The organism is Paenibacillus sp. NRS-1760 (genome assembly GCF_050467785.1).
Lineage (GTDB): Bacteria > Bacillota > Bacilli > Paenibacillales > Paenibacillaceae > Pristimantibacillus.
In genome coordinates this window covers 288,357-346,027 of record NZ_JBITPK010000010.1, presented here as the reverse complement: position 1 = coordinate 346,027, position 57,671 = coordinate 288,357, and the positions used below count along the sequence as shown (strand labels likewise).

General features: G+C 42.3%; 54 protein-coding genes and 1 riboswitch (2 of these 55 cut by a window edge). Of the genes, 6 read left to right on the top strand and 48 right to left on the bottom strand.

All coding sequences use genetic code 11. From position 1 onward, the window contains the following. A protein-coding gene (locus ACIFSR_RS12580) for an asparagine synthase-related protein (RefSeq protein WP_339207753.1) crosses the window boundary here: on the bottom strand, positions 1–271 show its 5' end (the start). 1,667 nt of this gene lie to the left of the window's left edge; 271 of the gene's 1,938 nt are visible here — the first part of the coding sequence; the start codon lies at positions 269–271; its stop codon lies off the left edge, out of view. Positions 272–601: 330 nt separating this feature from the next. On the opposite strand from ACIFSR_RS12580, the gene ACIFSR_RS12575 reads away from it, so the two are divergent. Continuing rightward, positions 602–934, top strand: coding sequence for a helix-turn-helix domain-containing protein (locus ACIFSR_RS12575; RefSeq protein ID WP_339207752.1), 333 nt, complete (start codon positions 602–604; stop codon positions 932–934). Positions 935–948: 14 nt separating this feature from the next. On the opposite strand, the gene ACIFSR_RS12570 is transcribed toward ACIFSR_RS12575, so the two are convergent. The 26 genes from ACIFSR_RS12570 to ACIFSR_RS12445 all read right to left on the bottom strand — a co-directional run bounded on the left by ACIFSR_RS12570 (position 949) and on the right by ACIFSR_RS12445 (position 29,467). Beyond that, complete coding sequence (locus ACIFSR_RS12570) at positions 949–1,110, bottom strand: anti-repressor SinI family protein (RefSeq protein ID WP_339207751.1); 162 nt, start codon at positions 1,108–1,110, stop codon at positions 949–951. Between the two features lie 18 nt (positions 1,111–1,128). Continuing rightward, a riboswitch (cyclic di-GMP riboswitch) is annotated at positions 1,129–1,210 on the bottom strand. 198 nt (positions 1,211–1,408) lie between these two features. Then, on the bottom strand, positions 1,409–2,455 hold the full coding sequence (gene galE / locus ACIFSR_RS12565; RefSeq protein ID WP_339207750.1) for a UDP-glucose 4-epimerase GalE: 1,047 nt from the start codon (positions 2,453–2,455) through the stop codon (positions 1,409–1,411). Between the two features lie 72 nt (positions 2,456–2,527). Continuing rightward, positions 2,528–3,430, bottom strand: a complete 903-nt coding sequence (locus ACIFSR_RS12560) for a beta-1,6-N-acetylglucosaminyltransferase (RefSeq protein ID WP_430057656.1) — start codon at positions 3,428–3,430, stop codon at positions 2,528–2,530. Positions 3,431–3,533: 103 nt separating this feature from the next. Further along, a complete protein-coding gene (locus tag ACIFSR_RS12555; protein WP_430057654.1) occupies positions 3,534–5,840 on the bottom strand; it encodes a right-handed parallel beta-helix repeat-containing protein in 2,307 nt (768 codons plus the stop codon). 50 nt (positions 5,841–5,890) lie between these two features. Beyond that, complete coding sequence (locus ACIFSR_RS12550) at positions 5,891–7,471, bottom strand: lipopolysaccharide biosynthesis protein (protein WP_430057652.1); 1,581 nt, start codon at positions 7,469–7,471, stop codon at positions 5,891–5,893. 100 nt (positions 7,472–7,571) lie between these two features. Beyond that, positions 7,572–8,768 carry a glycoside hydrolase family 88 protein gene (locus ACIFSR_RS12545; RefSeq protein ID WP_430057650.1) on the bottom strand — a complete coding sequence of 399 codons (1,197 nt, stop codon included), beginning with the start codon at positions 8,766–8,768 and terminating at the stop codon, positions 7,572–7,574. Positions 8,769–8,788: 20 nt separating this feature from the next. After that, on the bottom strand, positions 8,789–9,970 hold the full coding sequence (locus tag ACIFSR_RS12540; protein ID WP_430057648.1) for a glycosyltransferase: 1,182 nt from the start codon (positions 9,968–9,970) through the stop codon (positions 8,789–8,791). A gap of 9 nt (positions 9,971–9,979) precedes the next feature. Further along, entirely contained in the window at positions 9,980–10,924 is a 945-nt protein-coding gene (locus ACIFSR_RS12535) for a glycosyltransferase (protein WP_430057646.1), read from the bottom strand. Positions 10,925–11,180: 256 nt separating this feature from the next. Beyond that, positions 11,181–12,338, bottom strand: a complete 1,158-nt coding sequence (locus tag ACIFSR_RS12530) for a polysaccharide pyruvyl transferase family protein (RefSeq protein ID WP_430057645.1) — start codon at positions 12,336–12,338, stop codon at positions 11,181–11,183. A gap of 13 nt (positions 12,339–12,351) precedes the next feature. After that, positions 12,352–13,386 carry a glycosyltransferase gene (locus tag ACIFSR_RS12525; RefSeq protein ID WP_430057643.1) on the bottom strand — a complete coding sequence of 345 codons (1,035 nt, stop codon included), beginning with the start codon at positions 13,384–13,386 and terminating at the stop codon, positions 12,352–12,354. Then, complete coding sequence (locus tag ACIFSR_RS12520; RefSeq protein ID WP_430057641.1) at positions 13,377–14,600, bottom strand: glycosyltransferase; 1,224 nt, start codon at positions 14,598–14,600, stop codon at positions 13,377–13,379. The genes ACIFSR_RS12525 and ACIFSR_RS12520 overlap by 10 nt, the downstream gene beginning before the upstream one ends. A gap of 36 nt (positions 14,601–14,636) precedes the next feature. Then, positions 14,637–15,818 (bottom strand): nucleotidyltransferase domain-containing protein, encoded by a 1,182-nt coding sequence (locus tag ACIFSR_RS12515; RefSeq protein WP_430057639.1) that lies wholly within the window; start codon positions 15,816–15,818, stop codon positions 14,637–14,639. A gap of 130 nt (positions 15,819–15,948) precedes the next feature. Then, complete coding sequence (locus tag ACIFSR_RS12510; protein ID WP_430057637.1) at positions 15,949–17,139, bottom strand: aminotransferase class I/II-fold pyridoxal phosphate-dependent enzyme; 1,191 nt, start codon at positions 17,137–17,139, stop codon at positions 15,949–15,951. After that, complete coding sequence (locus ACIFSR_RS12505) at positions 17,129–17,845, bottom strand: HAD family hydrolase (RefSeq protein WP_430057635.1); 717 nt, start codon at positions 17,843–17,845, stop codon at positions 17,129–17,131. Before ACIFSR_RS12505 ends, ACIFSR_RS12510 begins: the two co-directional genes overlap by 11 nt. Continuing rightward, complete coding sequence (locus ACIFSR_RS12500) at positions 17,835–18,827, bottom strand: ATP-grasp domain-containing protein (protein ID WP_430057633.1); 993 nt, start codon at positions 18,825–18,827, stop codon at positions 17,835–17,837. Before ACIFSR_RS12500 ends, ACIFSR_RS12505 begins: the two co-directional genes overlap by 11 nt. Next, positions 18,817–19,425, bottom strand: coding sequence for a sugar transferase (locus ACIFSR_RS12495; RefSeq protein ID WP_430057632.1), 609 nt, complete (start codon positions 19,423–19,425; stop codon positions 18,817–18,819). The genes ACIFSR_RS12500 and ACIFSR_RS12495 overlap by 11 nt, the downstream gene beginning before the upstream one ends. Positions 19,426–19,458: 33 nt before the next feature. Then, positions 19,459–20,199: a glycosyltransferase family 32 protein gene (locus ACIFSR_RS12490; protein WP_430057630.1), complete on the bottom strand. Its 741-nt coding sequence runs from the start codon at positions 20,197–20,199 to the stop codon at positions 19,459–19,461. 13 nt (positions 20,200–20,212) lie between these two features. Further along, positions 20,213–21,286 (bottom strand): EpsG family protein, encoded by a 1,074-nt coding sequence (locus ACIFSR_RS12485; protein ID WP_430057629.1) that lies wholly within the window; start codon positions 21,284–21,286, stop codon positions 20,213–20,215. A gap of 20 nt (positions 21,287–21,306) precedes the next feature. Beyond that, the gene (locus ACIFSR_RS12480; RefSeq protein WP_430057838.1) at positions 21,307–22,203 is read right to left on the bottom strand and encodes a glycosyltransferase family 2 protein; all 897 of its coding nucleotides are present in this window, start codon (positions 22,201–22,203) and stop codon (positions 21,307–21,309) included. A gap of 16 nt (positions 22,204–22,219) precedes the next feature. Further along, the gene (locus ACIFSR_RS12475; protein WP_430057628.1) at positions 22,220–23,317 is read right to left on the bottom strand and encodes a glycosyltransferase; all 1,098 of its coding nucleotides are present in this window, start codon (positions 23,315–23,317) and stop codon (positions 22,220–22,222) included. Then, positions 23,280–24,446, bottom strand: a complete 1,167-nt coding sequence (locus tag ACIFSR_RS12470) for a glycosyltransferase family 4 protein (RefSeq protein ID WP_430057627.1) — start codon at positions 24,444–24,446, stop codon at positions 23,280–23,282. The genes ACIFSR_RS12475 and ACIFSR_RS12470 overlap by 38 nt, the downstream gene beginning before the upstream one ends. Positions 24,447–24,469: 23 nt before the next feature. After that, complete coding sequence (gene galU / locus ACIFSR_RS12465; protein ID WP_076267867.1) at positions 24,470–25,351, bottom strand: UTP--glucose-1-phosphate uridylyltransferase GalU; 882 nt, start codon at positions 25,349–25,351, stop codon at positions 24,470–24,472. Positions 25,352–25,376: 25 nt separating this feature from the next. Further along, positions 25,377–27,203, bottom strand: coding sequence for a polysaccharide biosynthesis protein (locus ACIFSR_RS12460; protein WP_339207721.1), 1,827 nt, complete (start codon positions 27,201–27,203; stop codon positions 25,377–25,379). 354 nt (positions 27,204–27,557) lie between these two features. Further along, positions 27,558–28,214, bottom strand: a complete 657-nt coding sequence (locus ACIFSR_RS12455; RefSeq protein WP_339207719.1) for a CpsD/CapB family tyrosine-protein kinase — start codon at positions 28,212–28,214, stop codon at positions 27,558–27,560. Next, positions 28,204–28,956, bottom strand: a complete 753-nt coding sequence (locus tag ACIFSR_RS12450) for a YveK family protein (RefSeq protein ID WP_339207718.1) — start codon at positions 28,954–28,956, stop codon at positions 28,204–28,206. The genes ACIFSR_RS12455 and ACIFSR_RS12450 overlap by 11 nt, the downstream gene beginning before the upstream one ends. Before the next feature lie 100 nt (positions 28,957–29,056). Further along, positions 29,057–29,467 carry a helix-turn-helix domain-containing protein gene (locus ACIFSR_RS12445; RefSeq protein WP_076267870.1) on the bottom strand — a complete coding sequence of 137 codons (411 nt, stop codon included), beginning with the start codon at positions 29,465–29,467 and terminating at the stop codon, positions 29,057–29,059. A 192-nt stretch (positions 29,468–29,659) separates the two neighbouring features. Between ACIFSR_RS12445 and ACIFSR_RS12440 the strand changes: the two genes are divergently transcribed. Beyond that, on the top strand, positions 29,660–30,559 hold the full coding sequence (locus ACIFSR_RS12440; RefSeq protein ID WP_430057623.1) for a phosphotransferase enzyme family protein: 900 nt from the start codon (positions 29,660–29,662) through the stop codon (positions 30,557–30,559). Positions 30,560–30,803: 244 nt separating this feature from the next. On the opposite strand, the gene ACIFSR_RS12435 is transcribed toward ACIFSR_RS12440, so the two are convergent. The 14 genes from ACIFSR_RS12435 to ACIFSR_RS12370 all read right to left on the bottom strand — a co-directional run bounded on the left by ACIFSR_RS12435 (position 30,804) and on the right by ACIFSR_RS12370 (position 42,966). Next, entirely contained in the window at positions 30,804–31,670 is an 867-nt protein-coding gene (locus tag ACIFSR_RS12435; protein WP_430057621.1) for a 5'-3' exonuclease, read from the bottom strand. Positions 31,671–31,713: 43 nt separating this feature from the next. Next, positions 31,714–32,919: an aminotransferase class I/II-fold pyridoxal phosphate-dependent enzyme gene (locus ACIFSR_RS12430; RefSeq protein WP_430057620.1), complete on the bottom strand. Its 1,206-nt coding sequence runs from the start codon at positions 32,917–32,919 to the stop codon at positions 31,714–31,716. Positions 32,920–32,927: 8 nt separating this feature from the next. Next, complete coding sequence (locus ACIFSR_RS12425) at positions 32,928–33,308, bottom strand: arsenate reductase family protein (protein WP_430057618.1); 381 nt, start codon at positions 33,306–33,308, stop codon at positions 32,928–32,930. Between the two features lie 38 nt (positions 33,309–33,346). Next, on the bottom strand, positions 33,347–34,306 hold the full coding sequence (locus ACIFSR_RS12420) for an RluA family pseudouridine synthase (RefSeq protein WP_430057617.1): 960 nt from the start codon (positions 34,304–34,306) through the stop codon (positions 33,347–33,349). Next, positions 34,303–34,875, bottom strand: coding sequence for a cob(I)yrinic acid a,c-diamide adenosyltransferase (locus ACIFSR_RS12415; protein ID WP_339207711.1), 573 nt, complete (start codon positions 34,873–34,875; stop codon positions 34,303–34,305). Before ACIFSR_RS12415 ends, ACIFSR_RS12420 begins: the two co-directional genes overlap by 4 nt. A gap of 95 nt (positions 34,876–34,970) precedes the next feature. Further along, a complete protein-coding gene (locus ACIFSR_RS12410) occupies positions 34,971–36,191 on the bottom strand; it encodes an aminotransferase class I/II-fold pyridoxal phosphate-dependent enzyme (RefSeq protein WP_430057616.1) in 1,221 nt (406 codons plus the stop codon). Positions 36,192–36,207: 16 nt separating this feature from the next. Continuing rightward, positions 36,208–36,699 carry an Lrp/AsnC family transcriptional regulator gene (locus tag ACIFSR_RS12405; protein WP_076267879.1) on the bottom strand — a complete coding sequence of 164 codons (492 nt, stop codon included), beginning with the start codon at positions 36,697–36,699 and terminating at the stop codon, positions 36,208–36,210. A gap of 198 nt (positions 36,700–36,897) precedes the next feature. After that, positions 36,898–37,293, bottom strand: a complete 396-nt coding sequence (locus ACIFSR_RS12400; protein ID WP_339207709.1) for a spore coat protein — start codon at positions 37,291–37,293, stop codon at positions 36,898–36,900. A gap of 36 nt (positions 37,294–37,329) precedes the next feature. Continuing rightward, positions 37,330–37,554 carry a hypothetical protein gene (locus tag ACIFSR_RS12395; RefSeq protein WP_339207707.1) on the bottom strand — a complete coding sequence of 75 codons (225 nt, stop codon included), beginning with the start codon at positions 37,552–37,554 and terminating at the stop codon, positions 37,330–37,332. 88 nt (positions 37,555–37,642) lie between these two features. After that, positions 37,643–38,818 carry a Ger(x)C family spore germination protein gene (locus ACIFSR_RS12390; RefSeq protein WP_430057615.1) on the bottom strand — a complete coding sequence of 392 codons (1,176 nt, stop codon included), beginning with the start codon at positions 38,816–38,818 and terminating at the stop codon, positions 37,643–37,645. Further along, positions 38,815–40,269, bottom strand: coding sequence for a spore germination protein (locus ACIFSR_RS12385; RefSeq protein ID WP_430057613.1), 1,455 nt, complete (start codon positions 40,267–40,269; stop codon positions 38,815–38,817). Before ACIFSR_RS12385 ends, ACIFSR_RS12390 begins: the two co-directional genes overlap by 4 nt. Next, positions 40,266–41,393, bottom strand: coding sequence for a GerAB/ArcD/ProY family transporter (locus ACIFSR_RS12380; protein ID WP_430057611.1), 1,128 nt, complete (start codon positions 41,391–41,393; stop codon positions 40,266–40,268). Before ACIFSR_RS12380 ends, ACIFSR_RS12385 begins: the two co-directional genes overlap by 4 nt. 134 nt (positions 41,394–41,527) lie before the next feature. After that, the gene (locus ACIFSR_RS12375; protein ID WP_076267884.1) at positions 41,528–42,202 is read right to left on the bottom strand and encodes a DUF2642 domain-containing protein; all 675 of its coding nucleotides are present in this window, start codon (positions 42,200–42,202) and stop codon (positions 41,528–41,530) included. A gap of 74 nt (positions 42,203–42,276) precedes the next feature. Continuing rightward, a complete protein-coding gene (locus ACIFSR_RS12370) occupies positions 42,277–42,966 on the bottom strand; it encodes a hypothetical protein (protein ID WP_339207701.1) in 690 nt (229 codons plus the stop codon). Between the two features lie 423 nt (positions 42,967–43,389). On the opposite strand from ACIFSR_RS12370, the gene ACIFSR_RS12365 reads away from it, so the two are divergent. Further along, a complete protein-coding gene (locus tag ACIFSR_RS12365) occupies positions 43,390–44,460 on the top strand; it encodes a CotH kinase family protein (RefSeq protein WP_430057610.1) in 1,071 nt (356 codons plus the stop codon). 18 nt (positions 44,461–44,478) lie between these two features. Here the strand turns inward: ACIFSR_RS12365 and cysK are convergent, their stop codons facing one another. The 5 genes from cysK to ACIFSR_RS12340 form a co-directional block, all read right to left on the bottom strand. Next, positions 44,479–45,396: a cysteine synthase A gene (gene cysK, locus ACIFSR_RS12360; RefSeq protein WP_339207699.1), complete on the bottom strand. Its 918-nt coding sequence runs from the start codon at positions 45,394–45,396 to the stop codon at positions 44,479–44,481. Positions 45,397–45,415: 19 nt separating this feature from the next. Then, a complete protein-coding gene (locus ACIFSR_RS12355; RefSeq protein WP_339207698.1) occupies positions 45,416–46,621 on the bottom strand; it encodes an MFS transporter in 1,206 nt (401 codons plus the stop codon). 127 nt (positions 46,622–46,748) lie between these two features. Further along, positions 46,749–47,369 (bottom strand): hypothetical protein, encoded by a 621-nt coding sequence (locus tag ACIFSR_RS12350; protein ID WP_430057608.1) that lies wholly within the window; start codon positions 47,367–47,369, stop codon positions 46,749–46,751. A 112-nt stretch (positions 47,370–47,481) separates the two neighbouring features. Next, positions 47,482–47,904, bottom strand: a complete 423-nt coding sequence (locus ACIFSR_RS12345; RefSeq protein ID WP_076267890.1) for a DUF350 domain-containing protein — start codon at positions 47,902–47,904, stop codon at positions 47,482–47,484. A 51-nt stretch (positions 47,905–47,955) separates the two neighbouring features. Further along, a complete protein-coding gene (locus tag ACIFSR_RS12340; RefSeq protein ID WP_339207696.1) occupies positions 47,956–50,325 on the bottom strand; it encodes an endonuclease MutS2 in 2,370 nt (789 codons plus the stop codon). A 255-nt stretch (positions 50,326–50,580) separates the two neighbouring features. Here ACIFSR_RS12340 and ACIFSR_RS12335 point away from each other — a divergent pair, with 255 nt between their 5' ends. From ACIFSR_RS12335 to ACIFSR_RS12325, 3 genes are all read left to right on the top strand, one after another. Then, positions 50,581–50,940: a phage holin family protein gene (locus tag ACIFSR_RS12335; protein ID WP_076267892.1), complete on the top strand. Its 360-nt coding sequence runs from the start codon at positions 50,581–50,583 to the stop codon at positions 50,938–50,940. Between the two features lie 218 nt (positions 50,941–51,158). Next, on the top strand, positions 51,159–51,545 hold the full coding sequence (locus tag ACIFSR_RS12330; protein WP_339207695.1) for a cytochrome C oxidase subunit II: 387 nt from the start codon (positions 51,159–51,161) through the stop codon (positions 51,543–51,545). A 341-nt stretch (positions 51,546–51,886) separates the two neighbouring features. Then, on the top strand, positions 51,887–52,567 hold the full coding sequence (locus ACIFSR_RS12325; protein ID WP_339207694.1) for an SDR family NAD(P)-dependent oxidoreductase: 681 nt from the start codon (positions 51,887–51,889) through the stop codon (positions 52,565–52,567). Between the two features lie 80 nt (positions 52,568–52,647). On the opposite strand, the gene zapA is transcribed toward ACIFSR_RS12325, so the two are convergent. Both zapA and pheT read right to left on the bottom strand, forming a co-directional pair. Continuing rightward, positions 52,648–55,902, bottom strand: coding sequence for a cell division protein ZapA (gene zapA, locus ACIFSR_RS12320; protein ID WP_430057605.1), 3,255 nt, complete (start codon positions 55,900–55,902; stop codon positions 52,648–52,650). A 242-nt stretch (positions 55,903–56,144) separates the two neighbouring features. Continuing rightward, positions 56,145–57,671: the 3' portion of a phenylalanine--tRNA ligase subunit beta gene (pheT, locus tag ACIFSR_RS12315; RefSeq protein ID WP_430057603.1), read on the bottom strand. 915 nt of this gene lie beyond the right edge of the window; the window shows 1,527 of its 2,442 coding nt (coding positions 916–2,442); its start codon lies beyond the right edge, outside the window; the stop codon is at positions 56,145–56,147.

Here is a 57,671-nt window from a genome sequence, read left to right as displayed (position 1 = left end):
GTACGTTTAGTGATTCAAATAATTCATTACGGTTATCTATAATTGCATCGGCACTTATGACTAAACGTCTTTCTGAATCATAATAGGGATTGCATTCCCCGACAGACTCTGGTGTAATCCATTGATTATGGCATCCAACAAACACATTGTTCTTATTCCATGCTTGAGCTGTATTGCAAGGAAACCGCGATAATTGCTGCATCAGTCTATTCCCCTGATCTAACACATGGGCTGTCTGATCAACTTCATAAACGACTGCTATTGCGCTCATTCGTGCCTCCGATTTAGATAGCCAGCGTGTTCTTCAATCGAACGAGATGCGAGCATCATTGAATGTCTTTTAGTTCTTAATAAAGAACATATTTGAATAATACACTTGAAAACGGACGTTGTCAATCGTTTTTTCACCAAAATATCACAAAATAAAACGAAACATCGTTCTTTTATAAGAACAACATTTCGAAATGGGTTTAACCTTATTTTTTTCTAATTTAGACGTCATTTTATTTTTTATTCGTTAAAACTTACAAGCTTTCGCAATTAAGAATTATTCGTTATAATAGTGTTAGTCTACAACGAAGAGATAACGGGGGAGTTTGCTATGATCGGAGAACGTATTCAGATGCTGCGCAAGAGAAAAGGCCTATCCCTAACGGAGTTGTCGCAACGGGCAGGCGTCGCAAAATCTTACTTAAGCTCTATTGAACGAGGGCTCCAGCAAAATCCTTCGATTCAATTTCTCGAAAAGGTAGGCGCAGTATTAAACGTAACGGTTGAAGAATTTTTAAATAGCGATGAAAATAATGATCGTAAAACAAGCAATCTAGACACCGAGTGGGCCGATCTAGTTCGAGAAGCAATGGCTTCTGGCGTAAGCAAAGATCAATTTAAAGAATTTTTAGAATTCAATAAATGGAAAATAAAGCGCGAGTAGCGCTTTATTTTCTTTTATACGGCTGTTTCTTGTATATCATCTTTCTTGCTTTCTTCAAGACATAGTAATACCTTTCTAACATCTTCCTTGCTAAACCCCAAAGAACGTGCATTCATGATTAATGCTACCCATTCCATATCTAAATCCTGATTATCCTCTGATTTTGTAAGTACCATTTTCCCATGTCCCCCATTCAATTTGGGACGGTTGCACCACTGACTCCATGCGTTTAAGGTGCCCAGATACTAAACGCATTTCAACGTCTCCCTATGCTTGTCATTCGTTTATAGATGTATTATAAATCACTCTAATTGCGTATGCTGTCGCTTCCTGTCTCACAAAAATGAAAGATAATTACATTTTTTGTCGAATTTATTTAACGATTGTTAAAGGGAGCGGGGGAAGGAAATAGAGCCCGCTAGATCAAATTAGGAGCTCTAAAATGTTGCTTCATTAACAGAGCTATCCGGTATATTATTTTGCTGCAAGTTCAGATTTCAACAGTGTATCTTCTTCATATCCATTCGGATTTGAAAATTGCCATCTCCACGTATCGCTGCACATTTCTTCTATTCCTTTTGTTGCAAACCAATTCAATTCTACATTTGCCTTCAACGTATCTGCATAACAAACAGCAATATCGCCAGGTCTGCGGTTAACGACCTCGTATGGAATGCTTTGCCCAGTTACCTTCTCGAAGGCTGCAATCATCTCTAACACACTGTAGCCATTTCCAGTGCCAAGATTATATATATTCACATTTGATTTTCTACTCATGTTTTCCAGTGCCTTTACATGCCCCTTTGCTAGATCTACTACATGAATGTAGTCTCTCACTCCAGTGCCATCCACAGTTGGATAATCATTTCCAAACACATGTAACTGCTTAAGCTTGCCAACAGCTACCTGCGATATGTAAGGCATTAAGTTGTTTGGCACTCCATTTGGATTTTCTCCAATTCGACCACTTTTATGGGCGCCAATAGGGTTGAAATACCTCAGGATCGTTATTCCCCAGCTGTTATCTGAACTAGCTAAATCCAGTAAAATTTGTTCTAGCATGAGCTTAGTCCGGCCATATGGATTTGTTGCTGAGAGCGGTGAATCCTCAATAATCGGAACATGTTCGGGCCGTCCATAAACAGTAGCCGAGGAACTAAATACTAATTTCTGAACACCAAATTTCTTCATGACTCCACAAAGAATTAATGTGCTCGTTATATTGGTATGATAATAAGATAAAGGCATTTGTACAGACTCTCCGACAGCCTTTAACCCGGCGAAGTGAATAACGGCATCAATAGCATGATTCGAAAATACATGCTCGAGTCCCTTTTGATCCATAAGATCCATTTGATAAAAGGTAAAGGATTTATTTGTAATCTCTTTTACCCTTTCTAAAGCGATATAGCTGCTATTAGAAAAATTATCAACAACCACTAATTCATATCCCGCTTCAAGAAGCTCAATGCAAGTATGACTGCCTATGTACCCCGCTCCGCCTGTTACTAAGATTGCCATTTTATTTACCCCTCTCAACAATTCTTAATAAAGAACAAATAAATCAAAAAAAATACCTCTCCGATGCTAAGCTCACATGCATACCTTTTCGCTGTAATAATTTATCATTGCTACATCTTCTCTTTCATCGAATTTTCTCGCAAAGTATTTATTCGATTTTTCAATAGAATCAATATCTTTAAAACTTAAGTTTATGGGGTGATTACTATTGTTATATTCTTCACCCCATTTTAAATAAGTTAAATTATCATTAGCGACCTGATCCGCATATTTCGAGTTCATAACTAAGGTTTGAAAAAACCATTCATCTGGGCACAGAGCGTTTTTGAAATATTGATAATACCATTTGTTCTGGTCAATAAAATCTATGATAAATCTTGCAACTTCAATTGGTATGCAGAACCATGAGGAGCCATGATACAACAAATAATTGTTAGGCATTAACTGGCGGTTAGGGAAAAGAACTAAACCTTTCTTATACAGTTTCAGCATTATGCTTCTGAAAATTCTAAGCGGGTGGAATGTATTGTATTGTCTTCTTGCTGAATCAAACCATTTCATATTTACATGTGCAGCAGAAATATCACGATCATGAATAAATTTCGCAGACATAAATATTTTATTGGGATTTTCCATTAAATGAACTTTAAGACCATTTTTAACGAGTAAATCCTGACCGCTCCTTAAGCATACAAAGTCATAATCTACTTTTGAGGTTAATACCTTCCTTAGCAGCATGATCGTTGCATCCACTTGGCTAATATCTCCCCATTTCACATTACAGCTTTCTTCCAACACGTTAATGCGTGGGGATCTATTAATTTTAGGTGATACCTCATCGTAATTTTTTTTATCAATATGAACATATACATCTGCCGTATCGGTTGCAGTCAATTGACTAATAAACGTATTTACTTGGGCTGGGTTTTTATGAATTTGCAATATGTAGGCAGTTGAGGGTAAAGCTGACTTCATTAGTTCACTCCCCTTAATTCTCAATAACGAACATTATATTTTAAAATAGTCCCTGTCTCAACTTGTAAGTGACAGGGATCTATTCTTTTTTTAAGGTTAAAAGCTAGCTGCTGCTAAGATCAGTGTTATCAATCAATCGGACATATGGGGCGGTTCCTGTTACTGTTACACCGCTAAATGTAGATTTAGCGATAGTTACGGATTGATTTTGCCGAATCCAATTTAAATTTACTTTCGTGTTTTCAAGATAAGATTGTGAAAATACAGCTTTGTTCGTATTGTCCGACTTGCCAATAGCTGAATTTAAAAAGGTGGTGCCTGAAACGATTGAATTGCCATCCACCGCGATACCAGAATTTTGTAGCAACGATGATCTCAGCGTAACTTGCCGAGTGAACTTTGCATCGGTCGAACCAAGCTGAACGTCACTTGCTCCCATAACTGTACTTTTAGCTCTAATAAATTCACTATTGCTAATGTGAGAAGCCTCAAATTTTGCAGAGCCTTCAATAACCGTCATGCCGTTAATCATGTTTGGGCGTCCTACATAATCTTGAGGTACGTTTATTAAAACATCGTAATTCTTTACCGTAACATTTCTAATGACAGCACCCGCTGCTAAAATATTGAAATGTCGTGCTAAAGTATTATCATTGCGCCAGTCTCGTTCTATTGTGATGTTGGACAAATAACATCTGCCGTAATTAAATCTGCTAATGTTAAATCCAGGCTGGCCAGCGTCTTTAATAACAACCGGTGGACCTCCCTTCGTTTCAGATACCTGAAATGCTACGGAAGAGATGTTTACTGTGTAATATAATTTATCAATGCTAATTCCTGTCGGAACCTTGCCTACCCATTGTTCAAATGATATTTGTGCTCCATTGCCCATGCCATGTGGGGTACTATACGTAAAAGTTCCTGTAGTCACATTAACTGCAGGTGTCCCGAAATAGCCATAAACACTGGAGCCAGTAACCGTACCATCTTTAATTGCACAGTTTTGTACGACTGCCCCTCTTACATCATTAAGCTTTAAATTCCCTCTCAGAAATACTGCACCATTCACAAAATTATCACCTTGCACACTTAAATCACAATCCGTAAATGAGTTGTTTATATATGCTACTAATGGGTAATTTGAATATGAGCTTACTCCACCAACATTTTTGCCTTCAAAGTTATTTCCAACCAAGTTAATCTCAGTACCATCAACATTAACAAAATGTCCTCTTGCGTTGCTGTAGATATAATTGTCTGTAATATATATTCTATAATTCAATTCAAATCCTGACGGATTAGTCGCAGACTTAACTGGTATATTACTTTGGCTTACAAGGGACTCAACATCAATGCCAAACATTGGAGGCGTTCCAGTTCTGAAATTTGATGTTACCCCATCATCGTCATACCCAATATGATGAATATGATTGCGGTATACATGCACATCATTTGAACCGCATAATGAAATACCTTGTCTGCGGCAATGATGAATATTAGTGTCATGAATGAGTATTTGGTTCCCCATCTGTTCCTGCGTATATAAAGAAGGATCATCATAATATTGTTCCCAGCCGGTAAGAATCCCGTCACCTGTGCAATCAGAGATCTCAATATCACTTATTTCAATATGGTTGGAACCAAAAATTCCAATACCAAAACCACTTTCGTGGGTATAAGCTGCATTATCAACCTTTCCTCGAAGCGCACTAATCTGACTATCGGTCATAGGAGAAGGCAATGAGATGGCAAATATCATTTTGTTGTTCTTACTTACGTCTTTATCCTCATTTAACAGCCAACCTCTTCCGGTTGGATTAGCTGGAGCAAAAACACCATTTGTTCGAGAACCAACAAATGTAGCCTTAGATACAGTATCTTTATATTGATAAAATGAATAGTTCGTTGTATTAACACCTGTCATGCTCCATAGTCTAAAATTTGTAAGCAGTCCTGGATTCGCGTATCGATCGAGCACTTCACTTCTAATCCAATTCGGATTATCGTTTAGTGTTCCGTCAGCGTTAACTCCACCTCTAGTGAAGTTAACATAAATCTCGTACACATGCGTTTTCTTGTCACCAGTTAATTTCCCGCCTGATAACTTGGCATGAGTAATTTTTCTCATTTCAACGATTGAATAACTCGGTGATGAATTTGTTTCCATTTCAATGGAGCAGCCTTGTTCCAACTCTAGATGAATACCGCTTAGTAGTTTAATAGCAACTAAGGAACTAGGATCCATTCTCACGCAATAAGTTCCACTGGGCAGAATAATATGTTGATAGCCCTCAGACTTTGCCCATGCAATAGCTTCATTTATCCCACTTGTTGTTGCGGCAGCATTCGAACTGTCATTGCTTATATTAAAACGATCAAGTTCAATTCGGTATGACCCATATTGCTGCATAACTTTCACCTCCGTTTTACTCTTAACATATGTAGCTTGTCAGAGAAAGGTTACTTAGTTCCGCCAACTTCCATATGACGTTTGCGTTTAATTGTCTTATGGTAAATTGTGCTTACTTTCGGAAGTTTAAGCAGCAATGAACGAGCAACAACGAGTAAATATTTAAATTCCGCCGTTCTATAAAAGAGTGCAACGTAAATAATATTAACTAGAATAAAGCAAAGGACGCTCTGAAAAATTAGCTCTAATAGTGTATTTGAAGGTATTAGTTTAATAACTCTAGTAGCAATTAGACATGTAACAGCACCAATAACTGTATAGTACACATAACTGCGATAATAGAGGCCAACAGGCTGATGGAAAACCTTCTTATAAACTAACCAAGGCGTATACCAAAAAGGAATCATTAATGCACTTATTACGGATCCTGCAAAAATACCTGCGATACCCCAGAACTTTACAAAAATCAGAGAAACGCCTAAGTTAATCACGGCTTGAAACATTGGGGAAAACCGATCCTCATGAAATATGCCGGCAGTTATTTTTACTGCACTTAGTGAATTTCGCATTCCTCTCTCATAAAATGCGATGACAAGTATAAGAAGTACAATGTTCGTCATCTTAAACTCAGTGCCTATCCAAATATCGATGAATGGCTCTACCATCAGATAAAGCATGATTGATAACAATGAATATAACCAGAAATTAAGTAGATAAGTGACTTTGAAAATACGATAAATAGCCTCAGCACTTTCTTTCGCCACTAAATTGCCTAAACTATGGTAGGTATTCGTAAAAACCTGATTCAAAAATGTCCGGCATATATCAATCAACATTTTATAGTTGGAATAGAGACCAACGGCAGCAATACTTACAAATGAAGAAATAAGAATGCTATCTACACCAAAAATAAAGTAATTCCCGACATTTTGAAGAATGATAGCTTTCATATTTTTTATGAAGCTAGCTTTCGTTTCTGGATCTAGCTTTCTTTTTATCTTTTCTCTAAGGAATGGATACATTTTATCGACAATATAGGCTACTATAATAGAGGTAATTATGGACAGGATACTCTCGACTGTTAGGTAGAGTATGTAGTTTTCTGTGAAATAGAGGATTGCAATTTTCATGCACGTAGAAATAATGGCAGAAATCGAGAAAACGATCGTTACAATATAGTTTTTCTGATTAACATTTAAAAAAGAATTCTTGTATACAAACAAATAAGGTGCTGCTGTATTAATAAGAAAGAGCACATAAATAAAGCTAATATTTTCAACGCTTGTTTCCTTAATAAATAGATCAAGAAATGGCATAAGTCCCAGACCCAGCACCAGAACTACACCTGCAATGATCTGATAGGCTTTCTTATACAATTGCATTAAAGCTAAAATTTTAGGTCGATCGTTATCTGCTACTGGCTTGTATAAATTATAGATGATGCTTGAGCCAATTCCAGCTTCAGCTAATGTAAGCATGGATAGAATACTTGTAAACAATCCATTTATCCCTAAGTATTCAATCCCTAAGCTGTTAATGAAGACGGTACGCGAAATAAAACTTAATGCTGTTATAATAATTTGATTGCCTAGCCCAGCCGAAATATTAAGGAGTGAACTTTTTATTCTCATTTGAATCTCCTATCTGACGAAGCCCATTGTAACAACAAATCCTGATACTAAATATCTTTATAAACGGCTGATTTGTTTCTGGATTGCTGTTGTCCATTTTTCATCCTTTGTATGCAACCCTAGAATGTTTGTAATGGTTTATGATTCGTATACAAAACCCTTGTGTAAACGGGAGAACATTAAACAGCATGGAATAAACACCAATATCCTTTGTATCTCCTTGTGAGAAATCCACAGCTCCATTTCTTCGAGTAACCTTCATTAAATATTGAATGGCGCGCTCTGTTCCTTCCATACATTCATCCGCTATCTCCTCAATTTGAGAGGCTTGCAGCAAGAACCACCCTAAAGTAGCCGTTGCAGAAGAATCTGCCCGTGATTCACGGCGTGTGACTGTCCAGTTCCAATTCCCATCTTTTCCTTGAAAAGTTAGAATAGACTTAGCAAACTTTGTTACAAAATGCTCTAGTCTAGGCTTATACTGATGTGTTTCTGGCAGTTCATGCCAAGCATCGATAAGCCCAATTGCTAGCCAACCAAGACCTCTTCCCCAACCATAAAGTCCAAGCGGCATTGCATTATCCATATGGTAAGCATGACTTGGAATATAGTGGTCATCAAGCATGCCATTTTGTTGATATTGCTCTAGCTGCTTTACCGCTAGTTCAACACATTCTGGCTTGTCATATTTTAATCCGTAGGTAACTAGGAATGGGCAAATGAATCCAATCGTATCGACATACCGATAATTTTTCATGAAATTACGATATTGAACAGTACCATCCTCACCAATATGAGACTGAATTAATAACCAAGTACTATCATATGCTGGCTTGAACCTCTCGATATTGATACCTTCAAGCTTCATAACTCCATAAGCAAGAATAGCAGAATCGATATTTGATGGTGCATTCTTCCAATTTCCATTTGCATCAAACTTAGCATTTAAAAATTGTTCTATACCGTTTTTCAAACTTTTATCCTCGTTATTTTTAAGACATTCATTTAATCCAAGCAATAAGGAGGCCTCCTGCCAATGCTGGATGACACTCTTTGAATAATTCCCTTTTAGCATGTCAATTGCAATAAGCCTCGTATTATCTGTTACCTTTATTTTCGGTGTATGATTAAGCCATTTTACGCCCACTTGCGTAATGGATTGATTCCATTCCTGTTTATTCGTATACCTTCCGATATAAATTCTGCTTAACCAATCCTTGCTTATCGGCAAGATGTCTATAAATGCGATAATAATCGTCACAACGATGAATACAATAGCGATAATTTCTAACATCATATACTCTCCTTCGTCCTCACCTAAGTTAACGCATAAAATTTCTCTATCTCCGATTCCGTTCCTAAACTTTCCTTCGATAAACATTCTATAAATGAGTCTCTTAAAGCCTCACTCTCCATTACTTCAATAATACCTTCGGATATTGCAATTGAATTCATTTCTACAATTAACCCATTCTCATAATGTGTAATTTGGTCTTTTGCTGTACTGAAGTTGGTTACTACAATTGGTTTATTCAAAATTTTCGCTTCATCTATTGCAATCGATTTCCCCTCAAAACGAGAAGGCTGAACATAAATGTCTGCTTCTCTGATATAAGGATACGGATTATCTTTAATACCAATCAAATAAAAATGGTCACATAGCTGATACTCATTAATCATCAGCTCAAGCTTGCTTCGCTCCTCACCTTCACCAATCACATACCACCTAATGTCATAACCTATCTCCACTAGTTTTTTGCAGGCTTCTACAGCCATTTCAAAACCTTTCTGTTGATTCAGCCTACCTATTGATAAAATAGTTGTGCTTTTATTGTTATATACATTGCTGCTCTCAAGAGACATCTCTTGGATAAGCGTAGGCGACACAATATTTTGAACGACTTCAACTTTCCTCTTAAATTGAGGAAATCTTTGCTCCAATACTTCACCACAAATGTCTGAAACCGTTACAAGATGATCCAAATACTCAAAATATTTATTATCAATATTTGAATCCATTTGAAGTTTATTATAATCATTATGAATATAACCAATCTTCTTCTTGGCCTTTACCTTTTCTATACCAAAATAAACTGGGTTTTTCTCCAGATAACCAATTGCTGCATCATAAGTTCCTGATAATGCAGGCATTGTATAAGATAAATATTTCCATACGCGTTGTTCCCGTCTTGCTGCGTTTTTCTCTGTATAAAAGATGTAACCCGCAAGCAGTCTAAACAGTGCAACTGAGAATTTGCCATTCTTTAAACAATCCATAAGAGCTGTCTTGATAGACATATCGAAGTACCTATAATGATGAGGCTCTTCTAACATATTTACTTGCTTTGGGAGCTTGCTCATAAAGATTCCTTCATGCTTGAATAAAAATAGATCCACATCATATTTGGAATAATCTATCGTTTGCAGCAATGAAAGAAGTGACTTCTCAGCTCCGCCGCAATTCAAATTATTCATAATAAATAAAAGTTTTTTCTTCATGCCAACCACCTATCCAAGTAAGCTGTACAGCTTATTTATCTCCTCTTCCGTGCCTAATTGCAGCTGTGACAAATGCTCGCTCATCTGTTTACTTATACTCTGGTTTTGAATAAGTTTGGCTATTCCATGCGCGACTGCTTCTGCATTCATGTCTACAATTAGTCCCTCAATGCCATCCTCAAGTTGATCCCTAGCTGTACTAAAATTAGTAATCAAGATTGGTTTGTTTAATATTTTCGCCTCATCGATTGCAATAGCCTTTCCTTCAAAACGCGATGTCTGAGCATAAATATCAGCTTGTTTTATATAGGGGTATGGATTTGATTTCAAACCTAAGAGCTTCACATGCTGCTCCAAACCGGCTGCGTCAATAAGCTCTAAAAGATTTTGTCTCTCTTCCCCTTCACCAATGATGTTCCATTGGAATGAAATTCCCCAACCCTTCATTATGCCGCAAGCTTCGATAGCAAGCTCAAATCCTTTCTGTGTATTAAGCCTACCAATTGAAAGAATGACAGTTTCTTTTTCTTTTCTCCCAAATACATCATGAGATCCTTTTTCCGAAAGCTGTTTTATTACTTTTGGTGACACGATATTGTGAATAACCTCAACTTTATTATTTTGATTTGGAAATCTACGTTTTAAAATATGTCCACACTCCTCAGAAACCGTAACGATATGATCCAGCTTCTGAAAATAATCCAAATCAAAATCAGGATCCATTCCTAATTTATCGTAATCATTATGTACCCAGCCTATTTTCTTAGAAGCTTCTACCTTCTCAGTGCAGAAATAAATAGATGTTTTCTCCAAGAAAGCAATGGCAACATCATACTTCTTATCCATTTTCCCAATGGAACTCGCCATGTATTTCCAGCTTTTTTGTTCTCCAATACTTACGTTATTAGATGCTCTATTCTTATAACTGAACATGATTCTGTTAAAAGCAAGCATCGCATTCTTATCCAACAAAAACTTCGATACAGAATTTCGTATGGGCATGACAAAATGGCTATAGTTCTCCGGCAAAGGCAACACATGAACGTCTTCAGGAATTAACTCCATAAAAAGACCCTCATGGTTGAACATAAATAAATCGACCTCATATCGTTTGAAGTCTAAGATAGCTAGCAAATTAATCAGGCTTCGCTCTGCTCCTCCTGCGGTTAAGCTAGGAATGACAAACAATAATTTTTTTCTCATCTTCACCTCATGCTAGCTCGCTTAAATAATTAACCGCTTTATAAGACATTTTCTTAATTTCAGGTATGGCTTGCTTAAGCCTATTTTTCAGCTCTGCCTCTTCTCCAACCATTTCATCGAACTTCCCGATCAAACGCCGGCTATCTGATATTTCATCAATGCCTAAAACGAGCTTTTCTTCTCCAAATATATCTCTAGCGATACCTTTTGATTTAACACTATATCCTAACACCATCGTTGGTACGTAATTGGAATATGCTGCAATCGTTGCATGTGTCCTTGCACCAATAAAAAATCTCATTCTAGCAATATATCCTTTGTATTGAATGGCTGTTAGGTTGTCAGGCAGGAGCACTACTCTTCCAGTATCCTTGTAAGTTTCGAAATAGCTGCTAAGCACCTCGTAATCATTATTACCTTGAATAATGACATGTGGGGTTAAAGCGATAGTCATGTCTGTTGTTTTCAAAATATGCTGAATCAACTCATCAACTGCAGCTTGAGACTGCTTATTTCTTTTCCAAACTAATGGACTAAAGTTTAGTCCCAGCGTATTTCCCTCCTGCCAGCCTTTAGGGAGTGCAAGCTCCTCCTTCTCCATTGTGAAAGCTGGATCAGCACATAACTTAACATTCTTCAGTCCCTTGCTGACCAACATGTTGTAGGTTAGCGACTCCCGTGAAAGAATTAAGTCAAACAGCTGCAAATCCTCCAATTTTCTAGGAGTCATATCTTCTTCTCCGATCGAGCATCCCCAAAGAACCAATTTCTTACCTTGAGCTTTAACGCGCTTGTCAATTTCATACCATCCAGGCTGCTCGCCATAGCAGTAATTATCCCCACCAATAGATAAACAAACATCCATATCCTTTATTTTTTCAATAATGTTATGATGAATGACTCCAAGTGCATAAGACTCATCTTGAAACAGCTTTATTTTTAGAGAAGATAGTAACCAATCATATGAGTATCTTTTTATGGAACGTGTGGAACCATCATAAATTCCGTCCAGCTTGGAAATCACCGTATCGGTTTCCGGCTGCGATGAGGCTAAATATACTTTAGCACCTCCTATTTTCTCCTTTAAAATGGCTGTTGATGAACGAACGATCGCTTCACACCCTCTATTGAGACTGCTCTCATGGGCAAACATCAAAATCTTCATTATAAATCCCCCGCTACTTCTTATTTCTGAATCTGCTGTAGGACGTAAGACAATACAAGCCTAATATCGATTGCTTATTCATTAAATGAAGAATTAGTTTCTGATAGCGTCCGAGTACAAGCTCCATTTCCTTCTTGTAAACAGGCAATGCATTTCTTACATCATCATTTGCTATCATTTTACGAACATAGCTAAACTGTTTATTAATGCTTAATTCTTCTGTTGGCCTTAAGTAAATATGGATATATGCCATTACACTATGTATTAACTTAATCGATTTCAGTTGTTTAATCGTATCTAGATTCAATATCTCCGAATAATGTACTGGCGGGTCAGAGTCAAAAACCTCCAATGCTCTCTGAAAATAATCCTTTTGAATCACATTTCTAGTTGCACTCCCGCTAACTTCACGGTAATGATAGCCGGTATAATCGAGATATTTCATACTGACCGCAAAACTGAAAAATATCATATTAAACATGCCGTCTTCACCGAGAGCTACTCGTTCAGGAAAACGTATAGCATGCTCTTTAATTAATGCATTTCGGTAGAGCTTATTGCATGCTGTATTCAACGTTTCTGTTTTCAAAAAAGCGGGCAAAACTTCTTTACGAATAAATTCCGCTGTTAGCAAAACATCTTTGGGAAAAGTGTAATTCGTTATGACATGATTGCCCTCGATCTCGCTCTCAAAGTTCGAAAGCACTACATCACAGTTTTCTTTAATTGCCGCCGTATAGAGCCGGTTATACATATCCGGTTCAATATAATCATCCGCATCAACAAACCCAATATATTGTCCACTTGCAGTCACCAGACCAGCATTTCGTGCAACACTTACACCTTGGTTTTGTTGTTGAATGAGGATAATACGCGATTCTAAGTTTTGATAGCTTTCTATAATAGCTGCGCTGTTATCCGAAGACCCATCATCTATAAATATGAACTCCATTTCACTAATTGTCTGAGACAGCAGGGAATCAATACATTCCCTTAAAAAAGGTTCTGCATTGAATACAGGTACAATTATGCTTACCTTTACGTCCACCTACTGCTCCTCCCTCCAGTTGTGATGAGCTCATAGAGCTTATCCATCTCATTTCCGTTACTATAGTTAGAGTGTATACAATTAGTGGAAAGTCTCTCTCTGAGGGCTATATCATGAAATAACGTTTCAATTCCAGCAGCAATTCCATCAATCGACATATCAGTTATGAAACCATCTATGCCATGGTCAACTTGACTTGGAGCAGTAGGGTAATTTGTTATGACAATCGGTTTTCCAAGAATTTTGGCTTCCGTTACTGTCACCGCTTTTCCTTCATATCTAGACGGCTGCACATACAAATCGCATTTGCTCACATAAGGATAGGGATTGGTTTGTTTACCCAGTAAAATAAAACGATTCTCTAGCTTGTTTTCTTCGATAAGCTCTCGCAGCATCGCTTCATCATCGCCATACCCTACTACGTACCAGACCATATCGTTATAACCCTTATCTACAAGCTGCTTAAATGCTTTTATTGCTTGATCGAAGCCTTTTTGATGGCATAATCTTCCCACTGATAACAGCTTAAACCTGAAGTCATTATCCATAGGATTATCCATTACTGTTTCCTTTGCCAATGTTCTTACAAGTTCAGGAGAGATCATATTTTCAATTACTACAACTTTATCCTTTAGTGAAACATAACTCTCCAGAAAGGAATCTCTACATGCATCCGAAACTGCGATGATATAATCAAATTTCTCCCACATCTTTAAGTCCTGCTGACGATTAGTTACTACAGTCGAATAATCGGTATGGATCCAAGCAATTTTTTTTCCTGCTCTTACCTTATCCGCTACAAAATAATGTGGCCATAAGTAGCTGATTGCAACATCGTAATCTTTCTCGCATTCAGGAAGAAAAGGAAGTGCATATTTCCACATTAACTGCAGTTGATAATATCCCATTTCTTCTATGCCTTTAACTTTTCCTAATACAGCCGAATGAGCCTTTGCGAGTACGCGAGAGGCGCCTATCCTTAGCTGTTTTTCATTTAATGTTTCACTGATTGATTTGCGAAACGATGCATATTGAGGAATTTCACCAAGTAAATTAGCTTTGCCTGACAATAAACCCATAAAGTCTCCTTTATGGCGATATAACATAAGATCAATCTCATATTTGTTGTAGTCAAACTCATCTAGCATGCCGGCAAGACTTCTTTCTACACCGCCGACCTCCATATCATAAGAAGCAATTAATACATTTCTCATTTCGTTCTCCTATTCAATAGCAGGATTACCCTACACCTATCCTTGCTTTCTTATCTTTCTCCAACTCCATAAAAATGGACGCAGTGGAAAATACAAAAAGTGGAGAGATTTTGGCAGTGGTAACGTAATAGCGTCCTTTGGGTATGGGTATAGAAAACTCGCCATAAATAATAGTTTTTGTCTTGTCGTCAAAAGTCCAAACAAATATTTTTTATGATAGCGATCTACTTCCTCCGGTATGGGCGGTGTATGTAAGTTTATGATTCGATGAACATAATACATTGCGTCCTCTGCTGACCATTCTGCTTTTCTGTCTGTTATTAGCGGCTTCATTTCTTCACGTAAGGGAGTTGCCATTAATCTAGCTACTAATAGAAGCGCTTGCCCCCCGATATGAGCAAATTGATACTTCCTCAGCAATCGAATTAATTTCGGCCAATCTACTTTTTGATTTACTAGTTGTTTAATATCTAGCAGCCAACGGAGTCTAGACCAGCCATGGCGAGCACCGTGAGAAACGAGAAACATAAATAGATCTTCTCTACCGAGATAATAGATTGGTCTTGATATGAGTGAGCTCTGTCTTCTACGCTCCCATAAATCATCAAATTTCGGTTCCTTTGCGGGTGCAGGGTTAAGTCGCCAATGAACCTCAACCTTGATCGCTTTGTCTGGATGGACAAAGGCCGTATGATGATGACGCCATTTCCAGTCATTTAAGACCGATTCGATATAATCATCTTTTACATACCCAAGCGTTACGAGTAGGGCTTCAGCACGTTCTAGATCCTTGATTGGAATTAGGAAATCCAGGTCACATGATGTACGAAGTGATACGTCTCCATATAAGTCAGCAGCAATGACTGGACCTTTAAGAAAGAGGGAACGAATGCCGTTCTCAGAGAACACCTTAGCCAGCTGTTCCATCTCTCCGCTGAGTGCCAACATCTGTAGAGTGTTGCGATAATAGTCGCGATGAAACATTTGAGTTACAAAAGTAGGGATATCGGTTGACTTCATTTTTTGCAGCTTGAGATTGAGAGTGGGAAAAACACGATGATGTCTTGCTAACTCTATAAATTTGTCCCAATCCGTCTTATGGAGCAGCTCCTGTATATCAAAAGTTATTTTAGCTCCATGATCCATAACAAGGATCGAAAGAAGCAGTCTCAATTCGTCAGACAGTTCTTCCTTTTGGAGTGAGACGTCGTTATTCATGAATTTCTCCTTCATATTGATGAACTCACAGCGAACAAAAATCTTGTTTTTGTTCTATAAAACGAACACAAGTACAGATTATCACCTCTACAGTCGGTTGTCAATCTATTTACCGCCTGACACTGTGAAATTATGAAACATTAACATTGCTATGTTGATAGGTAATAGACGCTTCAGCATATACAGATTGAATACAATTAATCACACGCGATTGTTCGTCCTCCGACATGCTGGAGCCTGAAGGCAAACAAATACCTGTTTCAAATAGCTGTTCCGACACGTTAATACCATCTTCATGCGAGTAATAAGTGTTCGCTTTGAATAAAGGCTGCAAGTGCAACGGTTTCCACACATGACGCGCTTCAATCTTTGCTTTACCAAATGCCTCTAGTAAATAATGCACGGAAATACCTGATTCTTGCAAATCCAAGGTTATCGTAGTTAGCCATCTATTTGACCTGGTGTTCTCTAACTCAGGCATAAACTGAAGCCCTGGTAAATCGCCCAATTCTCTTTTATAACGGTCAAAAATGTTTCTCCTCGCTATTACTCTTTCATCCAGAACTTCTAATTGCGATCTTCCTACACCAGCAAGCAGGTTGCTTAATCGGTAATTATAACCCATATCGCTATGCTGATAATGAGGAGCTGCGTCTCTCGCTTGCGTTGCCAAAAACCGTGCTCTTCGCAGCACTTCTTCATCATCCGATACCAGCATTCCGCCGCCCGATGTAGTTATTATTTTGTTGCCGTTAAAAGAGTAAATGCCAAATTTTCCGAATGAGCCGCTCTTTTTCTCCTTATAACTTGATCCAAGAGACTCCGCGGAATCTTCAATGATAGGAACCTCATATTGATCGCATAAAGCAATAATCTCATCCATTTTGGCACTTTGCCCATACAGATGAACAACGATAACTGCTTTTGGCAAATTCCCTTCCTGATTAGCTTTCTCTAAAGCTCGCTGCAGCGCTTGTGGTGACATATTCCATGTGTCAAACTCCGAATCGATAAATACAGGTTCGGCTCCAACGTACAAAATCGGATTAGCACTCGCTACAAAAGTTAAGCTTGAGCAAAATACGAAATCGCCTTTCTTGACATGCAGCAAACGAAGCGCCAAATGAATCGCTGCCGTTCCGGAGCTTACTGCAACTGCATCTTTAACGCCAGCATATGCTGCCATTTCTTTCTCGAAGGCATCAACGTGTGGACCGAGCGGTGCTATCCAATTCGTAGCGAATGCTTCGTGTATATATTTTTGTTCATTTCCACTCATATGTGGCGGGGAAAGATAAATAAACTTTGGCTCAGCTAACATGAACAGATTCACCATCCTTAATAAACATATGTTTGCAAGCGTAAAGATCAGGAAGCTTTCTTAAACTATCAATACGGTAATGTGCCTCATACTCCGGCGTAACATTAGTGTTTGCGTATTCGCCATTTTCCCTTTGAATATGGACCGTGGTCCATCCCAGCTGCTTCGCGGTTATGAAGTCCTTTTTCACATTATCTCCAACATACATGCATTGAATGTGATCGATCTGCAGTTTCCTACTGACCTCTTCATAAACTAATGGGCTTGGCTTCCAATTTTCTCTGCCGTATTCATCTGACAAAACAATGACTTCAAATCTGTCTGCCAGTTTTAAAGCGTGAACCTTTTGCTGTTGAGCATTGAGATATCCGTCAGAAATAAGAGCTAATTTGACCTCTGATGATAGATGCTCCAGCACCCACTTCGCGTCTTCTGCCAAATGAATGTTTGGTATATGAGATCGATAACAGTTGATTAATATTTTTATAGTAGAATCCCCATACTCTACTCCAAGCTGATCAAGAACCTTATTAAAAATGAACTCTCTTATTCCGGAATGAAATAGTTTAACCGCTGATTCAAAAAAACCAGTTACACCAAATTGTTCAATAATGTACTGATCTACAGCTTTAAAACCACTGATGACATACTGCTTCTCTTCATACAATGTATCATCCATATCAAACACTATAGCCTTAATAGTCATAGGAGATATCCTTTGTAAAAATGGCCTCATCATATCGAAGCATCGTCAGTTGATCGCACCAGCTATTATCCTGTCCCTCATCAAGTGTTTCCCCACGACCCAGCCTAATGGTCCATAAAGGAAAATCTGCGCCTGCTTCAATAGCTAGTGGGACGCCTCCACCAAAACGAGGATTGATTTCTATAAAAGTAATCTCACCGTTTGCTTGTTTAAAGCATTGCAGGGTTATACATCCTACTGGACCTGGCAATGCACGTACAACATGTTCGGCTGCATTTATGACATCCTGATTTTTCATCGTAATCCCTTTGCTTACTTCTCCTGCTCTTGTTTCGAGCCGAAGTCTAGGCACAATCGTTTTTATATTACCGAAGAAATCCACCATGACATCGATGGTATATTCCTCGCCGGTTACAAACTCTTGAATCATCGCATTAGGTATGTACTCTTTAAAAAAATGGAGCTCCTTCTCATTTTTAATTTTTGTGACGCCTTGGCTGGAGCTGCCGTTTCTTGGTTTAATCATTAACGGAAACTGATAGTTTTTTTCGTGAATCTCATCCTCGTTGTATACTTTAGGCGTCCGAATATCGTTTTCAGAGAAAAACCGATAGGTTTTCTCTTTATCAAATGTAATTTCATTTAATTCACTGCTGGATAAAAGCAATTTCACACCTATTTCTTCAAATAATGAACGATTAGCAGCTAGCAGAACGAGCTCTGAATCAATTAATGGAATGAGTAGATGAATATTTTCGTCCACGCAGATCGCAAGGAGTGTCTCCAAGTAATGCTGTTCAACTACTCTAGGGACTAATACATGCCGATCACTCATAAAGGCTGTTGGCGCAGTAGTCTTAACATCAGCAGTTACAATTTTCCCATTAATACCGTGAAGCGCGTAAGCCTCTTTAAATTTCTTGATGAGTGATACTCTTCTACCCGAGCTTGTAAATAAAAGATTCAATTCATTATCCTTCATGATTCGAGACACTCCCTTTAAACATTGGCATCGTTGCATGATTTGCATTACTTATCCCTTCCGGACGGACAACCTTTAAGAACGTTTGAAACAGAATTTTCAAATCAAGCAAAATGCTCCAATTCTCAACATACCAAACATCCAGCGCAAACTTCTCTTCCCATGAAATTGCGTTTCTTCCATTAATTTGAGCCCAGCCGGTTATACCTGGCCTTACTTGATGCCGCCTTGCTTGTTCCTCTGTGTATAACGGCAAATACTCCATAAGAAGTGGTCTTGGACCAACAAGACTTAAATCGCCCCTTACTACATTAATAAGTTGAAGCAATTCATCAAGACTAAACTTCCGTAAGAAGCTCCCAAAAGGAGTCAGCCTTATGTGATCCGGCAGCAACTGACCGAGGCTGTCCTTCTCATCTGTCATCGTTCTAAATTTGTAAACAACAAAAGGGGCACCGTTGAGTCCTGGACGCTGCTGCTTATACACAATTGGTGTTCCTAGCTTAATGCGTACCAATATTGCAGTAATTCCAATTATTGGAAGCATAATGAGTAAGATTATACTCGAAACAAAAATATCAAATAATCGCTTTGTCATAGATAGGTGCTCCCGTAGCTCGTTTAACTGCTCTTAGTTTGAAGATAGCAGCTTTCGCATTTTTGAAATAACGGTTGGACCGACGATTCGGCTTGCAACTCTTTTTAACTTACTATTTATACGGACATGTATAGGCAGCCAAGACTTTGCAAAATGGTGGATTGTAAAGCTATTTTCCGTTATGTAGTTTCCTCCGTTAATATAATCATATGGACTAAAGAAGGTTCTAGGATAAAAGGTAACTCCATTGGGTAACACTTGAAATTCCCCATTCAAAATCAATCCGTCTTTTTTACTGAGTTCTGTAATGACAGCCGTATTTGTTGTTGTGTCAAAGCTACCCCCTGGTAGTAGAAAACTTCTTCTAGCATAATTAATGAGCAGCTCCTTTATCCATGGATGGCCTTTAACAGCCCCCATCGTAGCCGATTGCAGATATGTTTCATCTTCAAAACCAGTAAACGCCTTATGATGAAGTAAAGTATCAAGTGGCTTGAGTACCTCAACATCCGTATCCATATAAATGCCTCCGAGATGAAATAGAGCATGTAACCGCACATAATCACTTACAAAAGCAAATTTACCAGCTACATAAGCTTCCTTCACATAACGGTTTGAATTGAGATCGAAATTATCCTCATTCCACTCAATTATGGTGTAATCACTCAAATGCTTTTGCCAACTATCCAAGCATTTTTGAATTTTCTTTGATTTCTCTCCACGCCCAAACCAACAGTAATGCAGTATACGTGGAATTTGTTCCGTTGTTCCCACTACTCTACCTCCCTTACAATGGCCAAATTAAGTATTTACTTAAATAATAGATATTGAGTATGATAAAATTTTCATAAAAGAAATAAATAAAATAAAATGCTATGATCGCCAAATATACAAGCTTCTGATCTTTCTCCCGAAACAGCTTCACGATCCAACCAAACAAAAGAAGCTGGTATAAGCTGAAATAAATACTGAGTCGAGCAAAAATCCAGTTCTGAGTGGATATAATCATGAGCACGACGCCGACAATAGAAAGATTAACTACGATGTCACCATGAGGAAAGATTTTTCTTAGCTTCTCTCTGCCAAAAAAGGCGATAACGACCGGAATCGAGCAAACAATTACTCGTATAACGTTAGCCCCGCCCTCCTGAAAGCTTTCATAATGGCCATATTGTGTGTCTTTAATTGCCGTGAATAATAGCGTAGAAAACTGGTTGAAGCCTGCAACTATCAGAACAGCTAAGGAAAGAAGAGCAAATGTCATCCCAGTCCAGGCTTTCCTTCGAACAATAAAGTAGATCGGAATCATGACTAGTGCGCTTTGATGGAAGACCGATCCTAACAACACCAGAGCCATATAGCGTTTCCAGCTGCCTTCAAAAATAAATTTGGTTGCAGAAAAGACAATAGCTGCCGCCAGAAATTGTCTTATACCATTCATCGATACAATAAATGCTCCTGTTGTTATATACAAATACATGCTCAATTCAAAGAGCCTTGCGTATTTAAAGAACACTCCGGCAATAAGCAAATTTGTTGCCAAAGCGGTAAAAAAAATAAGTATTTGTGGATCATCCGATATTTGCTTCAATAACAATTGCAGTATATTGAAACCCTTATCTCTCTGCTGCAAAATCGACTCCCACGAAAAATCACCAATTTCGTAGCTATGTACATAAAGTGATGTATCACCAATGTTTTGTCTAAGTCCTGAGACGATGACGAGGGATGAAGCTGCGAGAAATGCTAAAAATTTATTCGGACTAATAAATATGGGAGCCTTTACTGCTGCAACAGAAAAATATCTGGCCATCCATGCAGTTATTGAAACTAGAATTAACGTAAACCAGAGGATCGTCATTTCTCTGTTCCTTTCTATAATTAATTCGAATGCTTCATCAATGTTCGTCTACTCGTATTTTGTATATAAAGATAGAGCATAATCCCAAGCGGAATAGCAAGCAGCGTTGTAAGTTTACGAGGAGATTCCACTAAGAACCTTCCATTCCTTAACATGATACTGCTTGAGACATAATGGGTAGCTTCTCGAAGTCTATCTTTATAAGTCGGTGAATAAGCCATAGCTGTTTTTCGGAAAAATGCGAAGCCTTGTGGATTCTTCCGATATTGATTAATAATGTTTAAGCTAGAACCATCTGCCAAATACTCGACGTAACAAAGAACATGATTCAAGATGAGAAGCGGTTGTTCTTGATCGATAAGAACGTATTTATAGGACAAGGGACAATATTTTTCTCCTGGAAAGAGTGGATAAGGTGCCACCTTTTGGGCCAGTTCAGTTCGATACACAATTTTTTTATCTCCTTTAACATTGTGTTTTACATATAGATCTGTGAAAGGAGAATCCTTCATATCACTAGGTAATAAAGTTCCGATGACTTCTCCGTTATGGTAGGCATCTAAACCAATAATTCCAGCGTAGCGATTACTGCCTTCCTTCCTCCAGAAGGTCGTAATTTTTTCAACTGCATCATCTGCCAAATAATCATCCGAATCGATACAGACATTAAGCTCTGTCTCAATATGTTTATAAGCTGTGTTGTGTGCACCATGCATTCCCTGATTTTCTTGATAAACATATTGAATCGGTAATTCTGCTTCATTGATCCAACTCTCTACTAATTCTCTAGTATTATCCGATGAGCCATCATCAACAATAAGCCACATAAAATCTTTGCATTTTTGCCTCTTTAAACTTTCGTAGCATAGGTGGAGTGTATAAGCCCGATTGTACGCAGGAGTAAATACAGTCAACATGGGTTTTGAACTTCCACTAACCGTTTTCAGTTCCAAGTTTTATTCCTCCTGTATTTTTTCTCCGTATCCAATTCATCCCTAATAACATGAAGTAGATAGCTGACGAGATTTTTAGCTTTGCACATAAAAAAAACGTCTTCCAAATAAGTGGACAATACTCCAATTGAAAGCGCCTAAGTGAATAACTTGTTTTTTCATTGTTTAACAATTTTTTGATTAAACGTAATCTTTCTCTCATGGATAGATTCGTTTGATGATTCATAATGTTTAATCCTTGCCCAAGTACATTCATGCTAATTCGATTATTTAGCGCTAGTCCAAAATCATTAATCAGACCTTTTTCCGTCAAAAAGCTTTGTATTGCCGCATATAGCTTTTCAAATTTCTCAACTAATAACGGATTGTATTGGGATGTGATGGAGGCATCGTTCGTTCGCCAATAATGATAAAAAGGACGATTCAGAAACAAAAAAGACTCAGCATTATAAAAGACATGAATGTTGAAGAGTGTATCCTCATTACTGCCTATGATGCTGAGATCTTTAAATTTCACCTTATTGTCTTTCAGCAATGACGTACGATAAAGTTTTGACCATACCGTCCCCCAAGCATCCAGATATTCGGGATTCGCTACCTCTTCCTTTAATGGACCAACAAGTCGCCTTAGCATGGTCGTTTGTACCTCATCCATAAGATACAATTGCTTGTCAGGCGTGTTGAAGCGCTTTTCCTTCGAATGTGTCCCAAACTCCCGAATGTACGTACACATCACAATATCAACGTTTTGTTCCACAGCGCACTCGTACATTTCTTCATACATTTTTAAATTTACCCAATCATCTGGATCAACGAATCCGATGTACTCCCCATTTGCTGCCAGCACACCATCGTTTCGTGCAGCGGACACACCTTCATTTTCTTTATTAATAACAATGATTCGTGAATCCCGTTCCGTATATTCCTGAAGAATGCTTAAGCTGGAATCCGTAGATCCATCGTTTACTGCAATAATTTCTATGTCTGATAAGCTTTGCTCTAGCAAGCTATTCAAGCATCTATCCAAATACAGCTCCATATTAAATATAGGCACGATGATACTGACTTTGGGATTCATTTTGTTCCCCCAACATAAAGGACTTGTATATTTCATTAAGCTCTAGCTTCACCTGAAGCAAACCATATTTCTGTACCATTTGAAGGCTAAACGCCCCCATCCGCTGCCTCAGCTCCAGCGATTCACTCAGCTTCCTTAACCGGTCAGCAAATAACTCCATATCGGTCGGCTCCAGCACGAATCCATTCTCGCCATCTATAACGAGCTCTGAATGCCCTCTATTCCGCGTGGCAACAATAGGCAGCCCGCAGGCCATAGCCTCCATTAAATTGACGGGCAATCCCTCACGCAGACTGGATGCTACTGCGACGTCGCACATGGGCAGCAGCCGGTCGATATCTGTCCGATAGCCAAGAAAATGGACCATCGATCCAACACCTAAACGCTCCGCCAGAGCCTGACTTTCCTCAAGCAAAGGCCCTTTACCAGCAAGCAGCAGCCGGCCATGCGGTACCGCCTCTTTAATAGCGGCCAACGCGTGAATGAGCAGCTGATGGTTTTTGTTTCGGTTAAATTCAGCAGCATAAAACATAAGGAAGTCGTCCGTGCGATAATCGAGCTCCTGACGCAATCGCCATTTATCAAGCTTTTGCAAAGGCTTAAAATGTGTTGTATTTACGCCAACACCATGAACATGAGCAATCCGCTTTGCTTTAAATTTTTTGGTGACAGCGAGCTGATAATCCTCTGTATTGATTGTAATTAAGCAGTCCGTCATGCTGGACAGCCTCTTCTCAATTGGATAATAAAGCATCCAGTTCAGGAGCGAGCCACCTTTGCAGAAATGAAAACCATGCGCGGTATAAATAACTTTTGTTCCTTGTTTTCTCGCCGGCTGTGCCGCGAGTCTTGCAAGCACGCCGCCCATTGGCGTATGGCAATGAATGATATTATAATCCTGCTGCTGAATAATTGCCTTCAGCTCTCGGTATGCTTTGACATTGTTGGAATGGAACGGTGAGCGCTCAATGGAAATATTAAACTTCCGGTCAACAAAAGGGAGCTCCAGCTCGCCCTTTGCGGCGATATGGACCTCCCACCCTTGCTGCTTAAACCATTCGAGAACAGGCATATGAAATGCCTTGAAATGATAATCAACCGTTGCACAAAATAAAATTTTATTTGGCATGCTTCTACCATCCTATACTAGAATTATTTTCTAGCAGATTCTCTTTCAACCATTTGCGATAAATAGTTTAATAGCTCATAACGCAAATCCTCACGCTGAAGAGCAAATTCAATCGTCGTCTGGATAAAGCCCATTTTCTCACCCACATCATGACGTTTTCCTTCGAATTCATAAGCATATACGGCTTCCATTAGGTTTAAAGCAGCAATCGCATCGGTCAGTTGTATTTCTCCGCCCGCTCCAGGCGATTGATTGCCGAGAATGTCGAAGATCGCCGGGTTCAAAATATACCTGCCCATAATCGCCATATTCGATGGCGCCAGCTCCTTAGACGGCTTCTCGACCAAATGTCTAACCCGGTGGAAGGATTCCTCCATAAGAGTGCCATCTACAATTCCGTAGCGAGATACGGCTTCATCCGCCACACGCTGCACACCGATAATCGAGGTATGATACTCATCATATTTTTCGATCATCTGCTTAATACAAGGCTTCTCCGCTGAGATAATATCATCCCCAAGCAGTACGGCAAACGGCTCATCGCCAATAAATTTGCGAGCGCACCATATGGCATGCCCAAGCCCCTTCGGCTCCTTTTGGCGAATATAATGAATGTCCACCATATCCGCTGATTTGCGCACTTCACTTAATAAATCGTATTTATGTTTGGCAGTCAAAATTTGCTCCAGCTCAAGCGAGTTATCAAAATGATCCTCGATTGCCCGTTTTCCTTTACCCGTTACAATAATAATGTCCTCGATGCCTGACTCAATCGCTTCTTCCACAATATATTGAATAGTTGGCTTATCGACGATTGGCAGCATTTCTTTTGGCATCGCTTTTGTTGCTGGGAGAAACCTTGTACCCAGACCAGCAGCTGGTATGATCGCTTTTCTAACCTTCATATCTTTTATGCAACTCCTTCGTTTTTTAACCTGTTACTGATGCAAATCCAGGAAGCTCTACGACATTATTCGCTAGATCCAGCAGCCTTGTACGCAATTCTGCTTTGCTCATTCCCCCGTGCAGGGCAATAATTTCTTCAATATGTTCAAAATAAATCTCGGATGATTTGCCTATGTAGATTTTTGGATAAACCTGCTTTTCATTAATTTCATCATCTTTAAGCATTTCTTCGAATAGCTTCTCGCCTGGGCGAATTCCTGTGTACTCAATGCCGATTTCCTCGACCGAGTAGCCCGACATCCGAATGACATTTTGTGCAAGATCGGTAATATTAACGGGATCACCCATATCGAGGACAAAGATCTCACCGCCTCTTGCAAGTGCACCGGCTTGAATGACCAACCTTGAAGCTTCAGGAATGGTCATAAAATAGCGAACCATGTCCGGATGTGTAACCGTTACGGGGCCCCCCTTCTCTATTTGCTTCTTGAACAGCGGAATAACGCTGCCGCGGCTGCCCAAAACATTGCCGAATCTTACCGCTACAAATTTGGTATTGCTGAACCGGTCCATATGCTGAATGACCATTTCCGCAATCCTTTTTGTCGCGCCCATAACGCTGGTTGGATTAACCGCCTTATCGGTCGATACCATGACAAACGTATCCACGCGAGCTTGGCTGGCTGCTCTTGCCGCATTCAAGGTTCCCATTACGTTATTTTTGAACGCTTCCTCTGGATTTCTCTCCATCAGTGGAACATGCTTATGTGCTGCTGCATGATAAACGACCTGCGGACGATGAGCTTGCATAACGGCCAGCATTTTATTTGCGTCTTGCATATCGGCGATTTCTGTTACAAATTCTATTTTCGTATGTCCGTAAAGCTCTTTCAGCTCCATCTCAATGGAATAGATGCTGTTCTCTCCATGTCCAAGCAAAATAAGCTTCTCCGGTAAAAACCTCGAAACCTGCCTGCATACCTCAGATCCAATCGAGCCCCCAGCGCCTGTTACCATAACGACCTTCTGGGTAACGTAACCTGAAATACTCTCAATATCGAGCTCTACAGGCTCACGCCCTAATAAATCCTCAACCTGAACATCACGAAATTGACTTACCGACACTCTGCCCGTAGCCAAATCCTCAAGCATAGGAATGATTTGTGTTTTGGCTTTCGTTTTAGCGCATTCGCTAAAAATCGTGTTGAGCTGTTTTTTGCTCAGTGAGGGTATCGCAATAACGATATTGTTAATCTCATAATCAAGCGCAACCTTCGCAATGCTTTCAACTCCGCCCAACACCGGAATACCCATAATATCTAGATTATGTTTGTTTACATCGTCATCTATGAACGCAGTTGGCAATAGCTCCATATCATTGTTGCTAAGGAGCTGACGGGCAAGCATCGTACCCGCAGAGCCAGCACCAACAATTAACGTGCTTTTACGCAATCCAGCATTTTTCTGATAGCTGCCACGGAAAATTCTCCAGCATAACCTCGAACCTCCGATTAACAGCATATGAATCATCCAGGTCACGGCCAGCAGCCTGAAAAACACATCCTGCATCACAATTTGCTGAATAATCGCTGCTGCAAAGATCGAGAAGGAAACGGCCTTTGTAATAATCAATAGCTCCCCTACACTAGCATATTCCCATGCCTTCTTATACAAATTGTAGTAGAAGGAAAAGAAATGATGGCTTAACAGCAAAGTAATCGAGCTGATTACAATGGGTGCAGTCACCACATCAAGTGAAGCACTTAGCAATAACCTGCTAAAAAAAATGGCGGTAAAAACGATAATGGAGTCGATTAAAATCAATAAAGACAATCTTTGTCGATACGTCAAAGAACATTCACCCTTTCTTCAGATATAGAAAAAACAAACGAAATGATTGGCTTAAGAGAATCAAGCTTAATATCTCTGCTACACTCTTAGAGTGTTTAACTAAAAGGCTTTATACAAAACCATTTAGTTAAAGACTCTAAAATCGAGTCTAGGGGCATCGAACCCCGCCTCACACCACACTCTTGACGACTCGCGTCTAAGGTTTTTTTGCAACCCACAGTATGGCCGAGTGCCTCCATTGATAACGGTGAGGAGACATTACCGAATGAAATTGCCTTTACAAACACTTAATGTGCTTTATAAAGAACATTAGTCCGTAAAAAAAGCGCTATCCGATTGATATCATCAAACGCTCTACTTATTTAGTATGACACCCAATATATTAGCTTTTGCAAACAACAAGGCACGTTTCGCTTCCAGTGCATGCTCCTGCTGTGTTTTCCCATGTTTTAAAAGCAAGAGTACGCCGTCACATTTACTTACCAGCGCATTCGTATCCGGAACGCCAAGAACCGGCGGGCAATCCAGCAGAACCATGTCATAATGCTCATCTGCAAATGCCATTACATCTACCATCAGCTGTGAATCGAGCAGTTCTGTCGAATTATAGAGGCGCTGCCCGCTTGGCAAAATATCGAGTCCTTCGACCTCCGTATTATAGATCGCTTCACGAATTTCGAGCTGCTGCCCTAAAACATTCGACAAGCCTGGCGATGTTTGCACATTAAAGATTTTGTTTATGATTGGATTGCGAAAATTTGCGTCGATGATCAGCACTCTATCGCCACGTTGTGCCATACAGACTGCTAAGTTGACTGCCGCTGTCGATTTCCCTTCGCCCTCTGAGGGCGAAGTAACCAGTAAAGAACGCACCTTGCCGCCGCTCGCTGCATAATGAATATTGTTTCGAATGGTTCGATATTGCTCCGATACGATGCCATGCGGATTAATATAAGCGAGTAAGCTTTTGTTTACATAAGACTTTGACACCTTTTGCCGTTCACGAACCAATCGTCTCACCTCTTACAGAAATGCTTTTTTGTTTTTTCAAACGACTGCTAGCATAATCTTTTCGTTTAATTTTATTAACTTGACCAAGCATCGTTAGGCCGAGCAGCTCTTCCACTTCTCGTTCTGATTTGATAGAATCATCGAGTGAATCTAGCAGGAATACTAACCCTACGCTCAAAATCATGCCAAGCAAGAAGGCAATGTACACGATACGATTGCTTTTTTCATTAATCGGGAAAGGATTTTCTTCTGCCTTCGTCAACAATCTGATGCTCGTAATTCCAAGCACTTCCGATGCTACTTGCCTGTAGGTTTCCACTGCTGTATTCGCGATCTCAGCTGCAAGCCTTGGATCGGTATCCATAACAGAAACTACGGTAACAAGTGAGGCATCTACACTGTCTACTCTAATTTGGCTTCGTAATGCTGCTGCCGAAAGATTAAGACCGAGCTTTTCAATTACCTGATCCAAAACGATTGGCTCTCTGAACAATACCCTCACTGTGCCCATCATATCCGAGGAAGCAGCCACGATCATCCGCGTGTTTGATACATACATTGGCGTTTCAGGCTTTGAATTAAAGAAGCCAGCAGCGACTGTAAAGAGAATAGTAATGACCATGACTATCCACAGACGTTTTTTTACCGTGAGAAATAACGCTTTGAGATTTATTTCTTTAATCTTTACTCTGTCTTGATCATGATGCGATGCTTGTGAATCCTCCAGCCGTTTACCTTCCATTTGCACACCTGCTTACTATGTTTGTTATAAAGAACAATAACACAATATTAGTTCTTTATATAGAACATGTCAATACACTTTCCCGACTTTTTATTCCATGTCAGTTATCGATATGAAGAATAATAATATTTGATGATTTCTTTTTGTCAGCAGAGTAGACATTCGTCTCCGTTCTGCTTTCCTTCCACATATTTGAACGGATCAAGTCTTTTAGTGCTTGGAAATCACCCTTGCTCATACCTTCATCAACCGCATTTTTAATAATGACTCGCCATTCCTCATCCAACGTTTCATCCATATGAATCTTTGGTAAATGCTCTTCTCCGAGTAAATATTCAATGTTTGAGTCTAGTGGAGCTGCTATTTTTGCCATTACCTGAAGAGATGGGTTATTCTGCATATTGCGTTCAATGTAGCTCAAGTAGGACTTGGATACGCCCGCTAGGTCAGCAAGCTTCGTGATCGAGTAGCCCTTTTTTTCCCGTAGACTTTTAATCCGTTCCCCTATCATAATATTCTCCTTCGGCCAGTTTAGATCTAAACGTAAAGCTGAACAAAAACAACACAAACTAACACTTTATAACAGACAATATGTATATTTTAGTTCTTTAATGAGAACAGGTCAATAGCATTCCATTTTTTTCTATGCAAAGAAGCAGCAAAGATGTACAATTTTTGCAAAAGCAGAAGCTGTAAATATTTATTGAAAGGGAGATTATTTATGATATATTCGCTTAAATCGATAGACTGGATAGCGAAAAATGACCTTATCGATCATCTATTGCAACAAGAAGATAACTTAGCCATTTCTACAATGGATCAAGGTTTTGAAGCTGAGGTGGTTAAGGTCACTTTGGAGCAAACAAGCTATGTATTAAAAATATGGAACAAGGACTCCAGGCCTGATGTTAGTTTCCAGTTTCATTTATTGAATGCACTCTTTGACCGTGGATTATCCGTGTCGAAGCCTATTGGCTGGGGGATGAACGCTAATGGCGAAAAGGTATTGTTCACATCGTTTGACGGAGCAGCCGTTAAGAAAGTAAATAAAAAGAAAATGTCCGATCTTGCGCTCCTACTAGCAAGTATCCATCAAACTCCAGTGGAAGAGCTCTTACATGTACAGCTTCCAAAGTATGACTTCATCGACTACTTTTATTCTGCCATAAAAGAACATCCCGATTTATTGCTCGCATTAACACATTTTTTGAGCATGACAGAGATGAATCAAGAACAAATGATACACGGTGATTTTCATTTAGCAAATATACTCGAAAATAATGGAAAGTATACCGTCATTGATTGGACCAATGGGCAGTTAGGTGACATAAGGTATGATTTTGCATGGTCGTTCGTTTTAAAGAGCATTTATGTGTCTGAACAGAATGCTTCTGCATTTCGTACTGCTTATCTAAAAACAAATCCAATTTCACAAAATGACGTTCAGCTTTTTGAAGCGATCGCATGCCTCAGATGGATATTGTACAGTAGGCATGAAAAAGTGCCAAAGGGGACAAATACCCGTGATACAATACTAAGCTTAATCACTAACAACCCATACTTGAAAGAGCTGGATTTATACGATTTTTCAAAAAAGATATAAAATTTAGTTGCACAAGCCTTCACAAAACACGCAAAACAAGGCTGAACAAGACTACGCCATGTTCAACCTTTTTTTGCTGCCCTTCTTGACTCGCACTTCCTACTGTCCATGCACAAACTTTTTTATTTCATGTACTATTTATTCCTTCCTCGTTCATCCAACTATAATTACCCATTTTTATGAACCTCAATAAAAAAAGATCTCCTCACTACGGTTTATAACCGTAAGAGGAGATCCTTTTCATTTATCCAATAAGCGATATCAAGCTTTTAAATTCTAGCTCTTCAAATTTGAGCAATACGGTTTCACGTTCATACGCCCAGCAGCAGCCATCAAGCTCTGCCGATACTGGCACATCACAGCGAATTGTCGCTAAATCACGGGATAGATGCAGCATATCAAGATCCGCTTCAATTTTCACTCGGATTGTTTTGGATACTGCCTCCAAATTAGCAAGCAAGCCCTCGATTGAACCATGCTCTTGAATAAGCTTATGCGCTGTTTTTTCTCCGATACCTTTCACGCCTGGGTAATTGTCCGCCGTATCTCCCATTAACCCTTTGATGTCGATAATTTGAATAGGCGTAAGTTGGCGTTCTTCCATTAGCGTTTCCGGCGTATACACCATGTAGTTCCCGATGCCCTTCTTCATGATCGCAACCGATACCCGGTCGTCCACCAGCTGAAGCATATCATGGTCACCCGTCACAACAAAAATTTGCGCTTGATCCTTAAGTGCAGCAGCAAGTGTTCCAATGCAGTCATCCGCCTCATATCCTGCGATCCCAATATTCGGCACACCGAAGCTGGCAACAACTTCTTTCACAAGATCAAACTGAGGAATTAGATCCTCTGGCGCAGACGGACGATTGGATTTGTAACCATCATACTGCTCCGTACGGAATGTCGTGCTACCCATATCCCAGCAGCATACGACATGCGTTGGATTAAACGTATTGATTGCATCCATGAAATAACGAACAAAACCATGTACCGCATTAACAGGTACGCCTGCACTTGTTTTACGAACGCTTCCTCCGAATGAAGTAGCGAAATAAGCCCGAAATAAGATTGCCATCCCATCAACCAAAAGTAAACGTTGTTCACTCATCGTTATAAAACCCCTCTCAAACATATCAAACTATTATTTATATTTATTGCCCACGAATAAAATTTCCAATCCGCTCCGCAGCTTCCTTCAACCGTTTTTCGCTTTCAACCAGCGCTATTCTTACATAACCTTCACCCTCGGAGCCAAAAGCTTCCCCAGGCACTACGACGACACCCGTTTGGCGAAGCATTTCCTGGGAAATTCGCCTGGATGTCCACGGCTCGCTAAGCGACCACTGCATAGGAGGAAGCTGCGCCCAAACGAACATTGTTGCCCGAGGTGCAGCAACATCCCATCCTTCTGCACGAAGCGCTTCAAGGAACGTATTACGCCGCTGCTCATAAAGCTTTCCTGCCTTTGGCTTCTCTACATTTGCTATCGCTTCCTGAAGTGCAACAATTCCTGCCTCTTGAATAGGATCAAACACGCCGTAGTCAATATTCGCTTTCAGCTCGCGGAGAGCGGCGACTGCTGCTCTATTTCCAGCCAAAAAACCAATTCTGCAGCCAGCCATGTTGAAGCTTTTGGACAAAGAATGGAATTCAACCGCATGATCGATTGCACCCGGTACCTCTAGAATGCTTGGCGGCTCACAGCCTTCAAATCCCATCTCGGAATATGCAAGATCATGGACGACCAACACGTTATGACGCTTTGCTTTATCAATCAATCGCTCAAAAAAGGAGATATCCGCTATAGCAGAAATCGGGTTGTTCGGGTAATTGAGCAAAATAAACGTTGCCTGGTCCCACTCCGAATCCGGTATTGCCTCCAGATCGGGCATAAAGCCATTCTCCTCGCGCAGCGGCATCAATACAGACTCCACTCCCGCGAGCGCTAATGATGCAGCATAGATCGGATACCCCGGATTAGGCAGCAAAACGATATCGCCAGGATCACAAAGCGCCATAGCAAGATGGGCAAGACCGTCTTGTGAGCCAAGCAGTGTTACGATCTCGTCTCCGGCATCCAGCTCCACGTTAAATCGATGCTTCATCCATTTCGCTGCATGCTCTCGAAACGGCAAGCCGCTTTTGATTGCTGGATACGCGTACATATCACTGCGCAATGCCGCTTCACTAAGCGCCTGTCTAACGGCGGGCGAAGGCGGCTGATCCGGATTTCCGATGCCAAGATCAATAATATCAAGACCACTTTCCACAGCTGACCGCTTCCACGCTGCAACTTCTGCAAATATGGATGATCCTAGCTGCGACAGCCTCTTGGAACGCCATTTGGTTTGTGACATACGTCCATTCACCCTTTTCCATTGTTCCAAACTTGTTCGTATTGTTCTTCCTTATATCCAACAGTAACCGTCTTGCCATCCGTCACGATAGGCCGTTTAATCAGCATGCCGTTCGAAGCAAGCAAGTCATATTTCTCATCTTCAGACAAGTCAGCCAGCTTGTCCTTCAAACCAAGCTCCCTGTACACATCTCCAGATGTGTTAAAAAACTTTTTCAGCTCAAAACCGCTGGTTTTTACAATCTCCTTTAGCTCCGCAGCTGTAGGTGTTTGCTCAACAATATTTCTGGATACGACATCATTGCCCTTATTTTGCAGCGATTTAAGCGCTGAGCGGCATGTACCGCATTTTGGATATTGAATGATAGTTAGTTCCTTTTGTTTCGTCATCCTCTTGTTTCCTCCAGCATTGGGCTGACTAGTCCCATTTATTTTGACAGACTCCGTTCTAATCGTTCTAGCTCAGGCGGCAAATCCGCACGCCATTCCATCCATTTTTTTGTAATTGGATGGGTAAATCCCAGTATCTCGGCATGGAGTGCTTGACGGCCAACTGCATCCTCCCACTCTTCCTCCACACCTTGCTGAGTACCATACATTTTATCTCCGATAAGCGGGCAGCCGATATGCTTCATATGAACGCGAATTTGATGCGTCCGTCCCGTTTCGAGCTTTAAGCGCACAGCCGCTGCAGCAGGCTTGTCCGAAGTAGATTCATAATGTGCAATCATCTCATAATGCGTAATAGACGGATAACCCTCCGGCGTGACGATGCGAACATGCGGCTGGTCTGGGTCACGGTCAATCGGCGCATCCACCGTTCCGGCAGCTGGTGCAGGGCAGCCATAAACATATGCGCGGTACAGCTTTAAAATACCGTTTGCCTGCATTTGCTCCGAAAGCTGTTGATGTACATAGGAGGTTTTTGCAATAGCGACAAGTCCGGATGTTTCTTCATCAAGGCGGTGGACAGGACGGAAACGCACCTTCTCTCCCGCCTCTTGCCAATGGTAGACGATACCATTAGCAAGCGTCCCTGTGTAATGTCCATGAGTCGGATGAACAATCATCCCAGCTGGTTTATTTACGATAAGCAGATCCTCATCCTCGAATACGATCTGTACCGGAATAAGCTGCGGCAAAATATCTTCGGAAATTTCTCGCTCCATGCGTACGCGAATGATATCGCCCGCTGCAACAGGAGCTGTCGTATAGGCACGAATCTCGTTAACAGTCAGTCCATGCTCCGTTTGCTTTACTTGCGAGAGGAGCTTGCGTGATACGCCCAGTTGCCGCTCCAGCACCCGCCGGACGGTCATTCCATGCTCTGCCTCACTAACCGCAGCCACTAGCGGGCGATAATATAATAATTCTAGTCTATCCATCATTTTTTCGGCTTCCTAAATACTTCTGCACTGCGTACATATTCCGTATCTGATACGCCAAGCTTCGCATTTGCAACTCTAGCAGCGGCGAAGAAAAAATCGGACAATCGATTCAAATACGTTTGTACATCGGCATTAATCGAATGCTCCGCTGCAAGCGTTACAACGCGGCGCTCTGCACGGCGGCATACCGTTCGGCATACATGCAAAACAGCAGAAACAGAGCTTCCTCCCGGCAAAATAAACCTCGTGATTTCCGGTGCCTCTGCCGTATATTGGTCAATCCATTCTTCCAGACGTTTAGACGGCTCTGCCGATATTTTTAGAGGCGCGCCTTCAACGGCGTAAGCAAGATCTGAGCCGCAGTCAAACAACTCCTGCTGAATATCAACGAGCCAAGCTGCCATTTCTGCCAGCTCTTCATGTTTGGCAGCTTCCGCCGCTGCCTGCCCTACAAAACAATTCAATTCGTCTATGGTACCATATGCCTCAACACGAACATCATCCTTGCGCACGCGGCCGCCAATTAAAGATGTCTGACCGCTATCGCCCGTTCTTGTGTATAGTTTCATCGGCCTTGCCTCCTCTTTTTTCAACCATTACTCTCTATTCATGCAAACAGCAGGTCGGATAAGCTCCTGACCTGCTGTTTATTAAAGGCGCTAAATTAGCCTTCTTGCTTCAAGCGATGTACAAAGCCGCCTATTCGATCAAGCGCTTCGGTCAGATTCGTGACAGAAGTTGCATAGGAACAGCGAAGATGGCCTTCGCCTCCGAGACCGAATACATCTCCCGGAACAGCTGCAACATTCGCTTCGTCGAGCAGACGCTGCGCAAACTCCTCACTTGATAAGCCAGTCGATACGATCGATGGGAATGCATAAAATGCACCCTGCGGCTCATGGCAATCGAGTCCGATTTCCCTGAATCCTTTTACGACAAGACGCCGGCGCTGATTATAAGCCTCCACCATGCGGTCCTTCTCTTCTAAGCCATGTTGAAGTGCTTCAAGCGCTGCATACTGTGCCATAATCGGCGCGCACATCACTGTATACTGATGAATTTTTAGCATAGCTGCAATAAGATCGGGATGGCCGCAAGCATAACCCATCCGCCAGCCTGTCATCGCGAAAGCTTTCGAGAAGCCGCTCACAAGAATGGTTCGATCCTTCATCCCCGGCATTGCTGCAAAGCTTACATGCTTGGAGCCGTAAGTAAGCTCCGCATAAATCTCATCGGAAATAACAATAAGATCATTCTCTTCCACTAGCTTTGCAATAGGTAGCCAGTCCTCATAGGTCATAGTTCCGCCAGTAGGGTTGCTTGGATAACATAAAATAAGTACTTTTGATTTTGGCGTTATAACGGCTTGAAGCGACTCTGCCTTCAGCTTAAATTCATCCTTGGCAAACGTTTCAATACCGACAGGTTTTCCACCGGTAAGCGCGGTTATTGGTGAATAGGAAATATAACATGGCTCAGGAATCAAGATTTCATCGCCTGGCGAAATAAATGCGCGAAGGGCAAGATCAATGGCTTCACTGCCGCCAACGGTTACTAAAATTTCATTCGCAGGGTTGTAAGTTACGGCAAATTGATCATTTAAGTACTGCCCAATGGCTTCGCGAAGCTCTGGCATACCTGCATTTGACGTGTATTGCGTTTTCCCCATTTCAAGCGCATATACAGCAGCTTCCCGAACATGCCATGGCGTCACAAAGTCCGGTTCCCCTACTCCTAATGTAATAACATCCTTGCGCGTACTGACCAAATCAAAAAACCGACGGATTCCCGACGGTTTGATGCCCCGAACGAGCGGTGACAAATAATCAGCCATCGATTGACGCTGCAAAGGTGTGGAGGGTTGTTTCTCTTCATCTTTAATCATTGCCATCACCCTTTTTTCACGGCGAAACCATCAACCGATGATCACCTTCATGCTCCTCGAAGATAATGCCGTCTTGTTTGTATTTTTTCAAAATAAAAAATGTTTTTGTGGATAATACCGCGTCAATAGGCGATAGTTTATTCGATACAAAAGAGGCGACCTCTTTCAACGTTTTTCCTTCAACCTCAACGAGCAAATCGTATGCTCCCGACATCAGGTAGACGGATTTTACTTCTGGATATAAATAAATGCGCTCAGCGATTCCTTCGAAACCGCGACCGCGTTCTGGTGTAATTTGTACCTCAATAAGTGCAGTTACCTTCTGGTCGTCAATCTTGCTCCAGTTTACGACTGTCGCATACTTCACGATAATATGGTCTTTCTCTAGCTCGGCGATGGCTTGCTTTACTTCCTCGGTTGTTACGGCTAACATGGTTGCGATCAAATCTGCATCCCTGCGCGCATCCTCCTGAAGCAGTTCAAGCACTTTCAACTGTAATTCGGTCATTGTATAACTCCTTCCAGTACAACTGCAATTATAAAGAATATTTTACAACGTTTTTGTTCCTCGCGCAATCAAAGCATAAAAGGCTGAAGCCTTTATTTTGGCGGCTTCAGCACTTCTCGCGGAGAAATATTAGCATCATATGTAAAAGCTGCTTCTGCTTCCTATTCCTTATAAAAAGGAAAGACCCCAAAGGGGTCTTTACATGTAATGCGTTTGTGAGCCTTGTTGATATTGGCCGGACTGCTGCATTTGCGGCGTATACATTGTTTGGTTTTGCTGTTGCCCAAGGTTTTGCTGTAAAAACTGGCTTGTTTTTTGTTTGGTTTGCTGATATTGCTTAGCCTGCTTGTCCAGCTCCTGACGCAGCGCAGGCGAGGATGTATTGTACATATTCGCTTGCTGCATCGCCGTAAACAGCTGGCCTTGCAGTGCCAACGTGCTGTCTGTCAATTTCGTAAACAGCTGGCGAATATCAGGACAAGTAGATTCTGTTGCTGCTGTTGCATATTCACGAACAACTCTTTTCAAATCGCTAAGGATCGTGCCCGCCAAATCTTCCTCAGTCAATATCGATTGCTTTTGTTGTTGCTGCATTATGATTGACCTCCTAATCTTCTTTTAAAATCCTTCTTATTGTTGAGGCTGTGTTGGAGCCATTTGCTGATGGTGCGAAATCGCATGCAGCAAAGAATCATAGTGCTGCTGATGGGTTTGAATCATTTGTGAGCATAAATTTCTAAGCGCTGGTGTAGTACCGGTAGCAACAAGCGTTGCACATTGCTTAATTAATAAATCCTCGTTGGACATAGAGTCTGCAATGTACTCCAGCTCTTTTGCCGTCATTGGCTGCATCATTTAGTCATCCTCCTCTAAACTTGGTTCAAAATTACGATTTGATCCATTTATTTCGTGCCAAACGTATTATGAGCTAAATTCCCTTTATTTATGTGTCAATATTTAAATCGAAATTGCCGGTGTGAATTAATTGAAAGTCCACCTCTATAATTAACTGATCGGGCTTTGGCAGCCACTCCTTGCCTTTGCATGCTTGCTGCCAATAAGTTTGATGGTAACGGTACAGATGATGCTCCAGTTGAAAGAAACTAACTTTCTTCTCCAGCCCCTTGCGGAACGTATCCTCCATCTCCTGCTTAATCCGCGCTTTAACTGACGAAACAATTTCATGTTCCTGTATAACGCCATCCATTTCTGCTACATTCCCGTCTACTCGCATCTTTAATGTAAAAATGGGCTTGTCACCTTTAAAACTCACATCCACACTCCCTCTGGATGAAACGACAGCGATTGCTGCTTTCCCTTTTTCCCCTTGCGCTTTGAGCAGAAAATGCTTGAATTCAGGATCTGCCCATCTTAGCCCTGTGGCTTCAGGCTCCGTAAGATAACCGAGATATTTAAGATCTTTAAATATAAATATCCCTTCTATTAACTGGATTTGAAGCGGTTGTTTCTTTCTTTTCCAGTATTCTTCATTTGCATTCAAAGCAGGGAGAGTAGTTACCATAGAGGGTTCATTCAGCGTCTGTACCGCTAGCTGCAAGGAATAAGGACGAATGAAGCTCCTCTGACTGTCGAGAGGGCCCGGCATATACATAATGCTGTTAAGCGGTGATTGGTCAAAAAAAGTATCGCTAGTAAAAATCTTATTAATCGGTGCTTTAGTTCCAAATAGCAGCGAGGTGTACCGCGATGCCCGCTGACGATTTACCCCGTCCATGATGTCAGCAATTTTGCTCATCGCTCTCTCCTGTACGATCACGGTTTTTAAATGCTCCAAGCTTAAAATCGTTTGGCCAGAGCGAGCCAGGTCATTTAGAGCAAGCAGTACAGTATCTCCCGATCCTTTTCCGATCCAAACCGGGTTTGGATCAGGCTGAAGCGATTCTGTTTTTGCAATTAGGCCAAATTTAATCGTTTGGGCATAAATATCGTATTGTCCGTCCTTATAATCGATGCCAAATGCGGATATATAGCTCACATCCGCCAAGTTAACTTCATCCCAGCAGCCTTGCAGAAGCAACGACATAAACATGATGCCTGTCAGTGCCGCACACTTTCTAAGCTGTATTCCCCGCTTTTCAATCCATGCAAAGAGCATCATTTATCCCTCCTAGTACTCTTAAGCTTCCATGGCATTTGTATAAGCGCTGGCAGCAGCTCTTTTAAGCGCATAGGTGCAACCGGGTATAAGTAAGAGCGTCCAAATGATTCTAACGTGCACATGTAGATAAGAACGGCAAAGGAGCCGACAAAAAAACCGAAAATGCCCAGCACAGATGAGCAAAGAAGGACAAGGTAACGGATGATGCTTACAGAGCCGCTTAATGACTGATTCACGAGAGTAAAGGTTGATACCGCCGTTACCGCGGCCATTACGAGCATCGTTGGCGATGTCATGCCCGCACGGATTGCTGCATCTCCAACGATCAATCCGCCTACAACAGAAACGGTTTGACCTACTGCTCTTGGCAATCTCACGCCAGCTTCCCTGAATAGCTCGAACATGGTCAGCATCAGAAACATCTCCATCGTTGCCGACAGCGGCAATCCGATTCGCGACATCGTAATGGTTGCAAGCAGCGTAAAGGGAATCTGATCCGTGTTGAATGCCGACAACGCAATCCAAAAACCTGGCAAACAAATAGACAATACGAGACCTACGAGCCTTAACAACCGTTCTAATGAAACATAATAAAAGGGTAAATGTGCGTCCTCCGGTGATTTGATGAGCAGCAATAAATTTCCTGGAGCAATAAGTGCCGATGGCGACCCATGGAGCAATATCGCTACCTTGCCTTGCAGCAACGATTGAACGACATAATCAGGCCGCCCTACAAATTCAACGAGTGGAAATAATGATAAGCGGCGGTCGGATAAAAGCTCCTCCAGTTGACTTCCTCCTACTAGAGCCGGAATATCAATATTGTCCAGTCTCCTTCTAGCTTCTTTAACAAGCTTGGGATCAGCCTTGCCCTCCATATGAAGCAAAGCTACCTCCGTCAATGACTCGGAGCCGATTTTGCTATACTCAACATGCATATCTGGTGTTTTTAGCCTCATGCGGACTAATGCAACATTCGTTGAAAGCTGTTCGACGAACCCGTCGCGCGGTCCTCGAATCGATACTTCAAGCACCGACTCCTCAGGTGTCCTCCCTGGCTGATTAGCGATGTCAAATTCAAACAATCCTTCGAATTTAGCAAAAGACAAAATGACGCTGCCTGCAAATAAGCGTGCAAATACGTTGCTGTCAAGATCACCAGACTGAATTTTACTAAATAACATGCTGGGCTTATGTTTTTCACCAGTATCCGCAGCTGGTACCGTTCTGAGTTGCTCTGCCCATTTCTCCAATAGCGGCAGTAAGCCTAGCTGCAATTGTTGGTTGTCGATTAATCCATCACAATAAAACAAAGTCACTTCCATTGGACCGTCTACGTCGAGTGTCAGCTTATATTCAATAACATCATGACAATCCTTCAATATGTGTTTTAACTGATCCAACGAAATATCGTTATGATCGATCTCACTATTATGCTCGTCATGAATCATGACTGCTCTGCCTCCTCCGAACCGATAATGGCTGTTCTCTTTTTATCACCCTGTTTTTTTCTAAACATAGACACGATCCAAATTACGATCGTTAAGAGCATGACGACAATGCCGGTGTACTGAAATGCAGCATGTAATGCGGTCCTTACCTGAAGCATATTTTTGATGCCAACGCCCGAGATGACCAAAATAATAACGCCGAGCACAGTAGGTGATATCCACTTCTGTTTTAAACGGCGCAGCGGCCAAAACTCTGACAAAATGTGAATGGATATCGATAGCCGAATAAGTGCGCCTGACATCCACTGAAAAATAGCAAAAAAATCAACATGCTCAAAATATTTTCCGATGGAGACAAGTCTCCATTGCGAAAAAGCAGGGTACCGCATTTTATCAGCTTCAACAGGGCCGAATTCTACAATCGCACCCATTACCGGACCAAGTGTCAGCAGCGATAAGAATAAAACAAGCACGATGAAATGCCATCTTTTAAATTTTCCATGGATATGATGCTGAATGAACATAAACCCAAAAAACTCGCAAGACGAAGTCAACACAAAATAAATACCTTTCATGACCGGGCTCATCCCATTCTCGAGCATAGGCAGCAAATAGTGATAATCTTTGTGAGGCATGTTCGCAGACATGACAAAATCGCCTAAAAACACAACGATCGGCAATAATATACAGCTAACATAAGCAATGGTCCGCAGCCCTGAGACTGATGCAAACATACAAAGACCTAAAAAAACAGTACAAACCACCATGGAGGGCGTATTAGGCAAATAGGTTGTCGCAGTCCACGAAGCTGTAATAATAAGCGATTCAAAAGCAATACTCAGCTGTACCAGAAGAAAAATACTAATAAATATCCAAGCCAAAAACCGCGGCATAAGCTGTATGAGCCATTGATCAAACGGAGTTCCATCCATTCGCTTTAGTATTCCATAAAAAGGAAACAAAACCCAAGGAAGGACGATTACAAGGCCAAAAATAACAGAAATCCATGCATCGCGCTTAGCAGCATCAAGCAGCAGCGGTACAACCAGAACATGATTTACAAGTCCAACAGACAAAACCATCATTAACATAGAGGGTAAAATCCCAAATGGTTTCACTTTCATAATCTTGTCACTTCCTTCCAAAGATAATGTTTCCAGATCTATGTATCTAAATGCATCCTGTCAATCTTTTATTTAAAGAGATCAAAAAAAACTATGCTTAAGCCGTTTACTGGCTAAGAGCATAGTCTTCTTTCCTACGGAATATGAACCGTCTTCACATGATCAAAATGTAAAAAAACGGGGTTTCCACTTACAGTCGCAAGCTCAATCATGCTTTGATCGACATTTTTCAGAACGCCGATTTTATTTGAATTCTCGCCGAGATCAAGCACGACGAATTCGCCGATTAATTTACGAAGCTGTTGATCAAAAGTTCTTGCAAGGGTTAGCGGGGATGGCTTTAGAGGGAATTGTTCTGGTGTTAACGTGTATGGTGTTACGTTAGGACTGTACGGAATTAAATATTTCATATGGTGGAGAGAGATGATCACCGTATGATATACAGGTGAATAGAAGACGAAAAAATCATTCATAACGGTGGTCAAATAACCATGAATAGACTGATTACCTGTAATATAAATTTCAGAGAACATACCTTTTGCGTTCATCAATATTTTTCGGTACGAGACGGGTTCATTATAAGGCTCGAAAGGCATTTCCGGTACTTCATATATTTCTTCTGCTTCTTCTTTATGAGTTGAAAGACGAAGCTGCTGCAGATGAATAAGCGGGATATACAAAAATTGTGTTCCATTATGCAGCACTAATATATCCTGACCAAACTCGATCAATTTACCTCGTATAGGCGCTACTTTCCCTGAAATCTCCAATTCGACCTGCTTATCCAACAGCGGATGACGGTTTTTCATGCAATTAACCTCCTTTCATCCGGATAGATCGCTTAATCGGGCAAAAGCTCTACCTTTTGCCCGACAGGCCATTATTATTTTTTTACTGAACTGCGAGTTGTTTTTACGGCAGCCGCATTTGCATTACTTTTTCCACCGCTGCGATTGCCTTGTGTTTTGTTTTTATTGTTGTTTTTGCTGTCGCTTTTGTTTTCGTTTTTGCTGTTGCTTTTGTTTTCGTTTTTGTTATTGTTGTTTCCGCCAGAACGGTTGCTCGCAGCTTTAATCGATTTGATGTGGTAGTTCTGGATTTGCATAGCCTCTTTACCGGAAACGAGAAGAATTGAGTTGTTTCCTGCTTGAGCAATGAAACCTTCAACCTTCTCAGGTCCGCCAGAATTAAGCTGTACGAAGGTTTGATTCAGGGCACGGATAATGCCATTAAAATTGCTTGCATTAATAACCGCTGTGCTGCCACTGCCGCTTCTATTGCCTTTGCTGCCGCTGCTTGTATTGCCGGCTCCTGCCTCCGTAACACTTTTAACATGGCTAGTTGCAACATATACGACACCTTCACTTGTGACTAAAACGAGATAGTCGCTTTTTACAGAGTGAAGCTTGCCTTGGAGTGATTCCGGTCCGCCGCGATTAATTTTTGCATTTTTGCCTACCATCGTTTGTAAAAAATTATGATCCTTGTTTCCACTCTGGCTGCTTTTGTGGCTATTGTTATTACTAGCAACCGATTGACCAGCTGAATAACCATTGTTGTACCATAGACTCATAAAAAAATCCCTCCGATAATTTCATTGTTTGTTGTTCAAAGCCTGTCTTCAAATACGCCCTTACGACCTATTCACTTCCCATTCATTACTCTGTTGCTTTTCATCCTCCTTCTCCCATTCACTCCATCTATCATGAGATACGAAATGTAATATATTTATATGTATACCGTATAGAAGTGGTACTAGATTGTTAACTATTTATGAGAGATTGAGCAATTCCCCTATAAATAATAGAGTAGTATAATTATAGATTTTGAACTCTACTGGTTCAGATATGGAAGCTTTCCATTATGATCATTAGGATTGAAAACATTCATGACCAAATAATCGTGACCATCTGGGCATTAGCTGAATAGAGTATTAAGATCAAAACGCCTATCGTGCAACGGTAGGCTTTATCTTTTGCTTTTAGGAGATGGTTAGATGGTTGCTGAAGTCTTGCCGACACGTTCCATACGCATGAATGCTTCTGATTTCCAAGAGATACAAGGCGATGCTTGGGGGCGTTCCTTCAAACCGGCACAGCTCGAGATGGAGGGACAAACCTATACTGCAGAGTTTGGCCTGCGGGGAGGACATACACGTAATTATTCCAAAAAATCTTATGAGGTTCGGCTTGAAAATGGCAAAACATTTCATTGGAATGCGGAATATGACGATCCATCCATGATGCGGAACGCACTTTCCTTTTACTTTTTCAATAAAATTGGTGTGCCATCCCCTCAAACCAACCATTTCTGGCTCATAATAAATGACGTGCCTCGAGGCGTTTATTTGGAAATCGAAGCGGTAGATCAACTTTTTTTCGAAAAAAGGGGCATTGGTTGCCGTTCTCTTCTCTATGCCGTCAATGACAGTGCCGACTTCAGCTTAACGGACCCTGTCTCTAAAGGTACGAAAGCTTCGTTATTTGATGGTTATGAATTGAAGCTGGGAAAGACGGGGACAAAAAAGAGGCTCGTATCGTTCGTTCGAAATATCAATCGTTTGTCTGGCAGTAAACTGAATGAACATCATGCCAAACGCCTTGATGTATCACAATATTTATTATGGCTTGCGGGAGCTGTATTGACAGGAAATTACGATGGATTTGATCAAAACTATGCGCTTTATGAGCATAGCAAAAGTGGGAAATATCGAATCATTCCATGGGATTACGAGGGAACCTGGGGGAGAAACTGTTACGGAAAGCCTTGCGGCAGCGATCTCGTCCGTCTTCAGGGCTACAATACGCTGACAGAAAAGCTATTTACATTCCCATCGTGCAGACGAAAATATAGAGCGATAATAAAGAAACTGCTGTTATCCGCATTTACTGCCGAGAAGCTGGAACCCGTCATTTCACAGATGCATGCACAGTTATCTCCGGCTATTCGCAGCGATTATACGCGAAAAGCGAGCTATGACACCTTTTTAGCAGAACCAGCCTTTATTTATAATTATATTGATGAAAGACGCAATATATTGCAGCAATCATTACGGGAATGGTTATAAACCACTCCCGTATGCTGATCAAAAAATATCCATGCTCATATACCGCTCTCCAGTATCTGGAGCAATGCACAGCACTCGCTTCCCAGCACCAAGGCGTTTTGCAATTTGCATCGCTGCCCATACCGAAGCGCCTGAGGAAGGGCCTAGCAGCAAACCCTCTTGCGTCGCTAACGCTCTCATTGTCGTTAGAGCATGCTCATCTGAAACTTGAATGATTTCATCATAAATCGATGTATTAAGAATAGCGGGCACGAAACCAGGACTAGTGCCGACAAGCTTATGCGGGCCTGGCTTTCCTCCTGACAACACCGGTGACCCTTGCGGCTCTACTACCGCTACATACAAATGAGGGAGCACTTCCTTTAGCGCTTCACCTGTTCCTGTGATCGTGCCTCCTGTTCCAGCGGTAGCAACGAAAGCATCTAGCTTGCCATCTGTCTGCTCGATAATTTCTATCGCAGTCGTCATTCGGTGAATCTGCGGATTCGCATGATTCTCGAATTGATTCGGTATGTAGCTGCCCGGGCGCTCAGCCCGAAGCTCCTCCGCTTTTCGAATTGCTCCCGGCATGCGTTCAGCAGCAGGTGTAAGCACAACTTCCGCTCCGTATGCTTGCAGCAGTTTAATCCGCTCAGCAGTCATGTTGTCCGGCATAACTAATATTATGTTGTAGCCTCTAGCTGCTGCGTTCATGGCTAGGCCTATGCCTGTATTGCCGCTAGTTGGTTCAATAATGGTATCACCAGGCTTAATCAAACCGCGCTTCTCGGCATCATTAATAAGAGAGAAGGCTGCGCGATCCTTTACGCTGCCGCTTGGGTTGAAGCGTTCCAGCTTAACGCATACTTCGGCGCTGCCTTCCTCTGGAAGACGGTTTAGCCTTACGACAGGCGTATTCCCAATTAATTGCGTAATGTCTGCAACTACTTTCGGCATTTCTTCACTTCCTTTCAATTTAGGTTTGTGCTTGCTGCTCTGTAAGAAACGGCTTCATGAACCACCAACCAGCAATCGGCACGATGCCAACCGCAAACAAGAGCCAAGTGATGGCGACAGCAGAATGATTCAGCGGCAAAACGATTAAATATGACGATAAGCCGATAATCCTGCCAAAAACTAATCCCGCTTCACGAAGGACGATAAATTCCTCTCGTTCCCGCGCACTTTCCTCGGACTGGCCAATGAGGTCAAATACTCTTGAGGTCATAGGTATAATATAAAGCGGCATAAACAGTGATGTTCCGATTCCGAACATAAGCAATGTAGCATAAGAGACCTTCCAGAACAGCGGCAATATAACGATTCCAATCATGATAACGCCTATGAGCATCGCCCATTTGCGATTGTTTTTTTTGAGCTTTTTGCCAACAATCCAGAAGCTGATCAAAGCAACTAAGGATGTAATGAGTGAATACGTTCCTAGCTTGCTTTCGTTTTGCGTAGCTACGTATACCGTAAGGCCAACAAGAAACATAAATACGCCTTCTCGCACGCCCTGCGCTGCAATAGCTGGAAACATGCGACGCCATGGATTTCCTTTTTGCATCAGCTGCTGGAAGCCATGCTTCCAATTATAGCGGCCTTGACCATGGCGTTTTTTAAGCCAAAAGCTGAGCACTACACTTATAGAGAATATGATTAATGAAAGGGTGAAAATAAGCCTATATCCCTTTTCTCCTTGCATCGACGTGATAAGCAAGCCTGATACCCACGGCGCCACGATACCTGCCGCAGAACCAAGCAGCCCCGACCAGCCATTGAAACGATCCCGATTATCTGGATCTGTCACTTCGAAATAAACTACATTAAATGCGACCCAAAAAAAACCGAGTGCCATCCCATTTAAAAGGCCAAGCGGCAAATAATATACTTTCGCTTGTGTACCCAGCAGCAATACTGAACAATAAAACACGCCTGACAAAATAATGCCTATGCGCAAACTATTCATTTTGTTATGCTCTTTTACCCATTTCCCAACAACCCAAAAGGTTAAACCACTCATTACATATTGACCCATAGTGAACCAACCGATCAACATATAAGATTGGCTTGCTTTCCATAAGTATACGGGAACAAACGTCCCGGACAGCGCGTTCGCAATACCGTAAAGCGCCTGCACAATAAGTAAAAGGGCTGCTTGTCCATTTAAGGTTTTTGCCAAAACGATTCCTCCTGCCGCAGGCCAGTTCATGCATTCACATGTCTGGCCCTTTACGTATCAGAATTACATTTTGTAAGATTCCCTTATTGGATGCAGCCCATGCCCGTCCATTATTGCCAGTTGTCTGTTATTCTTCCGGTGTTAGACGATTGATCATTTGCTCGCGATCGCCTGAACTCAGCAAGGACGAGGTTTGATAGCAAACGGGACAAACGTACAAGGTCAATTGAAAAGGAGTTTCGAGCACCGCTTTTCCTAAAGATGGAGCGATTCTCGAATCGAATTGCTGCCCGTCAATTGTCTGTACGCCTGCTTCGATCATATACGCCCGACATGCCGGGCATTCAGGCACTTCATCCTGATCATCAAGCACACGCTGAACCGTTTCTTCCACAGCAAATCGTGCACTGTCAGCATTGCGGAAGCCATCACCCTGAGCTAGCCAACGTTTATGGTTCGGATCATCGGAATCGTCTTCTTCCGCTTCTTCCTCCAGTTCATCGTCTGACCAATCGTCTTCAGTTTCCTCGCCATTTTGCTTTGCTGCTCTGCGAGCATCATTGATTTTTAGCGCCTGAACTGCTTTTTCATGCTCATCAGCTTCCACTTCATCCTCATCATAACCAAGCTCTATCGTACGATATGCGCTTAATTCATTGTCGCAATGCGGACAATGCGATTCCGGCCCAATTTCTTCATCCCATACAATTTCCGTTAAACACCAAGGACATATCAAATGCTCATCCATGCTCATAACTTCCCCTCTAATGATTCATTAAATATACGATACCGAATACAAAAAACAAAACAGCGACAACCGCTAGTATTCTCCATAAATATTTCATATGGTTTCACCCCGTTTATATAATGACAGTTGCACCAATCACGTAAGATAAAGATACAGAAATGATCATTGCAATAAGCCCTACCGCACGGTTATCACGAGCGATTTCGTCATCGATTCGAAAAACTGGCGTTAGAAATTCGAATAAAAAATATGCTGCCATAAGTATGACGAAACCGAACGCACCCCAAATAAGGCTTTGATACACCGAATCGTTGGACTCGATGGAAAACCTGAAAATATTACAAATACCGAATATTTTACCGCTTGTCGCCATAGCAACAGCAACGTTTCCCTTTTTTATCTCCGTCCAGCATTTATATTTGGTTACGAGCTCAAAGCACGATAAAAAAACGATGAGAGACAGCACCGCAACCGATACATAAACAAGTGAAGCAGCATACGGATTGCTCAGCAACTGATCGACTTCATTACTCATTTACAAGACCCCTCCATCATCTGCCGTATTCGATTGCGCAATGGCTAGGAGCTATTTAAGCTCCACAACCGTCACGCCAACGCCGCCCTCGCCATAATTGCCGAGTCGAAAGCTCTTCGCATGGCTGTGTCTACGCAAATATTGCTGTATTCCTGTACGAAGCACACCAGTGCCTTTACCATGAATAATAGCAACCTGAGCTAAGCCTGATAAAAAGGCCTCATCAAGAAAACGGTCAACCTCAAGGATTGCTTCTTCCAGATTTTCTCCGCGAAGATCGAGCTCCATCTTAATATTTTCTTCTCTGGTGCGCTGTAAGCTGGCTGCTTGCTTCGGCTGTTGTGTCTTACTAGCGGCAGCTCCAGAGCTTCGCAGCTCCAAATCATCCAGCGCAACCTTCATCTTCATAATGCCCAGCTGCACTGTAGCATCGGAACCATGAATTTCCACAACCGTGCCCTTCTGATTTAAGCTGTATACGGTTACTTCGTCGCCAGCTTCAATCTTAACCTGCTTCGTTGCTGTTTTGGAAGCTCCCCGCTTCGATTTCTGAAGCTCGGGAGCCGCTTCATCCAGCTTTCGGCGTGCCTCAATGAGCTTATGCTCCTTGACGGAGGCACCCTCCTCCATTGCAAGCTTGCGCAAATCCGCAATAATTTGTTCAGCTTCGCGTTTGGCTTTGAGGACAGCCTCGCGAGCCTCATCTTGCGCCTTCTGCATCAGCTTTTCTTTCTGCTCTTCAAAGCGCAGACTCTCTGCCTCATGGCGTGCGCGCAGCGTCTCCATCTCACGGCGGAGCGACTCTGCCGTTTGACGTTCCGTTTCAGCGCCTAACCGGTTCTCTTCAAGGGAGGCGATCATATTTTCAACCCGTTGATCCTCTTCGCTTACTTCTCCTCTTGCATGCTCAATAATCGAACGAGCAAGTCCTAAACGCTCAGCGATAGCAAATGCATTGCTTCGTCCAGGAACACCAACAAGCAGACGGTACGTAGGGCTTAACGTAGCAACATCAAACTCCATGCTGGCGTTAATGACTCCCTTGCGATTATAAGCATAAGCTTTCAGCTCGCTGTAATGCGTAGTTGCTACAATACGGCTTTCCATAGCATGAACATGCTCCAATATGGCAATAGCAAGTGCCGAGCCTTCAGCTGGATCTGTTCCTGCACCAAGCTCATCAAGCAGCACTAAGCTCTTTGATGTCATGGAGCCTAAAATGCGAATGATGTTTTTGAGATGGCTGGAAAACGTACTGAGGCTTTGCTCAATACTTTGCTCATCACCGATATCGGCATAGATAGCATCAAATACACAAAGCTGGCTGCCATCCTCAGCAGGTACAAACAATCCTGACATGGCCATAAGGCTAAGCAGTCCGATCGTTTTCAAGGAAACCGTTTTACCGCCTGTATTCGGTCCCGTTACAATGATGGATGTGTATTGATTGCCCAGCTCCACATCGAGTGGAACAACCTGCTCAGGTGCAATTAGCGGATGGCGTCCACGTTTTATTTTCAGAAAACCTCGGTCATTCATCCGCGGCTGTGTAGCCTTCATGAGATGAGCAAGCCGAGCCTTTGCAAAAGCAAAATCGATTTGGCCAAGCAAATCCAAGTTATAAATAAGATCTTCTACATAATCGGATGCCAAAGCAGTTAGCTTCTGCAAAATTTTCTCAATTTCCCGCAGCTCGCCTGCCTTTAGCTCTCGAAGCTTATTGTTCATCGCAACTATGGCTTCCGGTTCGATAAACAATGTTGCGCCAGAACCTGACTGATCGTGCACAATTCCGCCAAAGTGAGAACGGTATTCCTGTTTCACTGGAATAACATATCTATCGTTGCGAAGTGTTACAATGGCGTCCTGCAGCATTTTTTGAACGGACGAGGAACGGACCATTTGATCCATTTTCTCACGAATCCGTGATTCGCCATTTCTAAGCTCGCGCCGGATAGATGCCAGTTCAGCACTAGCGCTGTCCATCACTTCCGCTTGGTCATCGATGCAATCAAAAATTGCATCCTCAAGCGACTTATGCTCACTTATTTGATCTGCAATATGGTGCAGCATTGGAATAGGATTATCTTCATGCAAGACGCTGATATGCCGTTTTACACGTCTACCGCCCCGTGCGGTATTCGCAATATCCAGAAGCTCAGCCGGATTAAGGGTACCGCCTATACGGGCACGGTGAAGCGGCGCTGAGATGTCCACAATTCCCCCAAATGGCGCACTGCCTTTGAGACGATCAGCTGTGTAGGCCTCGTCGGTAATTTGCAAAATCTGCTTTACCGATTCCAGATCCGAAACCGGCTGCAGCGACTCAGCAATGGTTTTCCCAAGCGATGTTGCTGCATGCTGAGACAATCTATGTATGATTTTAGGATATTCAAGTGTCTTCAAAATTTTAGTGTCCAACAATTAACACTCCTCTCGCCTTCCTATTATAGCCGAATCACGACTTTGATGCACGAACTGAACCGTTGTTTCATACATAAATGATGCTCAATTGGTCACAATATAAACGAACGAGCCGTCTAACGACGCAACTTTAGCAATACTGTACGGAAGGAAATAACAAAGAACTGCGAACGTGGGCGACTATAAGCTACACAAGTACCAAAACAGCTCCAGTTTTGTTTTCCATTTGTTAAACTTAAGGAGGGTTATAAAATGTCTTTTTTGGGACATGTCGTCCGGTTTATCGTAGCGGCGCTGGTATTAATGCTTGTTGGGTTTATCGTTCCACAATTTAGTGTAGGCGGATTTTGGAGCGCCTTTTTCTTAGCGCTTGTCATTGCTGCACTAGGCTGGGTAATTGAAGGCATATTCGGCAAGCGGGTTACACCCTTTGGTCGAGGAATCGTCGGCTTCATCGCAAGCGCAGCTGTTATCTGGATTGCTCAGTTTATCGTAGGCGGCGTAACTGTAACCTTGCTTGGCGCCATCTTAGCTGCTCTTGTTATCGGGATCATCGACCTGTTCATTCCGGTCAGCACTCCCTATGAAGCAGGCAGACGCGATCGCGATTAATGCAGGCTTTATGTGAGACCAGCCCTTGATTGCCTTAATGGCGGTCAAGGGCTGATTGCTGCGTACTGCCAAATTTTCGCGTTTCCCCTAATCATTTCACAAGAAATTCATGAGTTTGTCATCACACCGTCACTGCAATTGAAAGCTAGTTAAGGTACAATAGATACAATCCAAAACATTCCTATTACATTGGATAATCGAAAGGGGACGTTTTACGAATGAAAAAATGGTTATTATTTGCAAGCGCAATGTGTTTAGTCGTTGTCATTGCTGCATGTGGCACAAACACAGCCAAACCCGAAAATAAAGAAACAAATACAACAGTAGCAGATAGCGGAGCTTCTTCATCTGACCTTGTCATGACAGCTTCTAACTGGAAATTTGACAAGAAGGAATATAAAATCAAAGCCGGCGAGACGGTTAATCTCAAGCTTGATTCGGTTGACGGTATTCATGGCGTTCAGATCCAAAAAACCGACTACAAACTTTCAAATGGCGACACGATCGCTGTAAACATTAGTGAGCCGGGAAGCTATCAAATGATTTGTTCCGTTCCATGCGGAGCAGGGCATAGAGAAATGAAAGCTGTATTGGTCGTAGAATAAACAATTCTGAAAATAAATAAAACTTAAAAACAGCCGAGCCGGATGGAATGAATCTGCTCTGCTGTTTTTTTTGTTGTTTCCTGTTCTATTTTACTCTGAGATGAGAGGTTAAAGCAGGAGAAACTTCCGTTATATTTATTTTTTACCTAAGCAGTGAGCATTTTGGGGATCATATCATTTTTTTCTCTATTCACGCAGCCAAACTACATATATTTTTCTTTTATCGCATATATCATTTTTATTTAACAATCGAGTAAGAAAATTTGATGACCTTCCTCTTTCCCCTCCTTGTCCCCTCTGATAAAATATTAACAATATGCAAAGCGAAAGGAGAAATGGTGATGGGAATTTTACAAAATCGAGTCGCCATTGTTAGTGGAGCTGGTACGGGGCTTGGACGTGCAGCTTCAATCTCGTTTGCAGCAGAAGGCGCAGATGTTGTGCTGCTTGGGAGAAGACTTGCGAAGCTTGAGGAAACAGCTTCGATTGTAAAGGCAAAGACGGGAAAAGATGCATTAGTGCTGCAAACAGATGTCTCCGATGAGCAGCAAGTCCAAGACACCATTTCAGCAGTCGTCCAGCAATTTGGGCATATCGATATTATTTTGAACAATGCTGCTGTTCTTGAATCAGGCAGCGTGCTCGAACTAACCTCAGAAGAATGGCAAAATCAAATTGCGATCAATCTGACAGGACCATTTCTGCTGACTAAGGCTGTTTTACCAACTATGCGCAGAGCAAAATATGGACGAATTATTAATATTACCTCCGGCCTGTCATGGAACGGCGCAGGCGGCTATGCAGCCTATAGCGCAGCCAAGGCAGGACTAGAGTCGTTGACACGCACCTTAGCCGATGAGGAGTATGAGCATGGTATTCTTGCAAACCTCTATAATCCCGGCATGCTTCGTACAGAAATGCACGCGACCGGCAAAGATCCTGCAATCGTTACACCGGACTTGATTCGTCTAGCAAGCTTGTCCGCCGGCGGTCCAACTGGCACAATCGTATCTTATGGTTAATCTCTAAAAAGAAACCGCAGAAACAAACGTCGGCAATAGCCTTTGTTTGTTTCTGCGGTTTCTTGGTTCTTAACGCTGGATCAGCTGTGCTCGATGAGCTCGATCCATTCGTTGTATTCAGTTTGCAGCTTCGAATATTCATTTTTCAGCTTATGATGCTGCTCCTGCAGATCAGCATGATCTTCAGCAAGCCTCTCTGCAGAACGAGCTGCTTCATCGCGTTCATAGACAAGTGACTCAAGTGCGCTTGCCGCCTCATCACGCTCACTTGCTAATCGCGCAGCCTGACGAGCTGCTTCATCTCTTTCTGTTGCAAGCTTAGACGTATACTCGCTCAGCTCTTCCTTCAAATCGGATGCGGCAGCTGCTTCCTGCATTGCTCGCTCCAGCCGCTCTCTCAGCTCCTCTTCCGCTGATTCACGCGACTTCTTCTCAAGCTCATACTGCTTCACCTCAGCAGCCACCTGTTCCGCATATTGCTGCTGTGCCTGCAATCGCTCACTGAGCTCACGTTCACGGGCTGAAGCCGCTTCTAGCTGCTGAGCTGCAATGCGCTCTCGAGCTGCTGTCCATTCCAACTGCTCCGTTAGCTCTTGTTCTCTAATTTGCAGTTTCTCCAAATCAGCCTTATAGACCTGTTCACCGTTTGCAGCAGAAGCCGCAATTTGCTCAATTTTGTCCAGCTGCGCTTGCAACTTCTGGGTCGCAGTCTCGTAATCGTGCTGCTGAAGCAGCAGCAGCTCCTCTTGATCCGCAGATAGCTGCTTCAATTGCTCGTCATGCTCTGCTGCCAGTTGCTGCAAGCGAGCTTCACGTTCATTCACTAGCTGTTTGCGAACCTCATCCTGCTTGGCAGCAAGCTCATTATAGCGCTCTTCATACTGGTCAACGAGTTGCTCCGCAATTGCAGCTTGCTCGACAGCCGCTGCTTTGGACTTGGCTTCAAAATCATTTGTCAGCTGCTTCTGAGCATCTTCAAATTGTATCGCTTGCTCAAGCAGCTTCTCTTCATATTTCTGAACGAGTTCATTCTGCCTAGCTTCATACTCGGCTGCCTTTTGCTTTGCCTGCTCATTATAATCGTGAGCCAGCTGCTTATTTTGCTCCTCGTATTGCACAGCCTGCTCTAGCAGCTGTTCTTCATGAAGCGAAGCCATTGCTCTATTATTTGCTTCATGCTCAGCTGCTTTTTGCTTGCTCCGCTCCTCATATTCAAGGACAAGCTGTTTACTTTGCTCCTCATATAGCAGAGCCTGCTCTAGAAGCTGCTCTTCATGTTGCTCTGCTTGCTGCTGCAGCTGCTCTTCATATTGTCTAGCAAGCTTCTTATTCAGTTCCTCATGGCTTGCTGCGAGCTCCTTGTACCTAGCATCCTTCTCTTCTGCCAACTGCTCATAGCGTTCATTGCTTTCTGCGGTCATTTGCTTAAACAGCTCGTCATTGTCGGCTTCGACTATTCGCAGCTGCCCTTCATGCTCCTCGCGCAGCGTCCTAGCAAGCTCACGCTTCTCATCCTCAAGCTTTTGCAGTTTCTGCTCATGCTCTTCTTCGAGCAATTCCTTCTGATTTTCAAGCTCAATCCGAAGCAGGTTGTTATGCTCTTCTGTCTGCTTCTGACTCATCAATTCGTGCTCTTCCAGCTCAAGCTGCAGCTTTAATAACTCCTCTTCAAGCTCAAGCTGCTTCTGTTCCTGCTGCTGCTCACGTTCCGCTGCTTCTTTCAATCGCGTTTGCAAATCTGTCGCCCGCTTATCCGCAGCGGAAACATGACTGCGTTCATGAACAAGCTTCTGTTCCAGCTCTTGGATTTGTGCTAAGGACTGGCTGCTCTGTTCCTGCAGCTCCTCGATCTTGCTGCGTGTTTCATTCAGCTCGCTTTGCAGCAGCTCCCATTCATTTTCTTTTTCACGGAGCTCCTGTTCCAGCTGAGCATATGATGTGCGGAAGGATTCCTCCTGCTCCATTGCCTGTACGAGCTGCTCATCTGCTGAATTTATACGATTTTCAAATAATTCCTTGTCCTTCTTCCAGCCTTCTTGAAGCTCAGCAATTTGGGTTTGCAGCTTGCCTCGCTCCTCCAGCCAGCCGTTTCTACGCCGCTCAAGATCAGCACGAAAAGCTTGTTCTGATTTAGCAGTTTCTGCCTTCCAAGCCTGCTCACGCTCTTCACTCTGGCGGGCAATTTCTAGCTGCGAGGTTTCTGCATGGGCTAACCAGCTGAGTTCTCGCTCATCCCATTTACTCTGCCAGCTTCCTTCAAGCTCAGTCAGCTGCGCCTCTTTCTCTGCCTTTAATGCTGCAAGCAGTGCTTCTTGCTCTGAGGCTAAAGCATTTAATTGCGCTTCTTTTTCTTGTCTAAGTGAAGCCAGTTCATCTGCCTTCACTTGTTCAAGCTCCAATCGCAGTTCTTCCTTCTCCAGTTCCAATTCAAGCTGCTGATTGTCCTTGGACAATCGCAATTCAGCCAGTTCTTCATCCTTTTGTTTTCTCAGCATGGCAAACTCTGCTTGCTCTGCTTCCTTCTGACTTGCAAGCTCTGCCAGCTCTAATTCCTTCTTACTTGCAAGCTCTGCAAGTTCTGTTTCCTTCTGACTTGCAAGCTCTGCAAGTTCTGTTTCCTTCTGACTTGCAAGCTCTGCAAGTTCTAATTCCTTCAGACTTGCAAGCTCTGCAAGTTCTGTTTCCTTCTGGCTTGCAAGCTCTGCCATTTCAGCAGTCTTCTTGCTGCTAAGCTCTTCTATTTTCGTTTCCATCATACGCTTTAATTCATTCAGCTCTGAATCCTTCCGAGCTTGGAGCTGTGCAAATTGCTCATCCTTTTTCGTTCTGAGCGCTGTAATCCGTTCCACATTTTCTTGTGTAAGACGGATGATCGTCTCCTCTTGCACCTTCATTGCCTCGGCTGCTGCTGCTTGCTGAGCTGAAGCTTGCTCTGCGGCAAGCGCCAGCATTTCGTTCAGCTCTGCTTCTGCCGCCGCTTTAGCCTTTTGCAATTGCTCGCTCGCCATACGCTTCGTCTCAGCAAGCTCAGCTTTAAGCGAGACCGCTTGCTCGCTCATTTGCTCCAGCTCTCTGATCAGGAGATTAAGCTTCGCTTCTTCCTCCAGAAGTCTTGTATTGTCGCGGCGCAATCGAAATACTTCCTCTGTTATTTGCACAGCAGAGAGGACAGCCAGCTTCGGCATATCAAGACGCGGATACCCCTTCGCCAGCTTCTTCATGCTCTCGTCAATCGCCGCTGCAACCCTTTTCATATATTCTACGTTGGTATGGCCCTTTAACTTATATTGAATTCCATATATATCAACCGTAACTACCGTTTGTTCAGCATCCATTAAGGCGAATCCTCCTAATATACAAGTAGAGCTAGCTTAAACGGCTGACATCATCCTTCAGGGGCATACGTTGTTTACGTTCTCAACTTTTGCCGTCCAGAGAGGAACTGCTTTCGTTTCTCTAGCAAATATAAATACATGATCGTTATGAAAAAACCAATCATTCCTTATATTTACAAGGAAAAAAGCCGCATCAATAGCTCACTAGGAACTATTTCGATGCGGCTTTGAAGGTTTCCTGCCTACTTGCGTAATTCTGCTGCAAAAGATTGTTCTAATTGTAAAACAACCTTGCCATGCAGCTCTGTTACCTCTTCATCCGTCAATGTACGCTCGCCATGACGGTAAACAAGCGATATCGCCACGCTCTTCTTGCCAGCTCCCAGCTTCTCTCCTGTATAAACGTCAAAGACGCGTACAGACTCAAGCAGTTCGCTTGCAATGTCCCATGCCACGCCAGTTAGCTTGGCAGCAGCAACCTCTTGATCCACGACTACTGCAATATCACGCTGCATAGCCGGGTAGCGAGGCAATACTTTATATTCGATTGCCGCATCTGCTTGCTCATAGATGAGGTCAAGTCCAATTTCCAGCACGTACGTATCAGCTAGATCCTCCTCAAGTTGAAGAGCAGGGTGCAGTTGGCCAACATAACCAATTACTTCATTGCCTTTAGGCGTGTGAAGAAGAACGGCAGCCGTTCTGCCTGGATGGAAATGCTCAGGCTGAGCCGCTTCGAATGATATGCTGGCTGTTAAGCCAAGTACGGCAAATACCGTTTCCAAAATGCCCTTCGCATCATAGAAATCAACTTGAGCCGCTTTTGCATTCCACTCAGCTTCTGAACGATTGCCAGTCAAAAGAGCTGCAAAACGATGCTTCTCATGAGGCAGGCGAGTCAGTTGCTCTTCATCGGTATGGAATACGCTGCCGATCTCAAAGATCGCTGCGGATTCATTTTTGCGATTGCGATTATAAGCCGCAGTCTCCAGTAGCTGTGCGATAAGCGTCGTACGAAGTACACTGCGATCCTCGCTCATAGGCATGGCTAGGCGAATTGGATTCGTATGCTCCGCTAGTGCAGGGAATAGCTTAGTCCGCTCAGGTCCCGTGAAGGAATAGCTGACAACCTCATGCAAACCTGCATCTGACAGGCGCTTGCGCAGCTCGCGGCGAATAGCTTGCGGCTTCGTTAGCGAACCTGGCACAACATCGCCGTGAATGAGCGTAGTAGGAATTTCATCATAGCCGTGCAAACGAGCTACTTCCTCGATTAGATCTACTGCACGCGTAATGTCACCGCGGCGTGTAGGAACATTTACAGTAAATACATTGTCGCCTGACAGCTCATATTCAAAGTGCAAACGGCCAAATATCGTCTGAACTTCAAGTCTTGACAGCTCTGTGCCCAGATAGCCATTAATTTTATCCAATGAAACGGACACTTTGGCTGGTTTCACTTCACCTGCATGCACTTCTACAATGCCTTCAGCAACTAAACCTTCAGCAAGCTCTGCGATAAGGGAAGCTGCACGATCGAGCGCAGGAATAACTCTCGCCGGATCTACTTCTTTCTCAAAGCGAATGCTTGATTCCGAGCGAAGTCCTAGTTGACGTGACGTTTTGCGCACGGTGCCGCCATCGAATTTTGCTGATTCAAGCAAAATGTTGACCGTCTCGCCTGTAACTTCGGTGCTTGCTCCACCCATTACGCCTGCAAGGGCAATTGGCTGCTCACCATCAGTAATAACGAGCATATGCGGCTCTAG

Bases quoted from the DNA above. Each gene is read 5' to 3' on its own strand.
- ACIFSR_RS12575 (WP_339207752.1), top strand. From the start codon at position 602: ATGATCGGAGAACGTATTCAGATGCTGCGCAAGAGAAAAGGCCTATCC.
- ACIFSR_RS12570 (WP_339207751.1), bottom strand. From the start codon at position 1,110: ATGGTACTTACAAAATCAGAGGATAATCAGGATTTAGATATGGAATGG.
- galE (WP_339207750.1), bottom strand. From the start codon at position 2,455: ATGGCAATCTTAGTAACAGGCGGAGCGGGGTACATAGGCAGTCATACT.
- ACIFSR_RS12560 (WP_430057656.1), bottom strand. From the start codon at position 3,430: ATGAAGTCAGCTTTACCCTCAACTGCCTACATATTGCAAATTCATAAA.
- ACIFSR_RS12555 (WP_430057654.1), bottom strand. From the start codon at position 5,840: ATGCAGCAATATGGGTCATACCGAATTGAACTTGATCGTTTTAATATA.
- ACIFSR_RS12550 (WP_430057652.1), bottom strand. From the start codon at position 7,471: ATGAGAATAAAAAGTTCACTCCTTAATATTTCGGCTGGGCTAGGCAAT.
- ACIFSR_RS12545 (WP_430057650.1), bottom strand. From the start codon at position 8,768: ATGATGTTAGAAATTATCGCTATTGTATTCATCGTTGTGACGATTATT.
- ACIFSR_RS12540 (WP_430057648.1), bottom strand. From the start codon at position 9,970: ATGAAGAAAAAACTTTTATTTATTATGAATAATTTGAATTGCGGCGGA.
- ACIFSR_RS12535 (WP_430057646.1), bottom strand. From the start codon at position 10,924: ATGCTTGCTTTTAACAGAATCATGTTCAGTTATAAGAATAGAGCATCT.
- ACIFSR_RS12530 (WP_430057645.1), bottom strand. From the start codon at position 12,338: ATGAAGATTTTGATGTTTGCCCATGAGAGCAGTCTCAATAGAGGGTGT.
- ACIFSR_RS12520 (WP_430057641.1), bottom strand. From the start codon at position 14,600: ATGAGAAATGTATTAATTGCTTCTTATGATATGGAGGTCGGCGGTGTA.
- ACIFSR_RS12515 (WP_430057639.1), bottom strand. From the start codon at position 15,818: ATGAATAACGACGTCTCACTCCAAAAGGAAGAACTGTCTGACGAATTG.
- ACIFSR_RS12510 (WP_430057637.1), bottom strand. From the start codon at position 17,139: ATGTTAGCTGAGCCAAAGTTTATTTATCTTTCCCCGCCACATATGAGT.
- ACIFSR_RS12505 (WP_430057635.1), bottom strand. From the start codon at position 17,845: ATGACTATTAAGGCTATAGTGTTTGATATGGATGATACATTGTATGAA.
- ACIFSR_RS12500 (WP_430057633.1), bottom strand. From the start codon at position 18,827: ATGAAGGATAATGAATTGAATCTTTTATTTACAAGCTCGGGTAGAAGA.
- ACIFSR_RS12495 (WP_430057632.1), bottom strand. From the start codon at position 19,425: ATGACAAAGCGATTATTTGATATTTTTGTTTCGAGTATAATCTTACTC.
- ACIFSR_RS12485 (WP_430057629.1), bottom strand. From the start codon at position 21,286: ATGACGATCCTCTGGTTTACGTTAATTCTAGTTTCAATAACTGCATGG.
- ACIFSR_RS12480 (WP_430057838.1), bottom strand. From the start codon at position 22,203: ATGTTGACTGTATTTACTCCTGCGTACAATCGGGCTTATACACTCCAC.
- ACIFSR_RS12475 (WP_430057628.1), bottom strand. From the start codon at position 23,317: ATGAATCCCAAAGTCAGTATCATCGTGCCTATATTTAATATGGAGCTG.
- ACIFSR_RS12470 (WP_430057627.1), bottom strand. From the start codon at position 24,446: ATGCCAAATAAAATTTTATTTTGTGCAACGGTTGATTATCATTTCAAG.
- galU (WP_076267867.1), bottom strand. From the start codon at position 25,351: ATGAAGGTTAGAAAAGCGATCATACCAGCTGCTGGTCTGGGTACAAGG.
- ACIFSR_RS12450 (WP_339207718.1), bottom strand. From the start codon at position 28,956: ATGGAAGGTAAACGGCTGGAGGATTCACAAGCATCGCATCATGATCAA.
- ACIFSR_RS12445 (WP_076267870.1), bottom strand. From the start codon at position 29,467: ATGATAGGGGAACGGATTAAAAGTCTACGGGAAAAAAAGGGCTACTCG.
- ACIFSR_RS12435 (WP_430057621.1), bottom strand. From the start codon at position 31,670: ATGAGTGAACAACGTTTACTTTTGGTTGATGGGATGGCAATCTTATTT.
- ACIFSR_RS12430 (WP_430057620.1), bottom strand. From the start codon at position 32,919: ATGTCACAAACCAAATGGCGTTCCAAGAGGCTGTCGCAGCTAGGATCA.
- ACIFSR_RS12425 (WP_430057618.1), bottom strand. From the start codon at position 33,308: ATGACGAAACAAAAGGAACTAACTATCATTCAATATCCAAAATGCGGT.
- ACIFSR_RS12420 (WP_430057617.1), bottom strand. From the start codon at position 34,306: ATGATGGATAGACTAGAATTATTATATTATCGCCCGCTAGTGGCTGCG.
- ACIFSR_RS12415 (WP_339207711.1), bottom strand. From the start codon at position 34,875: ATGAAACTATACACAAGAACGGGCGATAGCGGTCAGACATCTTTAATT.
- ACIFSR_RS12410 (WP_430057616.1), bottom strand. From the start codon at position 36,191: ATGATTAAAGATGAAGAGAAACAACCCTCCACACCTTTGCAGCGTCAA.
- ACIFSR_RS12405 (WP_076267879.1), bottom strand. From the start codon at position 36,699: ATGACCGAATTACAGTTGAAAGTGCTTGAACTGCTTCAGGAGGATGCG.
- ACIFSR_RS12400 (WP_339207709.1), bottom strand. From the start codon at position 37,293: ATGCAGCAACAACAAAAGCAATCGATATTGACTGAGGAAGATTTGGCG.
- ACIFSR_RS12395 (WP_339207707.1), bottom strand. From the start codon at position 37,554: ATGATGCAGCCAATGACGGCAAAAGAGCTGGAGTACATTGCAGACTCT.
- ACIFSR_RS12390 (WP_430057615.1), bottom strand. From the start codon at position 38,818: ATGATGCTCTTTGCATGGATTGAAAAGCGGGGAATACAGCTTAGAAAG.
- ACIFSR_RS12385 (WP_430057613.1), bottom strand. From the start codon at position 40,269: ATGATTCATGACGAGCATAATAGTGAGATCGATCATAACGATATTTCG.
- ACIFSR_RS12380 (WP_430057611.1), bottom strand. From the start codon at position 41,393: ATGAAAGTGAAACCATTTGGGATTTTACCCTCTATGTTAATGATGGTT.
- ACIFSR_RS12375 (WP_076267884.1), bottom strand. From the start codon at position 42,202: ATGAAAAACCGTCATCCGCTGTTGGATAAGCAGGTCGAATTGGAGATT.
- ACIFSR_RS12370 (WP_339207701.1), bottom strand. From the start codon at position 42,966: ATGAGTCTATGGTACAACAATGGTTATTCAGCTGGTCAATCGGTTGCT.
- ACIFSR_RS12365 (WP_430057610.1), top strand. From the start codon at position 43,390: ATGGTTGCTGAAGTCTTGCCGACACGTTCCATACGCATGAATGCTTCT.
- cysK (WP_339207699.1), bottom strand. From the start codon at position 45,396: ATGCCGAAAGTAGTTGCAGACATTACGCAATTAATTGGGAATACGCCT.
- ACIFSR_RS12350 (WP_430057608.1), bottom strand. From the start codon at position 47,369: ATGGATGAGCATTTGATATGTCCTTGGTGTTTAACGGAAATTGTATGG.
- ACIFSR_RS12345 (WP_076267890.1), bottom strand. From the start codon at position 47,904: ATGAGTAATGAAGTCGATCAGTTGCTGAGCAATCCGTATGCTGCTTCA.
- ACIFSR_RS12335 (WP_076267892.1), top strand. From the start codon at position 50,581: ATGTCTTTTTTGGGACATGTCGTCCGGTTTATCGTAGCGGCGCTGGTA.
- ACIFSR_RS12330 (WP_339207695.1), top strand. From the start codon at position 51,159: ATGAAAAAATGGTTATTATTTGCAAGCGCAATGTGTTTAGTCGTTGTC.
- ACIFSR_RS12325 (WP_339207694.1), top strand. From the start codon at position 51,887: ATGGGAATTTTACAAAATCGAGTCGCCATTGTTAGTGGAGCTGGTACG.
- zapA (WP_430057605.1), bottom strand. From the start codon at position 55,902: ATGGATGCTGAACAAACGGTAGTTACGGTTGATATATATGGAATTCAA.